Annotated in this window: 53 protein-coding genes (1 of these 53 cut by a window edge); 26 read left to right on the top strand and 27 right to left on the bottom strand. The window is 62.2% G+C overall.

Translation table 11 applies throughout. The features are described from left to right. The 3 genes in view from FQP90_RS18985 to FQP90_RS18995 are tightly spaced (at most 7 nt apart) and all read left to right on the top strand, a layout consistent with a single transcriptional unit that may run on beyond the window. Nucleotides 1-251, top strand: partial view of a phytoene desaturase family protein gene (locus FQP90_RS18985; protein ID WP_144652627.1) — the 3' portion only. The gene continues 1,381 nt to the left of window position 1, outside the view; only the last 251 of its 1,632 coding nucleotides appear in the window; its start codon lies beyond the left edge, outside the window; it ends in the stop codon at nucleotides 249-251. Between the two features lie 7 nt (nucleotides 252-258). After that, on the top strand, nucleotides 259-1,050 hold the full coding sequence (locus tag FQP90_RS18990) for a cyclase family protein (RefSeq protein WP_144652628.1): 792 nt from the start codon (nucleotides 259-261) through the stop codon (nucleotides 1,048-1,050). Continuing rightward, complete coding sequence (locus tag FQP90_RS18995; RefSeq protein WP_144652629.1) at nucleotides 1,047-2,723, top strand: thiamine pyrophosphate-binding protein; 1,677 nt, start codon at nucleotides 1,047-1,049, stop codon at nucleotides 2,721-2,723. Before FQP90_RS18990 ends, FQP90_RS18995 begins: the two co-directional genes overlap by 4 nt. 15 nt (nucleotides 2,724-2,738) lie before the next feature. Here FQP90_RS18995 and FQP90_RS19000 read toward each other — a convergent pair whose 3' ends face one another. Genes FQP90_RS19000 through FQP90_RS19010 form a run of 3 tightly spaced genes read right to left on the bottom strand, consistent with a single transcriptional unit; the run spans nucleotide 2,739 to nucleotide 6,213 of the window. Next, nucleotides 2,739-3,749, bottom strand: a complete 1,011-nt coding sequence (locus FQP90_RS19000) for a LacI family DNA-binding transcriptional regulator (RefSeq protein WP_244296860.1) — start codon at nucleotides 3,747-3,749, stop codon at nucleotides 2,739-2,741. 17 nt (nucleotides 3,750-3,766) lie between these two features. After that, nucleotides 3,767-5,347, bottom strand: a complete 1,581-nt coding sequence (locus FQP90_RS19005) for a glycoside hydrolase family 43 protein (RefSeq protein WP_144652631.1) — start codon at nucleotides 5,345-5,347, stop codon at nucleotides 3,767-3,769. A gap of 5 nt (nucleotides 5,348-5,352) precedes the next feature. Then, complete coding sequence (locus FQP90_RS19010) at nucleotides 5,353-6,213, bottom strand: PmoA family protein (protein ID WP_144652632.1); 861 nt, start codon at nucleotides 6,211-6,213, stop codon at nucleotides 5,353-5,355. A gap of 299 nt (nucleotides 6,214-6,512) precedes the next feature. Here FQP90_RS19010 and FQP90_RS19015 point away from each other — a divergent pair, with 299 nt between their 5' ends. From FQP90_RS19015 to FQP90_RS19035, 5 genes are all read left to right on the top strand, one after another. After that, nucleotides 6,513-7,823, top strand: a complete 1,311-nt coding sequence (locus FQP90_RS19015; RefSeq protein WP_144652633.1) for an ABC transporter substrate-binding protein — start codon at nucleotides 6,513-6,515, stop codon at nucleotides 7,821-7,823. Nucleotides 7,824-7,856: 33 nt separating this feature from the next. Beyond that, complete coding sequence (locus FQP90_RS19020) at nucleotides 7,857-8,807, top strand: carbohydrate ABC transporter permease (protein WP_144652634.1); 951 nt, start codon at nucleotides 7,857-7,859, stop codon at nucleotides 8,805-8,807. A 9-nt stretch (nucleotides 8,808-8,816) separates the two neighbouring features. Further along, nucleotides 8,817-9,713, top strand: a complete 897-nt coding sequence (locus FQP90_RS19025) for a carbohydrate ABC transporter permease (protein ID WP_144652635.1) — start codon at nucleotides 8,817-8,819, stop codon at nucleotides 9,711-9,713. Between the two features lie 62 nt (nucleotides 9,714-9,775). Continuing rightward, the gene (locus tag FQP90_RS19030) at nucleotides 9,776-11,758 is read left to right on the top strand and encodes a pectinesterase family protein (RefSeq protein ID WP_144652636.1); all 1,983 of its coding nucleotides are present in this window, start codon (nucleotides 9,776-9,778) and stop codon (nucleotides 11,756-11,758) included. A 1-nt stretch (nucleotide 11,759) separates the two neighbouring features. Beyond that, nucleotides 11,760-13,223, top strand: a complete 1,464-nt coding sequence (locus FQP90_RS19035) for a pectate lyase family protein (RefSeq protein WP_144652637.1) — start codon at nucleotides 11,760-11,762, stop codon at nucleotides 13,221-13,223. A gap of 69 nt (nucleotides 13,224-13,292) precedes the next feature. Here the strand turns inward: FQP90_RS19035 and FQP90_RS19040 are convergent, their stop codons facing one another. Then, nucleotides 13,293-13,724, bottom strand: a complete 432-nt coding sequence (locus FQP90_RS19040) for a universal stress protein (RefSeq protein ID WP_144652638.1) — start codon at nucleotides 13,722-13,724, stop codon at nucleotides 13,293-13,295. Nucleotides 13,725-13,884: 160 nt separating this feature from the next. Between FQP90_RS19040 and FQP90_RS19045 the strand changes: the two genes are divergently transcribed. Both FQP90_RS19045 and FQP90_RS19050 read left to right on the top strand, forming a co-directional pair. Next, complete coding sequence (locus tag FQP90_RS19045; RefSeq protein ID WP_144652639.1) at nucleotides 13,885-14,691, top strand: SDR family oxidoreductase; 807 nt, start codon at nucleotides 13,885-13,887, stop codon at nucleotides 14,689-14,691. Nucleotides 14,692-14,797: 106 nt separating this feature from the next. Beyond that, nucleotides 14,798-15,007, top strand: coding sequence for a dodecin (locus FQP90_RS19050; RefSeq protein WP_144652640.1), 210 nt, complete (start codon nucleotides 14,798-14,800; stop codon nucleotides 15,005-15,007). A 54-nt stretch (nucleotides 15,008-15,061) separates the two neighbouring features. Here the strand turns inward: FQP90_RS19050 and FQP90_RS19055 are convergent, their stop codons facing one another. Beyond that, a complete protein-coding gene (locus FQP90_RS19055; RefSeq protein ID WP_144652641.1) occupies nucleotides 15,062-15,940 on the bottom strand; it encodes a helix-turn-helix transcriptional regulator in 879 nt (292 codons plus the stop codon). Nucleotides 15,941-16,139: 199 nt separating this feature from the next. On the opposite strand from FQP90_RS19055, the gene FQP90_RS19060 reads away from it, so the two are divergent. From FQP90_RS19060 to FQP90_RS19080, 5 genes are read left to right on the top strand one after another with little or no spacing between them, the layout of a single operon-like run. Continuing rightward, nucleotides 16,140-16,961, top strand: coding sequence for an aldo/keto reductase (locus FQP90_RS19060; protein ID WP_144652642.1), 822 nt, complete (start codon nucleotides 16,140-16,142; stop codon nucleotides 16,959-16,961). A gap of 28 nt (nucleotides 16,962-16,989) precedes the next feature. Continuing rightward, complete coding sequence (locus tag FQP90_RS19065) at nucleotides 16,990-17,961, top strand: aldo/keto reductase (protein ID WP_144652643.1); 972 nt, start codon at nucleotides 16,990-16,992, stop codon at nucleotides 17,959-17,961. Beyond that, complete coding sequence (locus FQP90_RS19070) at nucleotides 17,958-18,995, top strand: SDR family oxidoreductase (protein WP_144652644.1); 1,038 nt, start codon at nucleotides 17,958-17,960, stop codon at nucleotides 18,993-18,995. The genes FQP90_RS19065 and FQP90_RS19070 overlap by 4 nt, the downstream gene beginning before the upstream one ends. Before the next feature lie 60 nt (nucleotides 18,996-19,055). After that, a complete protein-coding gene (locus tag FQP90_RS19075) occupies nucleotides 19,056-19,886 on the top strand; it encodes an aldo/keto reductase (protein WP_144652645.1) in 831 nt (276 codons plus the stop codon). A gap of 14 nt (nucleotides 19,887-19,900) precedes the next feature. Continuing rightward, nucleotides 19,901-20,923, top strand: a complete 1,023-nt coding sequence (locus tag FQP90_RS19080) for a lactonase family protein (protein WP_144652678.1) — start codon at nucleotides 19,901-19,903, stop codon at nucleotides 20,921-20,923. A gap of 72 nt (nucleotides 20,924-20,995) precedes the next feature. Here FQP90_RS19080 and FQP90_RS19085 read toward each other — a convergent pair whose 3' ends face one another. Continuing rightward, nucleotides 20,996-21,226 (bottom strand): hypothetical protein, encoded by a 231-nt coding sequence (locus FQP90_RS19085; protein WP_144652646.1) that lies wholly within the window; start codon nucleotides 21,224-21,226, stop codon nucleotides 20,996-20,998. Continuing rightward, nucleotides 21,223-21,420 carry a hypothetical protein gene (locus FQP90_RS19090; protein ID WP_144652647.1) on the bottom strand — a complete coding sequence of 66 codons (198 nt, stop codon included), beginning with the start codon at nucleotides 21,418-21,420 and terminating at the stop codon, nucleotides 21,223-21,225. Before FQP90_RS19090 ends, FQP90_RS19085 begins: the two co-directional genes overlap by 4 nt. 307 nt (nucleotides 21,421-21,727) lie before the next feature. Here FQP90_RS19090 and FQP90_RS19095 point away from each other — a divergent pair, with 307 nt between their 5' ends. Beyond that, nucleotides 21,728-24,535, top strand: a complete 2,808-nt coding sequence (locus FQP90_RS19095) for an alpha-amylase family glycosyl hydrolase (RefSeq protein ID WP_144652648.1) — start codon at nucleotides 21,728-21,730, stop codon at nucleotides 24,533-24,535. 220 nt (nucleotides 24,536-24,755) lie between these two features. On the opposite strand, the gene FQP90_RS19100 is transcribed toward FQP90_RS19095, so the two are convergent. The 3 genes from FQP90_RS19100 to FQP90_RS19110 form a co-directional block, all read right to left on the bottom strand. Beyond that, on the bottom strand, nucleotides 24,756-25,319 hold the full coding sequence (locus tag FQP90_RS19100; protein ID WP_144652649.1) for a GNAT family N-acetyltransferase: 564 nt from the start codon (nucleotides 25,317-25,319) through the stop codon (nucleotides 24,756-24,758). A gap of 134 nt (nucleotides 25,320-25,453) precedes the next feature. Further along, entirely contained in the window at nucleotides 25,454-26,491 is a 1,038-nt protein-coding gene (locus tag FQP90_RS19105) for a hypothetical protein (protein WP_144652650.1), read from the bottom strand. 5 nt (nucleotides 26,492-26,496) lie between these two features. Further along, nucleotides 26,497-27,006, bottom strand: coding sequence for an RNA polymerase sigma factor (locus tag FQP90_RS19110; protein ID WP_144652651.1), 510 nt, complete (start codon nucleotides 27,004-27,006; stop codon nucleotides 26,497-26,499). Nucleotides 27,007-27,159: 153 nt separating this feature from the next. On the opposite strand from FQP90_RS19110, the gene FQP90_RS19115 reads away from it, so the two are divergent. Next, on the top strand, nucleotides 27,160-28,137 hold the full coding sequence (locus FQP90_RS19115) for a serine hydrolase domain-containing protein (RefSeq protein WP_144652652.1): 978 nt from the start codon (nucleotides 27,160-27,162) through the stop codon (nucleotides 28,135-28,137). On the opposite strand, the gene FQP90_RS19120 is transcribed toward FQP90_RS19115, so the two are convergent. The 8 genes from FQP90_RS19120 to FQP90_RS19155 form a co-directional block, all read right to left on the bottom strand. Beyond that, complete coding sequence (locus tag FQP90_RS19120) at nucleotides 28,134-29,180, bottom strand: HoxN/HupN/NixA family nickel/cobalt transporter (protein ID WP_144652653.1); 1,047 nt, start codon at nucleotides 29,178-29,180, stop codon at nucleotides 28,134-28,136. The two genes, FQP90_RS19115 and FQP90_RS19120, sit on opposite strands and share 4 nt — an antisense overlap. After that, on the bottom strand, nucleotides 29,180-30,100 hold the full coding sequence (locus FQP90_RS19125; protein ID WP_144652654.1) for an urease accessory protein UreD: 921 nt from the start codon (nucleotides 30,098-30,100) through the stop codon (nucleotides 29,180-29,182). The genes FQP90_RS19120 and FQP90_RS19125 overlap by 1 nt, the downstream gene beginning before the upstream one ends. A 136-nt stretch (nucleotides 30,101-30,236) precedes the next feature. Then, nucleotides 30,237-30,854, bottom strand: coding sequence for an urease accessory protein UreG (gene ureG / locus FQP90_RS19130; protein WP_144652655.1), 618 nt, complete (start codon nucleotides 30,852-30,854; stop codon nucleotides 30,237-30,239). 15 nt (nucleotides 30,855-30,869) lie between these two features. Next, nucleotides 30,870-31,541: an urease accessory protein UreF gene (locus FQP90_RS19135; protein ID WP_144652656.1), complete on the bottom strand. Its 672-nt coding sequence runs from the start codon at nucleotides 31,539-31,541 to the stop codon at nucleotides 30,870-30,872. Nucleotides 31,542-31,673: 132 nt separating this feature from the next. Continuing rightward, nucleotides 31,674-32,147 (bottom strand): urease accessory protein UreE, encoded by a 474-nt coding sequence (ureE, locus tag FQP90_RS19140; protein WP_144652657.1) that lies wholly within the window; start codon nucleotides 32,145-32,147, stop codon nucleotides 31,674-31,676. 6 nt (nucleotides 32,148-32,153) lie between these two features. Continuing rightward, nucleotides 32,154-33,884: an urease subunit alpha gene (ureC, locus tag FQP90_RS19145; protein ID WP_144652658.1), complete on the bottom strand. Its 1,731-nt coding sequence runs from the start codon at nucleotides 33,882-33,884 to the stop codon at nucleotides 32,154-32,156. Beyond that, nucleotides 33,881-34,249 carry an urease subunit beta gene (locus FQP90_RS19150; RefSeq protein ID WP_144652659.1) on the bottom strand — a complete coding sequence of 123 codons (369 nt, stop codon included), beginning with the start codon at nucleotides 34,247-34,249 and terminating at the stop codon, nucleotides 33,881-33,883. Before FQP90_RS19150 ends, ureC begins: the two co-directional genes overlap by 4 nt. An 8-nt stretch (nucleotides 34,250-34,257) precedes the next feature. Next, complete coding sequence (locus FQP90_RS19155; RefSeq protein ID WP_144652660.1) at nucleotides 34,258-34,560, bottom strand: urease subunit gamma; 303 nt, start codon at nucleotides 34,558-34,560, stop codon at nucleotides 34,258-34,260. A gap of 198 nt (nucleotides 34,561-34,758) precedes the next feature. On the opposite strand from FQP90_RS19155, the gene FQP90_RS19160 reads away from it, so the two are divergent. Next, a complete protein-coding gene (locus FQP90_RS19160) occupies nucleotides 34,759-35,280 on the top strand; it encodes a flavin reductase family protein (protein WP_144652661.1) in 522 nt (173 codons plus the stop codon). Here FQP90_RS19160 and FQP90_RS19165 read toward each other — a convergent pair. Genes FQP90_RS19165 through FQP90_RS19175 form a run of 3 tightly spaced genes read right to left on the bottom strand, consistent with a single transcriptional unit; the run spans nucleotide 35,277 to nucleotide 37,867 of the window. Next, nucleotides 35,277-36,380, bottom strand: coding sequence for a D-TA family PLP-dependent enzyme (locus FQP90_RS19165; RefSeq protein WP_144652662.1), 1,104 nt, complete (start codon nucleotides 36,378-36,380; stop codon nucleotides 35,277-35,279). The genes FQP90_RS19160 and FQP90_RS19165 overlap by 4 nt on opposite strands. A 17-nt stretch (nucleotides 36,381-36,397) precedes the next feature. Continuing rightward, complete coding sequence (locus tag FQP90_RS19170) at nucleotides 36,398-37,402, bottom strand: LacI family DNA-binding transcriptional regulator (protein ID WP_144652663.1); 1,005 nt, start codon at nucleotides 37,400-37,402, stop codon at nucleotides 36,398-36,400. A 57-nt stretch (nucleotides 37,403-37,459) separates the two neighbouring features. Further along, the gene (locus FQP90_RS19175) at nucleotides 37,460-37,867 is read right to left on the bottom strand and encodes a RidA family protein (RefSeq protein ID WP_144652664.1); all 408 of its coding nucleotides are present in this window, start codon (nucleotides 37,865-37,867) and stop codon (nucleotides 37,460-37,462) included. Nucleotides 37,868-38,047: 180 nt separating this feature from the next. Between FQP90_RS19175 and FQP90_RS19180 the strand changes: the two genes are divergently transcribed. The 6 genes from FQP90_RS19180 to FQP90_RS19205 all read left to right on the top strand — a co-directional run bounded on the left by FQP90_RS19180 (nucleotide 38,048) and on the right by FQP90_RS19205 (nucleotide 41,455). Then, nucleotides 38,048-38,773, top strand: coding sequence for a GAF and ANTAR domain-containing protein (locus FQP90_RS19180; protein ID WP_144652665.1), 726 nt, complete (start codon nucleotides 38,048-38,050; stop codon nucleotides 38,771-38,773). Further along, nucleotides 38,770-39,045: a hypothetical protein gene (locus FQP90_RS19185; protein WP_144652666.1), complete on the top strand. Its 276-nt coding sequence runs from the start codon at nucleotides 38,770-38,772 to the stop codon at nucleotides 39,043-39,045. Before FQP90_RS19180 ends, FQP90_RS19185 begins: the two co-directional genes overlap by 4 nt. Beyond that, a complete protein-coding gene (locus FQP90_RS19190; RefSeq protein ID WP_144652667.1) occupies nucleotides 39,042-39,836 on the top strand; it encodes a GAF and ANTAR domain-containing protein in 795 nt (264 codons plus the stop codon). The genes FQP90_RS19185 and FQP90_RS19190 overlap by 4 nt, the downstream gene beginning before the upstream one ends. A 124-nt stretch (nucleotides 39,837-39,960) precedes the next feature. Further along, on the top strand, nucleotides 39,961-40,683 hold the full coding sequence (locus FQP90_RS19195; RefSeq protein WP_144652668.1) for a GAF and ANTAR domain-containing protein: 723 nt from the start codon (nucleotides 39,961-39,963) through the stop codon (nucleotides 40,681-40,683). A gap of 10 nt (nucleotides 40,684-40,693) precedes the next feature. Beyond that, nucleotides 40,694-40,981: a hypothetical protein gene (locus FQP90_RS19200; protein WP_144652669.1), complete on the top strand. Its 288-nt coding sequence runs from the start codon at nucleotides 40,694-40,696 to the stop codon at nucleotides 40,979-40,981. 99 nt (nucleotides 40,982-41,080) lie between these two features. After that, nucleotides 41,081-41,455, top strand: coding sequence for a hypothetical protein (locus tag FQP90_RS19205; RefSeq protein WP_144652670.1), 375 nt, complete (start codon nucleotides 41,081-41,083; stop codon nucleotides 41,453-41,455). Here FQP90_RS19205 and arfA read toward each other — a convergent pair. Further along, nucleotides 41,452-42,978, bottom strand: coding sequence for an arabinosylfuranosidase ArfA (gene arfA / locus FQP90_RS19210; RefSeq protein ID WP_144652671.1), 1,527 nt, complete (start codon nucleotides 42,976-42,978; stop codon nucleotides 41,452-41,454). The two genes, FQP90_RS19205 and arfA, sit on opposite strands and share 4 nt — an antisense overlap. Before the next feature lie 125 nt (nucleotides 42,979-43,103). On the opposite strand from arfA, the gene FQP90_RS19215 reads away from it, so the two are divergent. Beyond that, a complete protein-coding gene (locus FQP90_RS19215; RefSeq protein WP_144652672.1) occupies nucleotides 43,104-43,724 on the top strand; it encodes a class I SAM-dependent methyltransferase in 621 nt (206 codons plus the stop codon). A 67-nt stretch (nucleotides 43,725-43,791) separates the two neighbouring features. Here the strand turns inward: FQP90_RS19215 and FQP90_RS19220 are convergent, their stop codons facing one another. Both FQP90_RS19220 and FQP90_RS23380 read right to left on the bottom strand, forming a co-directional pair. Further along, the gene (locus FQP90_RS19220; protein WP_144652673.1) at nucleotides 43,792-44,229 is read right to left on the bottom strand and encodes a hypothetical protein; all 438 of its coding nucleotides are present in this window, start codon (nucleotides 44,227-44,229) and stop codon (nucleotides 43,792-43,794) included. An 85-nt stretch (nucleotides 44,230-44,314) separates the two neighbouring features. Continuing rightward, nucleotides 44,315-45,328 carry a hypothetical protein gene (locus FQP90_RS23380; protein WP_167510520.1) on the bottom strand — a complete coding sequence of 338 codons (1,014 nt, stop codon included), beginning with the start codon at nucleotides 45,326-45,328 and terminating at the stop codon, nucleotides 44,315-44,317. Between the two features lie 353 nt (nucleotides 45,329-45,681). Between FQP90_RS23380 and FQP90_RS19230 the strand changes: the two genes are divergently transcribed. Continuing rightward, nucleotides 45,682-46,071, top strand: coding sequence for a hypothetical protein (locus FQP90_RS19230; protein WP_144652674.1), 390 nt, complete (start codon nucleotides 45,682-45,684; stop codon nucleotides 46,069-46,071). Nucleotides 46,072-46,217: 146 nt separating this feature from the next. Here FQP90_RS19230 and FQP90_RS19235 read toward each other — a convergent pair whose 3' ends face one another. The 3 genes from FQP90_RS19235 to FQP90_RS19245 form a co-directional block, all read right to left on the bottom strand. Beyond that, nucleotides 46,218-46,856, bottom strand: coding sequence for a hypothetical protein (locus tag FQP90_RS19235; RefSeq protein WP_144652675.1), 639 nt, complete (start codon nucleotides 46,854-46,856; stop codon nucleotides 46,218-46,220). A gap of 170 nt (nucleotides 46,857-47,026) precedes the next feature. After that, complete coding sequence (locus FQP90_RS19240) at nucleotides 47,027-47,623, bottom strand: hypothetical protein (protein WP_144652676.1); 597 nt, start codon at nucleotides 47,621-47,623, stop codon at nucleotides 47,027-47,029. Nucleotides 47,624-47,646: 23 nt separating this feature from the next. Then, the coding region (locus FQP90_RS19245; RefSeq protein WP_144652677.1) for an alpha/beta hydrolase at nucleotides 47,647-49,061 on the bottom strand (1,415 nt) is incomplete at its 5' end.

Below are 49,061 nucleotides of genomic sequence, written 5' to 3' on the forward strand. Positions count from 1 at the left end.
CCAACCTCAACGCTGTGAACGGTGACCCTTACGGCGGTTCGGCGGAACTCTTCCAGAACCTCCTCTGGCGGCCTTTCCCGGAGGCCGCCGGACACCGCACGGCCATCCAAGGTCTCTGGCACATCGGGGCTTCAACCCACCCCGGTCCTGGACTTTCGGGCAGCTCCGGACACCTCGTGGCACAGAAATTGACCGCGAAGCCTTCACGATTTTCCCGCATTCAAGCAGCACTGAAACCAAGCAAGCGATAGGAGAACAATGTCTGTTCTGGCCGGGCTCACTGCAGCCCTTTCGAGTGGTTCGGTGGAGATCATCGACCTCACCACACCGCTCAGTTCCGAAACCCCCATCCTGAACCTGCCGCAGCCGTTCGCGAACACGGTGGGTTTGTCCGTCTCGCCGGTGAGCAATTTCGACGACGCCGGACCGGCCTGGGCGTGGAACGATGTCACCGTGGGAGAGCACGCCGGGACGCACCTGGATGCTCCGGTCCACTGGATTACGGGCAAGGACGGCAAATCCGTGGACCAGATCGAACCACACCGCCTGGTGGGCCCTATCGCGGTGATCGACAAGACCACCGAGGTTTCGGCGGACCCTGACTTCCTCCTGGAACCCGAGCACTTTGAGCAATGGCAGGAAGAGCACGGCGCGTTCCCGGAGAACTGCTGGGTCATCTTCCGGACCGGTTGGGCGGCCCGGGGCGCTGACGCTGCGGCTTTCGTCAACGCGGACGACGCCGGACCGCACACTCCCGGTGTCTCTGCGGCAGGTGCCAAGTGGCTCGCCGGAAACGCTTCGATCAGCGGCTTCGGCGTGGAAACCGTGGGCATCGACGCAGGCCAGGCAGGCGGCCTGGATCCGATGTTTCCGGTCCACTCGTTCCTTCTCGGCGCGGACAAGTACGGAGTGACGTCGCTCCGGAACGTGGACCGGCTCCCCGTCACGGGTGCGACGTTGGTGGTTGCTCCGTTGCCGATCGTTGGCGGTACGGGCAGCCCCAGCCGCGTGTACGCGCTGGTGGAAAAGGCAACGGTGGAGACGGCATGAGCGGGCAGGTTCGGGTTTCCGCGCTGGTCGGCAGGACCTTGGCGAAGCTCGGTGTCGGACACGTTTTCGGGGTGGTGGGCTCCGGAAACTTCGATGTCACCGGAACGCTCATGGCCGAAGGCATCCCGTTCACGGCCACCCGGCATGAGGGCGGCGCGGCGACCATGGCCGACGCGTACACCCGGATGTCAGGCAAGGTCGGGGTGGTCACCACCCACCAGGGCTGTGGGTTAAGCAATGCCATCACCGGGATCGGTGAGGCAGCGAAGAGCCGCACACCCATGATCGTGCTCACCGCCGACACCCAGGCCGCGGCGATACGGTCCAACTTCAAGATCGACCAAGACGCCCTGGCCCGCAGCGTAGGAGCGGTGGCTGAACGGATCCACTCCCCCGCCACAGCCGTCGCGGACACCGTCAGGGCCTTCCGGACTGCCGTGAACGAGCGCCGCACCGTGGTTCTAAGCCTGCCGTTGGACGTCCAAAGTGGAGCCGCCACCGACGAGGTGAGTGCCGTCGTCGTGCCTCAACCGCTCAAGGTGCGCCCGGACGCTGGCGCCGTGGAGCAACTGGCCGCATTGATAGCGAAAGCTGAACGTCCGGTGTTCGTTGCCGGACGCGGAGGGCGCGGCGCCCGGGACGAAATCCTGGCACTGGCACAGCATGCCGGCGCGCTGGTGGCAACCTCGGCAGTGGCAAGCGGGCTGTTCAACGGCGACTCCCACAACCTCGGTATCTCCGGAGGATTTTCCTCGCCTGTTACGGCGGAGTTCATCAGCGGCGCCGACCTGATAGTGGGGTGGGGCTGCGCGCTGAACATGTGGACCATGCGGCACGGGCGGCTGATTTCCGCCGGCACCAAAGTAGTGCAGATCGACGTCGAAGACGCCGCCCTGGGTGCCAACCGGCCCATCACGCTGGGTGTGCTGGGAGACTCAGCGCTCACCGCTGGGGATGCTTTGGCGGCGCTGCGCTCGATGCAGCCAGAGCCTGCGGAGAAGTACCGCACCGAGGCCAACGCCCTGACCATCAAGCAGGGTTCACGGTGGCGGGATGTGGAGACCGAAGACCTGTCCACCGCCACAGCCATCGACCCACGCGTCCTCACCCGCGAACTCGACACTCTGCTCCCTGCCGAGCGGATCGTCGCGGTCGATTCGGGCAACTTCATGGGCTACCCCAGCCAGTACCTTGCCGTTCCGGACGAGTTCGGATTCTGCTTCACCCAAGCATTCCAAGCCATCGGGCTGGGCCTGTACACGGCCATCGGAGCCGCCCTGGCCCAACCACACCGCCTGCCGGTACTGGGCGCCGGCGACGGTGGATTCCTCATGGGCATCAGCGAGCTGGAGACCGCGGCGAGACTGAAACTGCCCCTGGTCTGCATCGTCTATAACGACGCCGCCTACGGCGCGGAAGTCCACCACTTCGCTTCGGAGCACACAGAAGCAGAGCTGTCCAGCGTTGTGTTCCCCGACACCGACATCGCCGCCATCGCCCGCGGATTCGGCGCCGAAGGCATCACCGTGCGGACCGTGGCCGACCTCGATGCTGTTCGCCCATGGATCGCCGCTTACGAAGCCGGCACGCAGGACCGGCCGCTGGTCATCGACGCCAAGATCGCCTCCGACGGCGGCTCATGGTGGCTGGCTGAAGCTTTTCAGGGCCACTAAGGGGAAAGCGCGGCGCTACGTGGGTGGCGCCGTGCTCCCCCGGACCACCAGCTCCGTGGCGACCTCCAGGGCCGTAGAGGAACCCACCGCCTGCTGCTCGATCTGCTCCGTCAACATGCCTACGGCCATCGACGCCAGCTGCGCCAGCGGCTGGCGGACAGTGGTCAGCGGCGGAGACGTAAGTGCCGCCTGGGCGATGTCATCGAATCCCACCACGCTCAGGTCTACAGGAATCTTCAATGAGCGCTGAGCCGACGCGTTCATAACGCCCAACGCCTGCAGATCACTACCCGTGAAGATTGCCGTGGGACGCTCCGGCAAGTCCAGAAGCTCTCCGCCGAGCCGAAGCCCGGACTCGATACTGAAGTCGCCATCGCGCACGAATTCGGGAAGAACCGGCAGTCCTGCTTCGTGAAGGGCAGCTGCGTAGGCGGCGTAACGGGCGCGCCCGTGTCCCGGGCTGTGAACGCGGCCAGTGATGATGCCAATGCGCTGATGCCCCAGTTCCAACAGATGGGACACCGCCCGCAAGGCCCCGGAAAACGACGCCGGGCTGACGCTGGGAATCTGAAGACCCTCGGACCCCTCGGGATCGATGGCCACCGCAGGAATGTTCAGCGTCCGCGCCTGACGGACCAGTTGGGAGCCTTGCCGGGGGGCCAGGAGCATCACGCCATCAAGACGGTTCGTGGAGGGCTCACGCAACCTCTGCCAATTCTCGGCAGTGGCGTTTTCGGCCCGCGTATAGGCGACGGTGTAACCCAGGCGCGCCGCCGCCGCTTCCACTCCCTCCATGGTTTCCAAGACCCACGGCGAATCGAAGTTGTTGACCACCAATTGCAGCAATCCGGGCTCGGTAGGCGGGTTCCGCTTGGTGTAGTCGAGCTCCTCCAGCACCTGCTGAACACGGGCTCGCGTTGCCTCGGAGACGTGGGAACGGCCGTTCAAGACCTTGGAAACGGTGGGCACTGAAACGCCCGCAGCGGCAGCCACGTCTGCGATCTTGGGGCGCGGAGTGGCGGTCAATGGAACGGTCCTTGAACTCATGAAGAAACGGGAGTGGCAATGCGCGGGACCGTTGCCCGGCGGACCGGCGCAGTTTCCACCCGCACGGGTCCAACGATAACATTGCCGCGTTCGCTCGAACCCAAGGGCGACGCAGCGAAAATCCCCAGCTCAGCGCCGATCCACCGGCCCTCCACAACGTCGAAATCCCAGATGGGAATCTGCCACGGATCCGCGGGACCAACACGCCATGCGAAGGTGGCCCGTGGGGTCTCGTCTGTTCGGATCTGGAGCTCAATGCGCGGCCCCGGAAGGGGAACAGCCCGCGCTACCGGCTGCTCGTGCGGACCTTCACTGCCAACACCGCTACCCAGCACGTAGCCGTCCTGGGTGCGCACGATCCCCAGCCAGGCGTATCGCTGGCCAAGAATCACGACGCCGGCCCTGGTACCTGCGGGCACGTCGTCCAGTTCCAGTGTGGTGGTGAAGGTGGACGGTTCACCGGGCAGAATCTGGCCCAGGACGTTGGGCAACTCGCGAAGGTTGATGGGATCGTTGGCTTGCGGACGAAGCAGCAGGTGGCCTCCTCCACAGGTGGACAACCACTCGTCGCGGGGGTTGGCCTGCCAGTGCCACTGCGGGCCGAGGCCGGGGGAAGTGAAGTTGTCGCTGGCGGGCGGACCAACATCAACGGGCGACGTACCGCGGGGATAAGGGTGGCTCAAGACGGGGGTCCCCGGTCCGCCGTCGTCCGCTGGTTTGCCCATCCAGGGCCAGCCGTCTTCCCTCCAACCCATGGGTTGGAGGTGGACGACGCGACCATAGGGCCCGCGATCCTGGAAATGCAGGAACCAGTCTTCGCCTTCGGGAGTAGTGACCCAAGCGCCTTGATGTGGACCGTTCACCGGCGAATCCCCTTGTTCCAGGACGCGCCTTTCCTCGTAGGGTCCGAACGGAGACCGAGAGCGGAAGACCGACTGCCATCCGGTGGCGACGCCGCCCGCTGGCGCGAAAATCCAATACCAGCCGTCGCGTTTATAGAATTTGGGCCCCTCCAAGGTTGTGAAGCCTGGCAGCTCTTCGCCGTTGATGATGTGGGTTCCGTGATCCAGGAGCCGCGACGCATCGGGACTCATCCGGTGCACGGTGAGCCGGTTCTTGACGCCGATCCTGCTCTTGGCCCAGCCGTGGACCAGGAACGCCGTACCGTCCTCGTCCCACAAGGGGCAAGGGTCTATGAGGCCGCGACCGGCATAGAGAAGGTGCGGGCTGCTCCACGGACCTTCTGCCTTCTCCGCACTGAGAACGAAGATCCCGTGGTCCGGGTCCGGATAGAAGATCCAAAATTTGCCGTCGTGGTGGCGCAGCGCCGGCGCCCACACTCCGCTTCCATGCCGCACCAATGAATAGTGCCCTGATTGCGGGAGTTCCTGCAGCGCATGGCCGGCATGTTCCCAGTCAACGAGGTTCTGCGACTTCAATACCGGGAGGCCGGGAACCCTGTTGAAGCTCGAGGCGATGAGGTAGTAGGTGCCGTCGACCTGGACCGCATCGGGATCCGGCCAATCGCCGTTGAGGATGGGGTTGATGTAGACGGGGATGCGGTGTCGATTTCCCATGGTTGTCATGATGTCCTGTCGGGAGAGCTGCTGAAGTGGTGAAGAAGGAGTTCCTCGACGTGCTGCCTGCTGGTTATGTGGCCGTCGTGGACCACTGCGTGCAGGCTGAGCTTGAGGGGATTGTTCCGGTCCGCCGTGGCCGGCTTGTCCCATGCGGCGGCAGGTCCTGCGCCCAGGTAGCCTTCCGTACGGACGAACCACGGCCGCAGTTCGATGGTGTCCTGAGCGAGGATGACGGTGACCCGTTTACCCTTTTGCCGGGTCCCGACCATGAGCCAAGGGGACCTGGAACCATGGGCTGCATCCGTCCCGGCGCCTTCTGAACACAAGAGACTCACGGGTGCATCGCCAGACGGAAAGCGCCAGAAAATGCCTCCGTAGCCTGCCCCCACGCGCCCTTTGACAGCCGACGACGACACGGCCAACCGCTCCACGCCACCGGCCGGGCGGAGCACTGAATCAAAGGAAAGGCTCCAGCTGTGGTCGGCTGGATGGTTTAGGTACGTGTAGCTCCGTTGCTCGGAAGCCAACTGGTGCCCGTTCCTGTCCAACCACGTCACCGTTCCTTCTCCCCGCCCTTCCCGGTCGCGCCATTCCGAAAGCACCTGGCGGCCGTGATTGGGAAGGACTGCCGGGCCACTCTCGGTGAACGTGGACCCGCCCCAGAAGTTGGTTCCATTCAGGTCCGAGAAAGCAAGCGACAGCCCGAGGTGATGTGGGTGGTCGGCTGGACCGGCCTCCGTGAGGGGCACTCCGGCCAGGCTTCGAATGGGGTGAAGATATGGCCTGGGAGCCAGTGCCGCCACCAGATCGCTTCCGGCGTTCACTTGCAGCACGGCTGCACCGCGGAGTTGGAAACCTCCCATTCGACCTCCTCGTGATGGGTTCTGTTGCGTGGGGTTCAGCATAAACATGACGGAAAGAAATCGGCAAGTCTTGAAGAAAGTTTCTTGAAGATATTTCGCACATGTGGGTCCGAATGTGTTGACAGTCACAGTCATTCGTTGCTAGAAATCGTTTACTCGATGTTTTTCAGCTCTCGCACAGCCACCCTCGGGGGCCTCATGCCTCCAATGCTTCCTATTTCCACTCAGAAAGTTTCTGCCTGAATCCGCCGTGGACCTTTATCTGGTCCATGGCCCAGGCATCAGAAAGGCGTCATTCAATGAAGAAGACAACAACCACTCACATCCCGCGCAGGACTGTCCTGGGTGCCGCTGTAGTCGCAGCGGGGCTGGCCCTTAGCGCCTGCGGAGGAGGTGGCACAACCCCCTCCGGGAGCAGCGGCTCCGTTGAACTGAACTTCGTCTTCTGGGGCGATGCCAACCGGGCCAAGATGACTGAAGCAGCGCTGCGGATCTTCGAGAAGAAGAACCCGGGTATCACCGTGAAGACCGAATACCAGGACAGCGGCCCCTACGCGGACAAACTTGCCACCCGCTTCGCCGGCGGCAACCCTCCGGACGTCCTGGCCATGGCCAACCGCAGCCTCTTGGAGTACGCGCAACGCGGCACCCTGGCCGATCTGAAGTCCTTTTCAGAGCTGAACCTGGACAAAGTCCCGGAATCTACCCTGAGCCGGGGTGAGGTTGACGGCAAGCTGTACGGCCTCGCCACCGGAGTAACCACTATCGGCATGGTGGTGAACAAGACCATCACGGACCAGGCCGGCGTCACCATCCCGGATGACAAGACCTGGAGCTGGGACGACTACGCCAAGTTCGCCACCGAAGTTACCCAGAAAACCGGAGGCAAGGTCTACGGCGCCGGTTACGACGTCGCCACGGAAACCGGCCCCATCCTGCTGGCCCGCCAACGAGGCGAAGATTTCTACACCAAGGACAACAAGCTCGGCGTCAGCGAAAAGACCATCGAGGACTGGTTCCAGTACAGCGTGGATCTTCGAAAGTCCGGCGGATACCCTCCAGCCGGCTTCTTCGAGCAAATCGGGGGATCCCCGGCACAGTCCTATCTGGCAAAGGGAACGGTTGCTTCCCAAATCATCCCCATCAACAACTTCCGCGGCTACAACGAGGCTGTGGAGGGAGAAGTCGTCCTGCTGCGCATTCCAGGCGAAACCACCGGCGAGCGCCGCGGCTACTCCGCGGATCCCACCATGCTGTGGTCCATCGCCGCGAAGTCAAAGCATCCCAAGGAAGCCGCCAAGTTGGTGGACTTCCTGACGAACGATGCTGACGGTGCTGCAGAAGTCCTCACGCAACGCGGGGTCCCGATCAACCCGGAGGTAGCCGCCGCCATTACGCCCAAGCTGAGCGCTGACGACAAGACGTTCGTGGACATGATGGCCGCCATCCAGGAAGACGATCTGCCACCTGCCTACGTGTATCCGAAGGGCGCAAGCGTCGTAGCGGACACCCTCAAGCAGCTCACTACTGAAGTGGAGTTCGGCCGCGTGAGTCCTGCCGATGCAGCGAAGACCTTCATGGAGAAGAGCAATGCAGCAATCAACAAATAGGCCCGGAACTATTCGCGAGGGAGTCGTGTCGCTATGTCGGTTCTGACCAAACAACCACCCGGCGCCGCACCGGCGGCGGCCGCAGCGGGCGGCAAGCCGCGCATCCGCCCTTCCCGGCGCAAGAAGCAACGCTCAGGGTACCTCTTCCTGCTTCCCTGGTTTCTGGGGATGTTGTTTACCGTCATCCCGTTCTTTGCCTCGCTGTACCTCGCCTTTACGGACTACAACCTCTTCACCGAGCCGAACTTTGTGGGGCTGGCGAACTTCCAGGCGATGTTCGAGGATCCCAGGCTTCTCCAGTCGCTGAAGGTCACGTTCATCTACACCTTCGTGTCGGTGCCCATTTCCCTCGCTGTTGCCCTGCTGGTTGCTTTGGTGCTGAACCGGGGACTGCAGGGTCTTTCGATCTACCGCTCCGTTTACTACCTGCCGTCCCTCCTGGGCGGGAGCGTCGCAATCGTGATGCTGTGGCGCTACATCTTCGGCAATGATGGCATCGTCAACGGGTTCCTGGGATTGTTCGGAATCCAGGGTCCGGCGTGGGTGACCGACCCCCAGTTCTCGCTGAGCACCCTCATTGTGCTGAACGTATGGACCTTCGGTTCCCCCATGGTGATCTTCCTTGCAGGCCTCCGGCAGGTCCCGGGGATGTACTACGAAGCTGCCTCGATTGATGGTGCATCAAGGTGGCGGCAATTCCGCAGCATCACCCTGCCCCTGATCAGCCCCATCATCTTCTTCAACCTCATCATGCAGCTCATTGGTTCCTTCCAGACCTTCACCCAGGGCTATGTGATGAGTGGAGGGACGGGTGGTCCGGCGGATTCCACGCTGTTCTACAACCTGTACCTGTACCAGAAGGGCTTCACCGAGTTCGAGATGGGGTATGCCTCGGCCATGGCCTGGCTGCTGTTGATGATCATCGCGATTTTCACCGCCATCAATTTCATCGCATCCAAGTTCTGGGTCTTCTACGACAATTAAGGCAACTCCATGGCACTCCTTGATCTACCTCTCAAGCGCAAGCTGGCCAAACAAGAACAACCGGAAGACGCCCTGACGGGAACGCCGGTCTCCCGCTTTTCACGGCACCTGATTCTCTGCCTGGTGGGGCTGGTAATGCTCTATCCGCTCCTGTGGCTGGTTTCCAGTTCCATGAAGCCCAGCAACGACATCTTCCGGCAGCTGGGGCTGTGGCCGGAAAACTGGGACTTCTCCAACTATGCGCAGGGCTGGACCGCTCTGGACCAGCCGTTCCATGTGTACCTGATCAACTCGATGATCGTCGTGATCTTCTCCATCATCGGCAACATCTTCTCCTGCGCGCTGGCCGCCTACGCTTTCGCCCGGATGGAGTTCACCGGCCGGAAACTGTTCTTCGCACTCATGCTGGGAACACTGATGCTCCCGGGCCACGTACTCCTGGTCCCGCAGTACATCATCTTCTCCCAGTTGGGATGGCTGGATACCTACCTGCCCCTCATCGTTCCCAATTTCATGGCCACCAACGCATTCTTCATCTTCCTGATGGTCCAGTTCATGAAGTCGTTGCCCAAGGAACTGGACGATGCCGCCCAAATCGACGGCTGCGGCCCGTTCCGGACGTTCATTCGCGTGATTCTCCCCCTATGCGTTCCAGCCATGGCCACCACTGCAATCTTTACGTTCATTTCCACGTGGAACGAGTTCTTCGGCCCGTTGCTCTACATCCAAAACCAGGACCTTTACACAGTTCCCCTGGCGCTCCGCGCCTTCATGGACTCGGAAGGCCAAAGCATGTGGGGCCCCATGTTCGCCATGTCAGTGGTGTCCATCGCGCCGATCATCGGCTTCTTCATTGCAGGGCAGAAGTACCTCATCAACGGCATTGCCACCACCGGACTGAAATAGCTCCACCAACCAAGCAGACCCAAGCCTTACCCACCCAATAGGACAAGACAAAGGAGTTTTGCATGCGCCTGCGACGCCTACTCGGCGCGGCCACCGCCGTCGTCATTCTTGGAAGCCTTACCGCCGTGCCCGCACGGGCAGAACCTCAACACAGCGGCAGCGAATCCCCGGCCAGTGCAGCCGCCCTCTGGAAGCAGCTGCCGGATGGTTTCGCGGCGCTGCCCGGTAACGGACTCGCCGGGACCACCGGCGGACAGGCGGGGAGGCACGTCAGCGTCTCGTCGCTGGAAGAATTGCAAAGCTATGCGGCCGCCCCGGAGCCGCTGGTGATTTTCCTCAAAGGCAGCATCACCGCGCAGGACTACGTCAAGATTCCCGTCACGTCCAATAAGAGCTTCATCGGCGTCGGTGCGGGTGTGGAACTGGTCAATGCGGGCTTCAAGCTCATCAACGTCTCCAACGTCATCTTCCGGAACTTCACAGTGCGCGACTCCTACATTCCCGGCGACTGGGACGGGAAGCGTCCGGACAATGATCGCGACGGGATCCAGCTGGATACCTCGCATCACGTGTGGGTAGACCACATGAAGTTTGAGCGCATGGGTGACGGCATGATCGACACCCGCAAGGACTCGGACTACCTGACGTACTCGTGGAATGTCTTCGCGGACAACAACAAAGCCCTGGGTGTGGGATGGACCAGCAACGCCGTCACCAAGATGACCATCCACCACAACTGGATCCGCAACACTGTCCAGCGGAACTTCAGCCTGGACAACACCGCCGCCGCACACGTCTACAACAACTACCTGCAGGACATCGGCCAGTACGGAATGATGGGCCGGAACGCTGCCAAGGTGGTTCTGGAAGGTAACTACTTCACCGCTGTGGCCGACCCTGTGGTGGCCAAGGACCAAGCCACGGAAATCGTCAACCGCGACAACACCTTTGATGCCACCCGTGGACGCAAGGACAACATCGGCGGCGCCTTCGACCCCACGCAGTTCTACGCCTACGCCAAGGATGACGCCGCGAAGGTTCCGGCACTTGTCACCTCAGGCGCCGGACCGCGTGAAAGCCAAGCGCCCAGTACGACGACGGACATCACCGTCGCGCTGGACGGCACCGGCGACTTCGGCAGCTTGCAGGCGGCGATCGGCTCAATTCCCGTGGGCAACACCCAACCGCGGACCATCACCATCAAGCCTGGTTTCTACCGGGAAATGGTGAACATCTGGGCTGACCGGCCCCACGTGACCCTCCAAGGAGCAACTGGTGACCCGGCCGACGTCGTGATTTCCTACGACACGCCAGCCAACGGCGCCAAGTTCTTCGGCGGAACCTGGGGCGCGGCCGGAAGTGCGACGCTCAACGTCCTTGCCGAGCAAACCACCGTGCGCAACCTCACCGTGGAGAATGCCTATGATGAGGCCACCAACGGCGGGAGCCAGGCCCTCGCGGTCCGGACCGTGGCCGACAAGGTAATTTTCGACAACACCAGGTTCCTCGGCAACCAAGACACCTACCTCGCGGACACCACCGGACGCGACGCGACCGCCCGAACCTACCTGAAGAACTGCTACATCGAGGGTGACGTGGACTTCCTCTACGGGCGTGGAACCGCAGTCTTTGACGGCTGCACCATCCACTCCCTGGACCGCGGCAGCGACACTAACAACGGCTACATCGTGGCTCCCAGCACCAAGAACTCCAACCCGTACGGCTTCCTGATCGTGGACAGCACCCTCACCTCCAACGCCGCACCCGGAACCGTCAGTTTGGGACGCCCTTGGTTTGCCAGCAGCGACCCCAACGCACACCCGATGGCCGTCATCCGCGACTCGAATCTGGGCAGTCACATCGCGGAGCAGGGCTGGTCCGATATGAGTGGGCACTCCTGGACAGAAGGACGCTTCGCTGAGTACAACAACACGGGACCCGGAGCGCACATCAACGGGTTCCACCCCCAACTCACGCCGCAGGAAGCCGTGAACTTCACCAAGGAGAAATTCCTCGGCGACTGGATCCCGGCGGCAGGTGCTTGAGATGGCGAAACCACAAGGCACGAACATTCGACGCCGGACCCTGCTTTCCGCAGGACTCGCTGCCGGCACGTTGGTCTCCACCGGCTTCTTCCACCCGGCAACTGCGGCGCCAGCCACGGAAGTTACGCCCTCCGGCGTCGGCCTCAACGGTTTCTATGAAGCCGGGCTGCCGGCAAACCGTGGGAAGGGCGGCGTCTGGACGGAGGCACCGGCGGGGTTTGCCGGCGTCGCGTCCCACGGCCGCGCAGGCACCACCGGAGGGGCCGGCGGCAGGCTGGTCCACGCCGCTACGCCAGACCAACTCCGCACGTACGCCAGCAGTGCCGAACCGCTGGTGGTGATCCTCCACGGTGAACTGGTCTTCGCGCAGTACGAGAAACTGACGGTGGCCTCCAACAAATCCTTCCTTGGCGCCGGCAGCGGAGCCGCAGTAGTGAACGCCGGTTTCAAACTCGTCAATGTCGCCAACGTCGTGTTTCGCAACTTCACCCTCCGGGACTCCTACATTCCCGGCGACTTTGCCGGGAAACGGCCGGACAACGACAGGGATGGAATCCAGATGGACACCAGCACCCACGTCTGGGTGGACCATATGCATTTCACCCGGTTGGGAGACGGCCTAGTGGATATCCGCAAGGACTGCGACAACGTCACCTTGTCCTGGAACGTCTTCTCGGACCACAACAAAGCCCTCGGAGAAGGATGGACCCAGAATGTGGTCACGCGGGTGACGCTGCATCACAACTGGATCCGGAACACGCACCAGCGCAACGCCAGTTTGGACAACACTGCGGCATCCCACGTCTACAACAACTATTTGGAGGACATTTCCAGCTACGGGATGTTGGGGCGGAACGCTGCCCTTCTGCTGGTGGAGGGAAACTACTTCCGGAATGTCCGGAATCCGCTTCACCATCAGGGTCCCGGGGGTGCCTTGGCTGCCCGCGATAACGTGTTTGACGAGTGCACCGGGAACACCGGCCAGGAACGGGGAGCGTCATTCGAGCCCACGTACCCGTATGACTTGACCCCAACAAGGGCGGTTCCTGCGCTGGTGCGTGCTTTCGGCGGGCCACTGGGAGGGACTGTTCCACCGCTCCGGAACGTGCTCACGGTGGCTTTGGACGGAACCGGCAACTTTGCCAGCATCCGTGCGGCCGTGGGTGCGATCCCGCCGAACAATCCCGGTGCTGTGACCGTGCTGGTGCGGCCCGGCGTCTATCACGAGCCGGCCGTTATCTGGGGCGACCGGCGCAACGTCACCCTCGCCGGGGCAACGGGAAACGCCGCGGATGTGGTCCTGACCAACAGCGAGGGTGTCACCCTGCTGGTGGCGGCGGACGGTACGACGCTGCGGGATCTGACTGTCACGTCCGATACCCCGCAGCCTGGCCACGTTCTGCACGTCACTGGAAAGGGCATCACCCGCGCCAACGTGACGGTGCTCAACGGTACATTCGGCTAACCCCCACTACATAGCAAAAGAGGCCGTCGTGAGCATTCACAACGGCCTCTTCTGCTACCTGCTTCGGTGTTACGCGTCGATGTCCGTGTTCACGATGTAAACATCGCACGGAGCACCGTGCGCAACGCTGTTGGCGATGCTGCCCAGGACGCGGCCCAAGCCTTTCATGCGCTTGTTGCCGACCACGATCAGCGAGGCGTTGTTGGTTTCCGCGTAGTTGATGAGGGCGTTGGCCGGGGTGCCGCGGGCAGCGAAGTATTTGATGTTGCCGGCGGGTACGTCCAGCTCCTCAGAGACCTTGCGGGCCACGTATTCGGCGGAGTCAGCCGAGGAGACCGTGATGCGGTCGCTGCCGCTGCCGAATTCTTCGATTCGGTCGTCCGAGAAGCCGCTGATCACGTGCAGTTCGGCACCGAGTGCCGTGGCGAGCTTCGCTGCTGCCACTGCTGCCCGCTTTGCCGTTTCGCTGTTGTCAACGCCGACCACAATTACTTCTGACATGAGTACTCCTGGTTGTGGGGATTCACTGGTTGGTGCTGCAAGAAATCTACACTCCATGGCTACACACCGGGGTGACCCTTTTGCGCCGGGAGTGTTTACAGGACGGATCCAGGGGTAGGGATAAAGCATCGGAACGATCAACCGACCGAAAGGCAGGACCATGAGCGACGCACCGTTTTCCCCGCAAACCGCCATCGTCACGGGATCGGATTCCGGCATCGGGCGGGCCACTGCGGTGGCGCTGGCCAAGGCCGGCATGGACGTGGGTATCACTTGGCACTCGGACCAGCAGGGCGCCGAGGACACGGCTGAGGAGGTCCGCAGCCTGGGGCGCAAGGCCGTGGTCCACCAACTGGACACCACCGATGTCCGCGGAACGGCGGCCACCGTGGAAACCCTCGCTGAAGAACTCGGTGGTGTGGATGTCTTCGTCAACAACTCCGGAACCGGCGACGGAACCAAGTTCCTGGACCTCGACTACCAAACCTGGATGTCGACGCTGGACACCAACCTCAATGGTGCGTTCGTGGCCATGCAAACGGCAGCAAGGCGCATGGTGAAAGCGGGCCGAGGCGGACGCATCATCGCCGTCACCAGCGTCCACGAGTTCCAGCCCCGCGTTGGAGCCTCGGCTTACGATGCCTCCAAGCACGGCCTGGGAGGGCTCATCAAGACCATGGCGCTGGAACTCGCCGAGCACGGGATTACCGCCAACAACGTGGCCCCCGGCGAGATCGCGACTCCCATGACTGGCCAGGAAGACGAGGACCCCACCAAGAAGGAGCGGCCAGGGGTGCCACTGGGACGCCCCGGAGACGCACGCGAAATCGCAGCCGTCATCGCTTTCCTGGCGTCCCCGGCTTCCAGCTATGTCAACGGCGCGTCGTGGCCCGTGGACGGTGGAATGCTGCAAATGGGACCCCAGGCGGGCTCGCACATTACCAGCAACGACTGGCGTGAAAGCTGAGCGTCAACACCTCTGGCCGCACGGTGTTCCGTGGGCTAGTCTGCATGAACGGCCTGCCTGGCGGGCCGGATTTTCCAGAGATTCAGGGACGATGATGAGGAGCACCATGGCTGGCCACACATATAGCGTTTCCGAGATTGTAGGAACTTCCACCGAGGGCGTTGACGATGCGATCAAGAATGGCATCGCGACAGCCTCCCAGACATTGCGGCACCTGGACTGGTTTGAGGTCAAGGAGATCCGCGGCCACCTGGAGGACGGCGCAGTGGCCGACTGGCAGGTCACCATCAAGCTCGGTTTCAGGCTGGAGCGCTGACCGACCTCACCGCGAGTTGACAGTTAATGCCAATGTTTCTGGAAAACATTGGCATTAACTGTCGTCTCGGCGGGCGGGTTCGGGGACCTCGGCGTGGGTGCCCACGTCCCCAAAGTTCAGAAGCGTCAAAGCGTCCGACGACGGCGATCCCACCTTCGCTGAATAGACCCGAAGGAGCTGGTCGGGGTCGTCCGGGAGACTGAGTGTCTCAAAGTTCAGTTCCAGGTCTCCCACCACTGGGTGGTGCAAGCGCACGGTGCCTGCCGACCGCGTGGCCACCCGGTGCCCGGCCCACCACTGCCGGAAATGCTCACTGTTCACGGCCAACTCACCCACCAGTTGGTTGGTCTGGGGATCGTTCGGGTGGCGGCCAACATCCATTCGCAGTGCGCCTACAGCTTCCGCGGCCACGGTCTTCCAGTCCCTGAACAGCTCCCCGGCGGATGGATCCAGGATGATCCAGCGCGTCAGGTTCCGCTCAGGGGCCGGCAGCGCGGCGAAGTCTGCGAACAGCAGGTAGGCCATCCGGTTTCCGGCCAGGACGTCTGCGCGCCTGCCCAGCACCATGGCCGGAACATCCCCGACGGCATCCAGCAACTGGCGCAGGGCTGGCCTCACCTTTTGCACGGGTCCTGGATTGCCGGCGGAACTGGCGCAGTGCTCCAGCAGGTCCATCATGTGCGCCTGTTCCCCGGCGTCAAGGCGGAGGGCCCGGGCCACGGAATCCAGCACGGCCTTGGAGGGGTGGATGTTCCTGCCCTGTTCCAGGCGCGTGTAGTAGTCGGTGCTCACGCCGGAGAGCCGGGCGACTTCCTCACGCCGGAGCCCGGGCACGCGTCGGGAACCGCTGGACTCCTGCGCCCCGGCATCTTCGGGCGAGAGGCGGGCACGCATGACTTTGAGGAACTTACCGAACTCGGCGCTTTGACCCATCCGTCCATTCTGCCGCTCGCTGCGTGTGAAAGACCACCATTTTGGGTAGGACTACCAGACCTAGGAAAAACAGGATCAGGCTGGATTGCTGACTCTGCCACCAAAACTGCATAGGCTCAGTACAGAGCCTCCGAAAACGCTTTCTGGAAACAGAAGCGTGGAGCGCCAGGCCATAACCATCCCGTCGAAGGAGACCGTCATGCCAGAGCTGACATTGAACAACGGCATCACCATCCCCCAGCTCGGATTCGGTGTGTTCCAAGTACCTGCCGATGAAACGCAGAAGGTAGTGGAAGACGCGCTGGAAGCCGGCTACCGCCACATCGACACCGCCGCCGCGTACCGCAACGAGGCTGGCGTGGGCGCCGCGATCGCCGCCTCGGGGATCCCCCGGGAGGACCTCTTCATCACCACCAAGCTCCGCAACGGCGAGCAAGGCGAAGCCTATGACGCCTTCCAGCGAAGCAGGGATGCCCTGGACCTCGAGGTCATCGATCTCTACCTCATCCACTGGCCGGTCCCGTCGCAGGGGCTCTTCACGCAGGCGTGGAAGGAGATGGAGAAGCTGTACCAGGACAAGCAGATCCGGGCCATCGGCATTTCCAACTTCCTCCCGGACCACGTGGACACTCTGCTGAAGGAAGCGGATGTGGTGCCGGCGGTCAACCAGATCGAACTCCACCCGACGTACCAGCAGGCCGAATTGGCCAACAAATGCCGCGACCTGGGCATTGCCGTTGAGGCTTACAGCCCGTTGGGCCAGGGCAAGGACCTTAACGCGGAGCAAGTTGCCCTGGTGGCAGCTGCCCATGGCACTACTCCTGCACAGGTGATCCTGGCTTGGCATCTCGCGCAGGGAACCATCGTGATTCCCAAATCCGCAGACTCCGCCCGTATGCGCGAGAACTTCGGCGCAGCGGACCTCACCCTCACCGAATCCGAACTGGCAGCAATCACGGCACTGGAGGCGGGCGCCCGCATCGGTTCCGATCCCGCCGTCGCGGCTTTTACCCAGTTCTAAAACCCAACGAACAAAGGACTCAACAGCTATGCAGTACACGCATTTGGGCCGTTCCGGCCTTAAGGTTTCACGTCTCTGCCTGGGCACCATGAACTTCGGCCCGCAGACCGACGAGGCAACAGCCCACTCGATCATGGATTCCGCACTGGACTCCGGCATCAACTTCTTCGACACCGCCAACGTCTATGGCGGCACCGGCCACCGCGGCTGGACCGAGGAAATCATCGGCCGCTGGTTCGCCAAGGGCGGCGAGCGCCGCGAGCGGACCGTTCTTGCCACCAAGCTCTACGGCACCATGACGGACCGTCCCAACGAGTCCAAGTTGTCCGCCCTGAACATCCGGCGAGCCTTGGACGCGAGCCTCAAGCGCCTGCAGACGGACTACATCGACATCTACCAGTTCCACCACATCGACCGCGATACGCCGTGGGACGAGATTTGGCAGGCCATTGAGGTGGGCGTCCAGCAGGGCAAGATCCTCTACTCGGGCAGCAGCAACTTTGCCGGTTGGCACATCGCCCAGGCGCAGGAAGCTGCCCGCAGGCGGAACTACACGGGCCTGGTCAGCGAGCAGTCCATCTACAACCTGTTCCGGCGTGAACTGGAGCTCGAGGTCATCCCGGCTGCGCAACAGTACGGCCTTGGCTTGATCCCGTGGTCGCCGCTGCAGGGCGGCTTGCTGGGTGGCGTGCTGAAGAAGGAAGAGCAGGGTGTCCGCCGCACTGAAGGACGGGCGCTTGAAACCCTCAAGAAGCACGAGGACCAGATCCGCCTGTACGAGGATTTCGCGGACGAACTGGGCCACGCACCCGGCGACGTTGCGCTGGCTTGGCTTCTTCACCAGCCTGCCGTGACGGCTCCGATTGTTGGGCCGCGAACCCAGGAGCAACTGGACGCAGCCATCCGCGCACTGGACGTTTCCCTGAACGAGGACGCCCTCAAGCGCCTCGACGACATCTTCCCGGGCCACCGCCCCGCCCCCGAAGACTACGCCTGGTGAGTAATCTCCTCCCCGTCAGCCTGGGAACGGCGGCGGACACCGTCTCGCCGCGGAACATCCTGTTCATCGGCGGGACCGGGGTCATCAGTGCGACGGCGGCTGAACGCGCCGTCGCACTGGGCCACCGTCTGACCCTCCTCAACAGGGGACGGTCAGCCGGTCGGCCGGTTCCCGATGGCGCCGAAGTACTGCACGCGGATATCCGCGATCCGCAGGCCGTGCGTGAGGTACTTAAGGGAAGGGAGTTCGACGCCGTTGCGGACTTCATCTCCTTCACCCCGGATCAGGCGCGGGCCGGTTTGGAGATGTTCCGCGGGCGGACGGGTCAGTACGTCTTCATCAGCTCCGCTTCGGCTTACCAAAAGCCGCCCACGACGCTGCCCATCCGGGAATCCACACCTTTGAAGAATCCGTTCTGGAAGTACTCGCAGGACAAGATCGCCTGCGAAAACCTACTGTTTGAGGCTTATCGCGAGCAGGACTTCCCTTTGACGGTGGTGCGGCCTTCCCACACTTACGATCGGACCAAGATCGCCATGGTGGGCGGCTGGACTGACATCCACCGGATGCGTGCCGGGATGCCGATCATGGTGCACGGAGACGGGACCTCGCTCTGGACGCTGACGCACAGCCGGGACTTCGCCAAGGCTTTTGTTGGACTTCTGGGCAGGCCGCAGGCTGTGGGCGAGAGCTACACGATCACCTCGGACGAGTACCTGCCCTGGAACCAGATCTACCGCCTGTTCGCCCGTGCCGCCGGAGTTCCGGAACCCGAGCTGTTCCACGTTTCCTCGGAGACCATCGCAGCCCACAGCCCGGAACTCGGACCCAACCTGCTCGGTGACCGCTCGCACTCCGTAATTTTCGACAACACCAAGATCAAGGCACTCGTTCCTGACTACCGGGCCACCATCCCGTTCGCGGATGGGGTCAGGGAAATCGTCGAGTGGCATGATCAGCATCCCGAGCTTCAGGTAGTGAAGGAAGACTTCATGGAGTTGAGTGATCGGCTGTATGACTGGTCGCGACGGTAGCTGTTGCCAAGCAGCAAGCGGCCAGCGTAGAAACAAAGAAAACCGGAGGAGACCCAGCCCATGACACGTGCACCGCTTATCGAACTCAACGACGGCCACAAGATCCCACAGCTCGGGCTGGGCACCTGGCCCCTGAATGATGCCCAGGTGGAGGACGCCGTGGTGGAGGCGGTGGCGCACGGCTACCGGCACATAGACACCGCGAAGAAGTACGGCAACGAGAAGGGCGTGGGCAACGGCATCCGCACGTGCGGGGTGGATCGAGGGGAGCTCTTCATCACCACCAAGCTCGATGGCGAATTCCAGGGTTCCGGCAAGGCTGTTGCCGGGCTGGACGGATCCTTGGAACGTCTGGGGCTGGACTACGTGGACCTGCTCCTCATCCACTGGCCGCTCCCCCGCCGCGACGAATTCGTGTCCACGTGGAAGACCTTTGAGGAACTTCAAGCGTCAGGGAAGGTGCGGTCCATTGGTGTTTCAAATTTCAAGCCGGCGCACCTTGACCGGCTGTTCCGCGAAACCGACGTTGTGCCGGCAGTGAATCAGATCCAGGTGAGCCCCTCCATCCCAAGGCCTGCCGCGAGGGCCTTCAACGAACGCAACGGAATCATCACAGAGTCCTACAGCCCGTTGGGTGCCAGCAGTGACCTTCTGAACGCTCCGGTGTTGGCCAGCATCGGCGGGAAGCACGGAAAGACACCGGGCCAGGTGGTTCTTCGCTGGCACGTTCAGCAAGGACTGGTAGCCATTCCCAAGACAGCAAACCCTCAGCGCATGCAGGAGAACCTGGACGTCTTCGACTTCGAACTGGACCAGGACGACCTCACCAGGTTGCAGACCCTCGACGCCGGTCCGGACGCGGGCGTCGACTCTGACGTTCAGGGGCACTGACGGTGGGAACACTGATCTGGGCCGGCTGCTACACGGCTGACAGGAACGGAAAGGGCGAGGGCATCACGGCGCTCTCTGCGGACGACCATGGGAAGCTAACGTCCCTTGGCGTGGCCGTCGAGGCCAATTCACCGTCTTTCCTGGCGTTGCACCCAACGCTTCCCGTGGTTTATGCCGTGGCGGAGGAAGGCAAGACGGTGCGGGCGTATCGCCGAACCAGCGACGCCACTCTGGAGGCCTTCGGTGAACCCTGGCCCGCCGGCGAGGCCACGTGCCACGTCGCTGCAGATCCACAGGGACGTTTCATCGTGGCCACCTGCTGGGGCGACGGCCAGGTCATTCTCTACGAACTGGACAACGACGGCGGCATCACCTCGCGCACAACCGCGGTGGCCGCCGTCGATCCCCACTCCACGGCACCCGTCGACGATGAGCGGCCCAGCCGCGCGCATTCCAGCCTGATGCTCCCGGACGGACGGGTGATGACAACTGACCTTGGGCATGACCTGGTCCGCGTGTGGCAGTACATACCGGGCGAAGGCCTGCAGCCTGACCATCAGGTGATCCTGCCCAAGGGTTCGGGCCCCAGGCATATGGCCCGCCACCACAGCGGAACCGTCTTTGTGGATACCGAGTACTCGGTGGAGGTGGCGACCGTCCGGATGGAACCGGACGGAACGTACGAGCTTACGGCGATCGTTCCGGCCAGTGTCAACAAGCCGTTCGACGGCGACTCCGGGGCCGAGATCGCGTTGTCCCCGGACGGCCGATTCGCGTACATGGGGGTGCGCGGCAGCAACCGTATTTGCATCCTGAAGGTGTCACACAATGGCAGCGAGCTGGAGCCCCTCGCGGACGTCCCATGCGGCGGCGATTGGCCGCGACATCACCTGGTCCGCGAAGGCTGGCTGTACGTGGCCAACGAAGGTTCCAACGACGTCGTGAGTTTCAGTCTGGACCCGGACACCGGGCTGCCGGACGGCCCCGTCAGCCGAGTGGAAACCGGCTCACCCAGTGCGCTGGTGCTGGCCGGTTAACTGACGCCGAGACGGCACTTAATGACAATCATCCGCTCAGACATTGTCATTACTTGCCATCTCGGCGGGTCTTTAGACGGACCAGACCTCGACGTCGTCCGTGCCGCAGATCAACTTGCGACCCGTCGGTTCGAGGACCACCCAGAGCAGTTCCTGGTGCTTGGAAACATCGTCAACGCGACCCGTTCCGGCACCCCATGCGACGTCGTAAATCCACACCGGATCACCGGCGCTGAGGTCGGCCCACTCCGCTGCGGGCACGTGCCGGTAGTCGGCTGGCCTGTTCAGGATGGTGCTGGTCATGCCGACACTTCAGCGGCAGTTCGCCGCCGCCAGACCGTGGCCACGCCGTTGTGGGCCGGAAGCAAGTGGCCTTCAGCGAAAACCTGGACGGTGTCCGGATCGGAATCGGGGCTCCACAGGCCTGACGCCGGGCAGTGGGAACCAGTAGGCATGACGCGGGTGGCTCGTTCGCGCAGGAGGGCGATGCTCTTCATCGTTGAAACTCATCCTTGGGGATAGATCGGGGCACTGCGTGGTGTGAAGCAGATCTCTTCAACCCTATGCAAGTCACGTGGGCTTGGTTATGGGCAAATGCATAACGTTTTCGAGTGAAGCCATGCAGGGGCACAGTGAAAAACAGGCGCGATTTCAGCTAGAAGAACTGCAAGCGCTTCCAACTCTGAAGAATTTACCCGGTTCTTCACATCACGTAATCCCAATAATTCGTAGATTAAGCGAACGGAAGCGCTTACAGTTGTGACTTGTCCCACAGCACTGTCGCTTAGCGGAAGGTTCCATCACTTGTTATCTCGCAGCTATAGATCCCACGCCAGCCACCTCCCCTACCATCGCCACCCCCTTGGGCGCGTAGTCGCCGTCGTACTTACGACGGCGGCACTCACCGCCGCCGCGGTCCTCCCCACGAGCGCCGCTGCCTCCACCAAGAAGCCCGCGCCCGACCCCGCTGCCCAGCACTCGGTCCGAGGCGGCGTCAGCGATCAGAACTTCTACTTCGTTATGGCGGACCGCTTCAGCAACGGCACCACAAGCAACGACGACGGCGGGCTGGGTCCTGCTCCGATGGTGTCCGGTTTCGATCCCACCCGCAAAGGGTTCTTCAACGGCGGCGACCTGAAGGGCCTGCAGGACCAGCTGGACTACATCCAGGGCATGGGCACCAACGCCCTCTGGCTCACTCCCAGCTTCAAGAACAAGGCCGTACAAGGTGACGGAACGGTGGAGAACAGCTCCGCCGGGTATCACGGGTATTGGGTCACCGACTTCACCCAGATCGATCCCCACCTGGGCACCAACGCCGAGCTCAAGACGCTCATCGATGCCGCCCACGCCCGCGGCATGAAGGTGTACTTCGACATCATCACCAATCACACCGCGGACGTCATCCAATACCAGGAGACGTCCTCGGCTCCGTACATTTCCAAGGAGACCGAGCCCTACCGCACCGCCGCGGGCGAGGTCTTCGATGACCGCGATTACGCCGGGACGCAGGACTTCCCTGCCTTGGACGCGGCCACGTCGTTCCCCTATACGCCCGTAGTCCCCGCGGCTGAGAAGGACATCAAGATTCCTTCCTGGCTGAACGACCCCACGCTCTATCACAACCGCGGCAACACCAACTTTGCCGGCGAAGATTCCCTGTACGGCGACTTCTTCGGACTGGATGACCTGTTCACCGAGAACCCCAAGGTGGTCAACGGGATGATGGACGTCTACAAAACATGGATCCGTGACTTCGGGATCGACGGTTTCCGGATCGACACCATGAAGCATGTCAACGACGAGTTCTGGCAGCAGTTCGGCCCCCAGGTGCTCAGCTACGCCAAGGAGCAGGGCAAGGACGAGTTCTTCATGTTCGGCGAAGTCTTCGATACCTCCAAGACCGTCACATCCAAGTTCACCACCAAAAACAAGATGCAGGCCGTGTTGGACTTCGGCTTCCAAGGTGCAGCCCGCAGCTTCGCGTCCCAAGGCAGCAAGGCCAGCGGCTTGGCGGACTTCTTCAACGGTGACGATTGGTACACGGATGCCGATTCCAACGTCTACCAACTGCCCACATTCCTGGGTAACCATGACATGGGCCGCATCGGCACCTTTATCGCCCAGGACAACCCGGGAGCATCTGACGCGGAACTGGTGGAGCGCGACGAACTGGCCCATGAGCTGATGTACTTCTCGCGCGGCAACCCGGTGATCTATTACGGCGATGAGCAGGGTTTCACGGGCGCCGGCGGGGACCAGGACTCGAGGCAGACCATGTTCGCCAGCAAGGTCCAGGAGTATTTGGATGACGACCTTTTGGGAACCAACGCCACGCACGCCACGGACAACTTCAACACCGAGCACCCGCTGTACAAGAAGATCAGCGAGCTCGCGGCACTCGCAGCAGACCACCCCACGCTCCGCACCGGTGCCCAGCAAGACCGCTACGCCGCTGATGGGGCCGGGATCTACGCCTTCTCACGCATCGACGCCAAGGAACAGCGTGAGTACATCGTGGCAGTGAACAACAGCGAGACCGCACAGACCGCGGTGATCCCAACGTATGAAGCGAAACAGCCGTTCAAGCTGGTCTACGGTGAGGCCGCCAAGAACGCCAAGTCCGGGCAGGACGCGAAGCTGGCTGTCACCGTCCCGCCGCTTTCCGCAGTGGTTTATGAAGCAGCGGGGCGACTCGCCACATCGAAGGCCGCGCCCGCCGTCGTACTCAAGAAGCCGGTCACGGCGGCTGGGGACGCCACCCGCCAGAAGGTGACGGCCGACGTCGACGGTAACTCGTTCTATGAGGTCACCTTCCAAGCGCGTACTGCAGGTGGCGACTGGGCGTCGATCGGCACGGACGACAACGCGCCGTACCAGGTGTTCCACGACGTCTCGTCGCTGGAGTCCGGCACATCCGTGGAGTACCGCGCTGTGGTGCTGGACAACCGCGGGCAGACGTCCGCCAGTGAGCCGCGCAGCGGTGTGGTGGGAGAACCGACGCAGCCTGAGACAGTCACTGTGGCCGGCAGCCTCAACACCGAACTCGGTTGCGCCGAAGACTGGCAGCCGTCCTGCGAGCAGGGGCTCATGAGCTATGAGCCGACGCACCGACTCTGGCAGCTGAATGTCCCCAACTTGCCCGCGGGCACGTACGAATTCAAGGCCGCACTCAACGGCACGTGGGACGAAAACTATGGCGCGGGTGGCGAGTTGAATGGCCCCAACGTGGTGCTCACGCACCCTGGCGGCGCCGCCACCTTCCTGTACGACCACGCCACCAACGTGATCAGCGCGGTCACCGCGGGCCCGCAGCCAGCGGCCGTCTCGGTACCCGGCAGCCTGAATTCGGAGCTTGGCTGCTCGGGCGACTGGATGCCGGACTGCGCCCAGGCGCAGCTGCAGCTGGACCCGGCGGATGGGATCTGGAAGCTGTCAGTGCCCAACCTGGCCGCCGGCAGTTACGAGTTCAAAGCCGCTATCAACGGCTCCTGGGCTGAGAACTACGGTCTCGGCGGCGCTCCGAACGGCAGCAACATCGCCTTGAAGCACGACGGCGGCCCGGTCACCTTCCGGTACGACCCCGCCGGCCACCTGGTCACCGTCCGCTAACCCAAGCTGGCGCCAGCAAACGTCGCTCCGGGCCGCCAGCTGCCGGGCTGCCAGCTGTACCTGGAGCACGGAAATACCTTGGACGTAGTGAGCGCAGCCGTCATTGGCCCGGCCGATGACGGCTGCGCGGCCACCCAAACACGTCCTGTCCTTTGCTGTTCGCTTGTCAGTCCCCGATAGCGGTGATGGCGTAGTGGTTGATGGGGGGATCCTGCAGCTGTTATCGGGGTGCCCGGCTCATTGAATGGACAGTGGGCCCACCCGGAATCACAGTGGTGTCCGTGACAAGGAAACCAAGGCGCCCGTAAAGGCGCACGTTACGCTCGTCCGAGGTTTCAAGCACCACGGCACCTGCCTCTCGGTCTATTCGCGTGAGACCCTCCGAGGCCACGGCCGTGCCCAGCCCTTTGCCTTGATGTGCCGGGTCTACGCCCACGGTGGCCAAGGTCCACGCCGGCCCCTTTGGCTGGGGCAAGCTCAGATCAATCAACGCGGTGGCTCGAGAACCCAGCAGTTCCAGAACTTCGATCTGCATATCGGGACCAGGTTTGGGCGCATCAGGACGAAGGAATGCAGCGACGGAGCGCAGTTGTTCATCCACCAGGACCAATCCATGGGTAAGCGCATGTCCCAGGTAGAGGTACTGCAGCCGTTCGAGTCTCTGTTCATAATCAACGTCAGGAATCGACCATCTCGTCCAAGGGTAAGTCTCAAAGGCAAGGCCAAGTACTCGGGCAGCAACCCTGAGGTCTGCGCCGGTTGCCTGGCGAACCATATCGGTCATGAGAAATACTCCTAGCGAATAAAGGCCTTCTGCCAAAGTACCTGAGATGACGGCAGCACCAGTCAAGGTCCCCTCAGGGGACAGCAAACGTCGCTCGGGGCTGCCAGAGCGACGTTTGCTGGCCCCCGGATGGGCTACTTGTAATTCAGGCTAAGCAGCATGGACTTCAGTTGGGCGTACTGCGTGCTGCCCATCCAGTCCTTGGCCGCTGCAGGGGTGGCGAAGGCGGGGTTCTTGGTGGAATCGAACTGCACGTAGGCGCTCATGATGCCGTTGGGAACCCGGACCTGGTTGGTCCCGGAGGAGCTGACTCCGGCCTTGAGCTCCGAGGAGCGCCGCACATCCATAATGTACGTCGGAGGACCCTCGGCAGGTCCCGATCGGGGTGAGGGCATTCCCTCGTAGGGGGGCCCTTCGTAGGGGATGTACTGCAACTGGTTCGAAGAGAAACCGAACTCCACCAGCTCACCCGAATTATCCCGAACACCGGGAACCACTGCCCGATCAAGGATGGTCCGGTCCACCAAACCCGCAGTGCCGTCGCCATAGTTGCCGTTGAATATCACGGCGACCTCAGTGCCTGCGCCGTCCAGGACCTTGGCGATAATGGACCCAGCCTTGTCCGCCTCGGTCGCATATGGCCCCTGCTCCGTCTTGACGCTCCAGCCAACGGGAAGAGTGAAGGAAAGGTGCCCGTCGGGGAAGGTGAACTTTTGGGGGTCCGCGGCCGGCGCCTGGGTGGGAGCCGTTGTCGGTGCAACCACCGGAACCGTGGGAACCACGGGCGGAGTGGTGACAGGGACAGCCGCCTCCGGTGTGGCAGACGGCGTGGCGGTGGGTGACGGCGCCTGCGTGACTGTAGCGGTCGGAGTCGGCGTCGCTTCCGTGGAGTTCACTGTGACTGCCGGCGCGGGAGCAGCCGTGAGTGGGCCAAAGTTGGCCGCTACAAGGACGCCCGCGGTGACAGCCGCGGCACCTAGCAGCAGGCCGCCTGCGATCCGGGCCTTCCGGCGCCTGCGGTCTTCAAGGGACACCACGCCGGCTGGTGGATTGTTGTCACTGAAGACGCGTGGGCCGGTGAGCATGCGCGCCAAAGCTTCTTCTGAGTTGACCTCGTTTGGCTCGTTCGCCAGCGGGTCAATCGCTGAAATCTGGTTCTTGATCGGATCCATTGTCTTCAGACCCCCATCTTCTGTGTGGTCGGTTCGGCCCCGGCAGGCATCTGTTTCCGGAAGGCTGTCCGTGCCCGGTGGAGACGGACCTTGGCGGCGGACTCACTGCACTGAAGCACCCTGGCGATGTCGGTCGTGCCCAGGCCATCCCAGTAAGCCAGCTGTAGAATGTCACGGTCCTGCGCCCGCAGGCGATCCATCGCATCCTGTACCGCGACGTTCTCGGAATCGTCCCCGAAACGCTGCACCGCCGTCGTGCGCAGTTTTTCCTGCAGAGCCTGCTGCCGGTCGCGGCTACGGTAGGCATTACCCACCAAGTTGCGCGCAACGGTCAGCAGGTAGGCGAGATCGGGGCGGGCATCATCCGACCATTTTTGCCACATGACCCGGAAAACGTCGGCAGCGATCTCTTCAGCCATCTCCGCTGATTCCACGCGTCGGCGCACAAACCTGAAGACGGATGGATAGCTGTCTTTGTGAATGGCGATAAACGCCAATTCGCGCTCTGAAAGCACGATTGTCCCCCTGAAAAGTAGAGCCCTGAACTGCAGGATACTTGTATAGTTTCCGGCTCGGCCCCGGCAGTTACACGTGGCGGTAAGTTTCTTCGCAGGGCCATCACGATAGATTCAGATCACCAAAACCCCGAGCGAAAGCGTGGCACAGCAATGGTGGAAACAGGACCCGCAGCAGACTGGGCCCGTAAGCAGGTAGACCTGGGTCGGGTGCCCGTGGCAGTGCTCGGCATTGCCTCGAGCCAAGGCATCGAGGACGTTGTGGCGTTCGGGACCGACGGCGGCAGGCAAGCCACAGCCGACCACCACTTTGCGCTGTTCTCCGTCTCCAAACCGATCAGTGCCATGACCGTCATGCGGCAGGTGGAATTGGGGAAGTTGTCGCTGGGCAATGCGTTGAGTGACGCCCTGCCGGGCTTCGGCGCAGGCCGCACGGACACGGTGACGCTGGAGCACTTGCTGAGTCACCGCTCCGGGATTGCAGACCCGGCGCTCGACGGCGGCACGCCCCTCCGCGAGGACCTCACCTCCGCCGAACAGGCCTTCTATGCGGGTTCCCTTGTCCAGTATTGCAACATAGCCTTCGAAGGTGCTGCAGCGATGGCCGAGTGGGCTGACGGGCGCCCGTTCGAGGAGCAACTCCTGTCCTTGGCCAGCGATACCGGCGCCAGCGGCCTGACATTCAGCACCGAATGCAACCCGCACACCATCCACGGCACCGAAGCGGCCGGCCTGAACGTCAACGGCATGTACCGGAAAAAGCACCCGGGTGCCGGGTTGTTCGGTACTGCCACGGACCTACTCAACCTGGGTTCGGAGCTTCTGGGAGAGACCGGAAAGGCCGTTCGACCCGCCACGCTGGCCGCCATGCGTCGCCCGCGGACCACTGAGGTTTCCCACATCACCACCCGGCCCAAGCCCCTCCGCCATACCGGCCTGGGGTTCCAGTTGCCCGCCAACCAGTCCGAGCTGCTGGCACAGGGAATCTACGGCCATCCCGGGTGGGCGGGAACAGAATGGTGGATGTTCCCGGAGCAGGACCGCTGCGTGGTGTTCCTGACCAATGTGCTGGACACCCCGGATCTCGGCGTGGACACCACCGAGCTGTTCAACGCCGTGGCCGTTTCCTAGGAACCGGCCCTGACGCCCCGGCCACGCCAGGCTGATACGGCCCACACGAGCACGAAGAGTCCCACCAGGATCAGCCCTGCGTCCCCAAGGTCGATCTCTCCGAGCCACGTTGTCAGAGGGTCCTCAAGCCCGAAGGCGGCGTTGATGAAGCCACCGAGGGTGATCACGGAGATGAACAGCGCCGAGACGGCCGAGATTCCAGTGATCACGGCGTTGAAGCCGAGCTTGCGCTGCGGGTTGTGGATGGCCGACTTGTACATCTTCATCATGGCCACGCCGTTGGCGGAATCGCACAGGGTCATGGCGGCGGTGAACGCGAGCGGGAGCGCCATCAGGGCGAGCGGCGAGACTCCGGCGAGTGACGCCGTCGTGGTGATGACCAGCAGCCCGATGGTGGTGGCGGTATCGAACCCGAGACCGAAAAGGAAGCCGATGACGTAGATGTTCCGCGGCCGCTCGACCTTGGACAGGGGTTTGGCGAGCAGCCGGGCAACGAAACCTTTCGCCTCAAGGTCTTCGGGTCGGACTTCGCCGCCGGCCTGGACGTTCCGGTACGCCTGCGTGGCACGAACGAACGCGGAGCCGTTGAACAGTCCCATGGTCAGCAGGAACAACCCGGACACACCGCTGCCGATGAGGCCCAGGATCTTGTTGCCCGTGGTGCCGTCTTCCATGAACTGGCCGATCAGCGTCGCGCCTGCCACCACCAGCAAGCCGGCCAGGATCACCACGGAGCTGTGGCCAAGGCTGAACGCAAAGCCCACGCTCACTGGATCCTTGTGCTGCGCCACGAACTTGCGCGTGGAGTTGTCGATCGCGGCGATGTGGTCCCAGTCGTAGCTGTGCTTGATACCGGCCACATAGGCCGTGATCACCAACCCGAGCGCCAGCGGTTGAGCCGCCCCTGCGGAACCGGCCAGCAGAAGCACGACGGCGGCAACGTGCAAAGCGGCCACGGCACCAAAAGTGAACAGCAGCCGGGTCCGCAGGGATAACGTCTCCCGCTCCCGATACATGCTGGCAAACTCGGTCAGAGCAGTCATCAGTACTTCCTCAGGTTCAAGGGCGCCTGCCCATACCAACGTTCCCGGAGAACGCCGGTGCAGGCACCCAGCAATGTGTTGAGTTCCTCAGTGCTGTTCGACAACGATCGCAGCACAAGCCCACAGGTCCCGGCAATAGTCATCGTCAAAGAAACCCCTGTATACGCGTCAAAGTCCCGGGCTACGTGGGCCAGCTCGTCAGCCAGTCCCTGGTTCACCCGCGGATCCACCACCACCAACGACCCCAGATGGCTGAAGCCCTCCATGAACCCCATACCGGTCACATCGTTGACGGGTGGGAGAATCAGGAGGTTGTCGAGCGCCAACAGCTTCGCTCCGCTTCCGTCCTCGATCCAGATCTCATTACGCAATCTCACTTCTTCGTACTTGAAGGATGCGCCGTCCGGCGACCACCCCGGAGTGACCACCTCAGCCATGACGAGGCTCGACGACGGGTGGAGACGGATGCGCGAATTCTGCCGGTAGCTGGCCTCCCGGTACGCAATCAACTGATCGGGCACCAACTCCAACCGCGAGCCCTCCCCCAGCTGGATGTTCATCCGCTGCTCAGCGAACGACCCCGGAGTCCGGTACACCTTGGTAGCCGACTGCGTGGTCAACAACAACGCGGCATTGTTTTCAACCTCCACATCAATGAGGAACAAATCCGCCCCAAGGTACGCCCCGCCAGGATTGACCATGACGTAGCAAACCTGCCCGGACCCATCCAAGTAATGCGGCCTGAGTACCCTCAAAGCGCCCTCATGAAACTGCCGCGAAGCAACGGACCGCCCACCCCGCACACTAACGCCCAACTCCAACCGCCCCCGCACAGGCCCTTCGCCCAAGGCCAACGTGGAGCCGGGCCCCAGGTTCCCCACAACGTCTGAGCCGAAATCGACCTGCGTCGTCGTGTTCATACGCGCATCTCGCGTGGTGTCGTAACCACCGAGGCGGCGGAGCCGGGGATAAGGAACTGGCCTTTTGTCGCGGCAATGCGGGTGGGGCGATCCGCGGGCGCCGCCCAAGGTGACTTAACCGCCAACTCGCATCGGTTCATTGGGCCAAGTCGAGCATCAGGACGTCGCGGCGGATCCAGTTCAGGACTTCCTCCAGGCCGTCGTCCGTCTTGAGGTTGGTGAAGCAGAACGGTTTGTTGCCGCGGAATTCCTTGGAGTCCCGCTCCATGACGGAGAGGTCCGCTCCGACGTGGGGTGCCAGGTCCGTTTTGTTGATGATGAAGAGGTCGGACTTGATCATGCCTTGGCCGGCTTTGCGGGGGATCTTTTCGCCTTGGGCGACGTCGATGATGTAGATGGAGAAGTCGACGAGTTCGGGGCTGAACGTGGCGGAGAGGTTGTCGCCGCCGGATTCGACGAAGATGACTTGCAGGTCGGCGTGCCGGGTTTTGAGTTCTTCGATGGCCGCTGTGTTCATGGAGGTGTCTTCGCGGATGGCGGTGTGGGGGCAGCCGCCGGTTTCGACGCCGATGATTCGGTCCTCGGGCAGGATGCCGTTGGCGGCCAGGATTTTGGCGTCTTCGATGGTGTAGATGTCGTTGGTGATGGCGGCCATGGAGATGTCGCGGCTCATGTGGCGGGTGATGCGCTCCACGAGCTGGGTTTTGCCTGCTCCGACGGGTCCGCCGATGCCGATTTTGATGGGTTCAGACATGTGTCCTCCTGATGGTTAGCTCATGAACATGCGGGCACGTTGCCGTTCGTGCCGCATTTGTGAAATTTCCAGTCCGGGGCTCACGGCCCCGAAGTCGTCCCAGCACAGCTGTGTTACATCCAGGACGGCGGCAGCAACGGCATCGTGTGCGTGGCGAAGTACCCGTTGCCCGGCGTTCTGCCCTAGCGGGATGGCGCGCACGGCGTTCTGCGTCAGCGAAGTAACCGTGGCAAACATGTAGGCGGAAAGCGCCTCGTCGAAAGGGACCTTCAGCGACCGTGCAATAACCCCAAAAGCCAGGGGCTGATGCCCCATGGCGCCACCCTCACGAACAAGTCCCCGATAGACCTCCAACTCCCCCGACGGAAAAACCTCCCCGCCAATCTCAAGCAACCGCCCACCCATCTTCAAAGAAGCCTCCCGAACCTCCCGAGCCAACAGCTGCCCGGTAAGAACAGAATCCAACAAGCCCACATCCACCCCCTCATAAAGGAAGCGCAGAGCCAACCCATCTGAATAGACCAACTGCTGCCCCACAAATGCGCTCAACCAAGTACCGAAAGTGACCTCATCACCCACAAGCCCCCGCTCGATATAGCTCTCAAACCCCAAAGAATGAGCAAACGCCCCCGTAGGCAAGGCCGAGTCAGTCAACTGTTGAAGAGCCAGCTGATACGTCGCACTCATCGAGTGCCCTCAAGGGTGAGACGACAGCCAGCCGCGCCGGATTTTTGGGCCGCGGTGTGGAGGGCATCGCGAAGCGGGCACGGCCCAAAATCCGGGGCGGCGCCCCAGCCGCCACCGGTTTCGGGCATTCGCCTAGTGCGAGTGCTCAGCATGGCGGAACGGCACCGGCATGACCCGCTCTTGCCTGTCGTAGGGGACGCCGACGCTCTTCAGATAGTCCTCTACGGTGTGGTCGTACTGGCAAACCATGACTTCGGCTTCATATTCGGACGCGGCATCAAAGAACTGTGCCTGCAGATGCCGGTTGCCGAGCGAATGCGCCACTACCCCCATTTCGTGGATGCTCCTGGGCGCTATCACCAGGACGTCCGTGGGCAGCACGGAGATGACAATGACGTTGTGGTCGTCTTCGGCGAGGATGTCGCCGTCGCGGAGGTCGCCGGTGCCGCTGGGCAGGCGAATGCCGAGTTCCTTGCCGTGGTCGGTGGTGACGCGTTGGATGCGTTTGACCAGCAGGGCGCTGGGGAGCACTACTTTCTCTTTGTGGTGGCTGGCGTAGGCGTCGGGTTGTTCGTGCAGGTTGCCAAGGATTTCTTCGATAATCATGGGGTCCTAGAAGAGGAAGTAGCGCTGCGCCATGGGCAGCACGTCGGATGGCTGGGAGGTGACTTCTTCGCCGTCGACCGTCACTTTGTAGGTTTCGGGGTCGACGGCGATGTCCGGGGTTTCGCCGTTGTATTTCAGGTCCGCTTTGGTGAGGTTGCGGATGCCGGACACGGGCTTGATGATGCGTTCGAGGCCGAGTTCGGCGGGCACTCCGGCGTCGATGGCTGCTTGGGAAAGGAACGTGATGGATGTCTTCTGCAGGGCCCTGCCGTACGTGGCGAACATGGGCCGCATCGTCCGGGGTTGGGGCGTGGGTATGGAGGCGTTGGAGTCTCCCATCAGCGCGTAGGCGATCTGGCCGCCTTTGATGACCAGCTCAGGCTTCACGCCGAAGAAGGCTGGGTCCCAAAGCACCAGGTCGGCGAATTTGCCTTCTTCCACGGAACCGATCACGTCTGCCATTCCTTGGGCGATGGCCGCGTTGATGGTGTATTTGGCGACGTAGCGTTTGAGGCGGAAGTTGTCGGAGTCGGCGGAGCCGTGGGTGGTCCCGGTTGGATCCGTCAGCACTCCCCGTTGCCGTTTCATGGCGTCGGCTACCTGCCAGGTGCGCGTCACTACTTCGCCTACCCGGCCCATGGCCTGGGAGTCCGATGACGTGATGGCGAAGATGCCGAGGTCGTGGAGGACGTCCTCTGCAGCAATGGTTTCGGCCCGGATCCGGGAGTCGGCGAAGGCCACGTCTTCGGGGATGTCCGGGTTGAGGTGGTGGCAGACCATGAGCATGTCCAGATGCTCTTCGATGGTGTTGCGCGTGTACGGCAGCGTGGGGTTGGTGGAGGCGGGAAGGACGTTGGGCAGCCCGGCGATTTTGATGATATCCGGGGCGTGGCCGCCGCCTGCGCCTTCGGTGTGGAAGGTGTGGATGACCCGGCCGTCGATCGCCCGGATGGTGTCTTCGACGAAGCCGCACTCGTTGAGGGTGTCAGTGTGGATGGCCACCTGGACGTCGTATTCGTCGGCGACGCGCAGGGACATGTCGATGGAGGACGTGGTGGAGCCCCAGTCTTCGTGGACTTTGAGGCCTACGGCACCTGCTCGGATCTGCTCTGCGAGGGGCTCGACGGCGGACGCGTGGCCCTTGCCGAACAGGCCGATGTTCACAGGGAGCCCTTCGGCGGCCTGAAGCATCCGCGAGATGTGCCAGGCTCCGGGGGTGATGGTGGTGGCTTTGGTTCCTTCGGCCGGACCCGTGCCACCGCCAACCATGGTGGTGATGCCGTTGCACAGGGCCGCGGGAACCTGCTCCGGGGAAATGAAGTGGATGTGGGTGTCGATGCCGCCGGCCGTGAGGATCTTCCGTTCGCCGGCGATGATCTCTGTGCTGGCGCCGATCACGATGTCCACGCCGTCAGTGATCTGCGGGTTCCCGGCCTTGCCAATCTTGAAGATGTGCCCGTCTTTGAGGGCGACGTCGGCTTTGTAGATGCCGGTGTAGTCCAGGACCACCACGTTGGTGATCACGGTGTCCGGAATATTCTCCACGCGGGTCAGCTGGCCGTTCTGGCCCATGCCGTCGCGGATCACCTTGCCGCCGCCGAAGACCACTTCTTCGCCGTGAACTGTGTAGTCCTTCTCGATTTCGAGGAACAGCTCGGTGTCGGCCAAGCGGATGGCGTCTCCGGTTGTCGGGCCGTACAGCTCGGCGTATTGCCTGCGGGGAATCTCGAAGCTCACTGGTGGTCCCTTTCTGCTGCGACGCCCGGGCGGGATTCCCCGGCAACGCCAGTGCCGCCGTCGAGCTTTCCGTTGACTGCGTTGCTCAGGCCGAACACTTCGCGCGACCCCGCGAGCTGGATCAACTGGACGGTCTTCCTGTCGCCTGGTTCGAACCTTGCGGCCGTGCCGGCGGGGATGTCCAAGCGGCGGCCATAAGCGGCTTCGCGGTCGAATTCCAGGGCGCGGTTCGCTTCGGCAAAATGGTAGTGCGAACCGATCTGCACGGGCCGGTCGCCGTGGTTCACAACCTCGACGGCGATCGCCTCACGGCCGCTGTTGCAGGCAATTGTTCCGGGCTGGAGCCTGTATTCACCGGGGATCATGGGGGCTCCTATCGGATGGGATCGTGGACGGTGACGAGCTTGGTGCCGTCAGGGAAGGTGGCTTCGATCTGGACGTCGTGGATCATCTCCGGGACGCCTTCCATCACGTCTTCGCGGCGCAACAGGGTGGTTCCGTAGCTCATGAGCTCGGCCACGGTTTTGCCGTCACGGGCGCCTTCGATGAGCTCGTAACTGATGATCGCCACCGCTTCCGGGTAGTTCAGTTTGAGTCCCCTCCCTTGGCGCCGCCGCGCAAGATCTGCGGCCACCACGATCATGAGTTTCTCCTGCTCACGGGGCAAAAGATGCATCGATTCTCCTAGTGTCCGGGCACGGCGGTGTCAGTTGTGTCCAGAGTAGGGAGCGCAAGTTTCAGCTACGTTTCCACGGCGTCACAGGCGGGGGTCGGAATCACCCGAATTGACCTCAACTTAAGTTGAGGTCCTAGCATCAGTCAGGTGTGCGCCGGCAAAGCGGCGCCATCCAGACAACCCCACGAAGGTGCATTAATGACCTCTTCCCCATCCGTGCCATCCGCGCCCGTCGGCGAACTGTTCAGGGCCGCCTTCCGTGCCCATCCGGCGGGAGTCGCCATCGTTACGGCTTCCGGACCAGAGGGAGCGGTGGGGCTCACGGCATCGTCGGTGGCATCAGTGGCGGTGGATCCAGCGACGCTCGCATTTTCAGTGACCGGCGGCCGCTCAGCTTCCTTCATTGCCTCCGCGCAGACAATCGTGGTGCACCTGGTGGGCGCCGATCAGCTGGACCTGGCGCGGACTTTCGCGGACCCTGCCGCCCCGCGCTTCACCCACAGCATGGACTGGGAGCTGCTGCCCACCGGAGAGCCACTCCTCAGGGAGGCCCAGTGGGCGCTCCGCTGCGAGATCGTCCATCGGGCACCACTGGGTGGCTCGGTACTGTTGGCAGCGAAGGTCCTGGATATCCGGTCGAATCCGTCCAATTCAGCTCCGCTGGTTTACCACAACCGGGAGTTCCATACGCTTTTCCAGAGCGTCTCCGCAGTGGCTTAGTTGTTGCGTCCCCGGGCGGCCACGGACCACGTGTCCACCACGGACCCATCACGCACAACAGTGACTTCGTCCACCAGGTTCATGGCCAAGCAGACGTGGTTCGGGATCACCCTGAGCCGCGTGCCCAGCGCTGGAAGCTCAGACGAGTCCGGCCAAACAACCGTGGCGTGGTGTTCGGACAACGCCGTAACGCGGGCCTCCGGGTACTCGGGAAGCCTGGCGAATCCCGTGGCCCAATCCGGACGGTCGCTGCCCAGGATCTTGCTGCCGGCATCAACCACCACCCGACGCACGTTTCCACCAGCTGCCTCGTGACGGCTGACCACAGTGGCGGCCACGGTCAACGCAACGTCGTCCCATGTGCACCGTTCGAGTTCCAGCTGTTGTGCATCACCGAAGACGTAGACACCGGGGCGCAGTTCCGAGGCCATGGTCTCCCCGGAGATCAGGGCAGTGGGTGTGGAACCCCCGCTGATGGTCCGCACCTCGAAGCCCGCGGACGTCAAAGCGGCAGCTGCCCGCCCAAGGGCCTCGTTTTCATTGCTGGCCGCACCGGTGGGCATGCCGGGCTTGTAGCTATGCCCCGGGAAGGTGAAGACCCCTGCCACGTTCAACCCAGCCGAGGATGCCGCGCGGGCAACGTCCACCACTTCCTCGGGAAGCACTCCGCTGCGGTGATGCCCGCTGTCCACTTCAATCAGCACCTCAACGCTTCCCGCATCCGCGCCGAGCCGGCGACCCATCGCCGTCGCGCTTTCTGCCGAATCCACGCCGACCGCGAGGCGGCACTTGGCCGCCAGCGCCCGAAGGCGTTCCGCGTGCGGGGCTTCAACCCACAATGGGTAGGCGATGAAGATGTCATTCACACCGTCCGCTGCGAAGACCTCAGCCTCGCCGATGGTGGCTACGGTGATCCCTACAGCTCCGGCTGCGAGCTGCTTGCGCGCGATCTCCAGCGTTTTATGAGTCTTCACGTGCGGACGGAGCTGAAGCCCACGGTTCAGCATGTTCGACGCCATCCGGTCGATGTTCCGGTCAAGGATGTCAACGTCGATCAGGACGGCAGGGGTAATGACTTCGGCAGGGATCACGTGGTTCACCCTTAGACACTAACGCCCTACGGCGCAGACTGGCGGACACGCAGCGAGAACGCCGCCTCCGGCTGCTGCACGTCGCTGATACTGCCCTTCGCTTCGATCCGGTTGATGAGAAGTTCGACGGCGCGCTCCGCAATTTCCGTACGACCCGGCGCCACCGTGGTCAACGACGGCGACGCGAAACGGGCCTCATCAATGTCGTCGAACCCTGCAACGGCAACGTCGTCGGGAACTTTCTTTCCACGGACCAGAAGCTCGTGAAGCGCACCCAGGGCAAGGGCATCGTTGAGCCCGAACACCGCGTCAAAAGCCACCCCGCTGTCCAGCAGCCGGGCCGTGGCGTCAGCTCCGCCGTCGCGCCGCCAATCGCATCCGACTACCAGCGCCGGGTCGTACTCAACACCGGCGGCAGCGAGCGCAGCCTGGTATCCGCTCAGCCGCAGGCCATTACTGCCGGTCGTGTCGCCGTCGTTCGCACCAAGGACAGCTATACGACGGCGGCCTCCGGCCAGCAGGTGCGTGGTGACGGCAGCGGCGGCACTGTGGTTTTGGATGAGGACCATGTCCAGCCGCGGGTCCTCTACGAATTCGCCGAGGAGGACCAGGGGTTTGTTGCCGGCGGCCTCAATGATCTGCTCGGCATCGAGGGCGAGCGGGATGAACAGGAGGCCGTCGGTGAGGCTGCGGAATTGTCCTTGGAGGGCAGCTTTCTCGTGGTCTGCCTCGTTGCCGGACTGCTCCACCAACACCCGGTAGCCGCGGTCCCATGCCGCCTTCATGATGTCCGAGGCCAGCTCGGCGTAGTACGGGATGGAGAGGTCCGCCAGGACCAGACCCAGCATGCTTGTCTTGCCGGACCGGAGGCTGCGGGCCGTCAGGTTGGTCTCGTATCCGAGCTCATCGATGGCGTTCAGGACGCGTTGCTTGGTGGTTGGCCGGATGAACTCGTAATTGTTGATGACGTTGGACACCGTCTTCAACGAGACTCCGGCCGCGCGCGCGACGTCGTTCATGGTGACGGCCATGCAGATGCTCCTTTTGTACTGGTGGATACATCGTTGCAGATGAGGCCTGCGTGTGGGCTAGTCCGTTACGGCCGCCACGGCCTCGATCTCCACTAACTGGTGGTCGTAGCCGAGGACTGTGACGCCCATGAGGGTGCTGGGCACATCGTGATCCGCGAACGCCTCCCGGACAACCTCCCAGGCAGTGACCAGATCGGCCTGGTCCGATGACGCCACCAACACACGCGTGGAAATGACGTCCCCCAAATCCGCTCCTGCGGCATCCAAAGCCAATCGCATGTTGCTGATGGCTTTTTCGGCCTGCGCCTTGTAATCGCCGATACCCGCTGTGGTTCCGTCCTCGTTCAAGGGGCAGGAACCGGCCAGAAAGATCAGCCGGGCATCGCTGGGGGCTGTGGCCGCGTACGCATACTGCGCGACGGAACTGAGTTCATGGGAGCGGATGAGGGTGACTGCACTCGGCATGGGAGTCCTTCGTCTATGGTCCGTCTGTATCTTGTCGCAGGGCACCAGCGTAGTGTTTGAAGTAGGAGATTTCGGGTGTCGTCTATGTCCGGGGTTGAATATCCGGGCTTTGCGCGACCGCGAGCGCATAGCCGCCAGCCGGGGATGTGTGGACTCCGGCGTTGCTGGAATTGAGGCCGCATGGCCCAGAACAACGCAGTACCCACAGCCGAAGAGTTGCAGGACCTGCTCCTGGAAAGCCCTGGTTTCTCCGAATTCCTCCTTGGACTCACCACTATTTCTGCGTCCCTCCTGGGTGGCGACACACCCATGCTGTGCGCCATCACCGTTGAACGTGACGACGGTCCCGCCACGGTTGCCAGCAGCACAGTTTCCGCGCGCGTTTTGGACGAGAAGCAATACGAATTCGACGACGGCCCTTGCCTCACAGCGTTACGGACAGGTCAGCTCGTCCAGATTCCGGATCTGCACTCCGATGATCGATGGGCGGGCTACGCCGAGGCGATATCCGGGGCGCATGTCCGCAGTATGCTCGCCGTTCCCATCGGCACGGACAACGGGTCCCGCGCGGCCCTGAACTGCTATTCCACCGCAGCGGAGGCCTTCGATCCAGACACGTTGGAAGCTGTGCAGAGGCACGCCGACTCCCTGTCCAGGATCCTGCGGCTGGCCCTTCGGATGCATTCGGCAGACCCTTACCCTGCGGAGCTGCGGTCTGTGCTGGATTCACGAGCTGTGGTGGATGCGGCAATTTCCCTCATCATGATGCAAAACCGCTCCAGCAGGGAGTCCGCCATGAAACTCCTGCATCTGGCCGCGAGGAACAGCGATCAAGGGCTCCACGAAATCGCCAAGGACATGCTGACCCGGACAGGGGATGCTGAGCCGGAAAGCGGGAACTCATGACTGGCGCTCCCCTCGATCCGGCGGATCCGGAGCCGGAACAACCACACAAGTTTGCGGCCGACCGATTCAAGAACGCAGGCCTGAGCCTCAGTGGCTTGTGGGCCTACTATTACGGCATCGGAGGAACGGCTGACGAATTTGACCTCGACGGGTATCTCAATGGGCTGACAACGCTCGATCAGACCCAAATGGCACTCGTGGACACCGCACTCGAAGAGCTGCACGACGAGGGTCGCGGAGGTCCGGCCAGCGGCAGAAGGGGCAGTACATGACGGACACCCAGCCATCGCAGCACATCGGAAGCCCTCCCAACGGGCTGCGTCAGTATTACGAGGGAGTGGACCTGACGGACTTCGTAGTGCACCTCCAGGATCTCCTCGTGGAGAATGCGGACATCCGCGAGTTCCTCCAGGACCTCGCGGACATGACTGCCATGAAGTTGACCACCGAGGGAAACACCATTGCCTGCGGTGTCACGGTGATCCGGCAGAAGCAGCCAGTAGCAGTTGCGGACAGCGATGCCTTCGCCAGGACCTTGGACAAAGTGCAAAACAGCTTCGGCGACGGCCCTTGCCTGACGGCCCTCCGCACCAGCCTCGTCGTACACGTCCCGGACGTGGTTAACGAGCGACGCTGGCCGCGGTATATGCAGGCGGCCGCGGCCACAAGAGTAGGCTCCATCCTTGCCCTCCCCATGAGGTTGGGAGGCACGGGAGACGCCGTGGTGAACCTCTACTCCACGCGACCCAACGGATTTTTCCAAGAGAACATCGCTGTGGCCGAACGCCTCACAGCCACCGGCTCCAAAGCGCTGCATCTGGCCCTGAAAATAGCCCAGTTGCAGGACGCGCGCCAGCACCTCACCGCCGCCCTGGAGTCCCGCGCAACGATCAATACCGCCGTCGGAATCATCATGGCGCAGAACCGCTGCAGCCAGGATACGGCTTTTCAAGTCCTCGTCAAAGCTTCCAATCACCGTAACGTCAAATTGCGGGCCGTGGCCGCAGCTGTCATCGCCGGAGTCTCCGGCGACCAAGAGTTTCGAACAGCTTTCGAGGACTGAGAACCTGCCCGTTTACGCGGACATACTCCACGAAAAACCACTAGGCTGAGACAGTAGGGCGGACGCCAAGCATCCGCTTGTATTCCTATGTCGGCCAGCCGACACCAACGGCCGGAGAGAACCCATGACGAAGAAGCAACTTCCTCTGGATGAACTCTCCACCGCCATCGGCAGGATTCTGGGCCTCCTCCTGACCGAGGAAAAGGTAGACCACGCAGTCCAAAGCCTTTCGCAGGCCATCAGGGAGTCCGTTCCCGGGACCATCGGCGCGGGGGTATCCATCCTTGACTCCCAGGGCCGACGAACCAGCCGGGGCTTCACGGACACGGTGGTGGAGCAGGCTGATTTCCTCCAGTACCAATTGGGCGAGGGGCCGTGCCTTACCGCGTGGGCTTCAGAAGAGACGGTATTGGTCCATGATCTCAGCGCCGACTTCCGGTGGCCGGAGTGGACCGCAGCCGTCAGCGACCTCCCCATCACGTCGGTGATCAGCACGCCCCTGATGGCAGGCGGACAAAGCATCGGCGCCATCAAGGTCTACTCACCGGAATCGTCAGCCTACGATGCCGCCACCGCAAACCTGTTGGAGCTTTTCGCAACGCCCGCAGCCACCCTTCTCTCCCACATCCAAAGCGTCGAGACTCCCAAGCGCATCAGCGAGGGTCTCCAATCAGCCCTGCATAGCCGGGACTTGGTCAACCGGGCATGCGGCATTCTCATGGAACGCCACCAGATCCCCCATGAAGTTGCCCTCCAGCGCCTGCTGAAGCACACCCGCGACCACCGCAGTTCACTGCAAGCAGTCAGCGCCGAGATAGTAGCCGGGATCCCGGCAGACCAGAACTAAGGCTCAGGACATGGGCTTCGACACCAACGAACCCGAACAACGGCGCAAACTCCGGGCCGCGATCGATGCCGGCGACATCAACATCGGCAACCTCTGGTTGTACTACTTCAGCATTGGTGGATCAGTAGGCGAATACGAGGTTGAGGCCTATCTGCAGGGCATGATCTCCATCCCGGAACTCGAACGGGACCTGCTCGCAATGGCAGCCAACGACCTCCTGAACAACCATGGCGGACCCCGGGCACCCTACTCGGACGAACTCCCCGAGGATGGTTCACCGACCTCCGAGGACCCCTGAACCTCACCCGTCACACATCGCTCATACCCTTGCAACGCCCCCGCAACAAACATGCGCAATGCTGGGGTCAACGGACGGCGACAGCTGAGGGGAGCACACATGAGCATCGCAAACAGGGACTTGTTCCAGGCCCTGAAGACACAGGCAAGCTTGGCACAGGCATTTGGCACCATGCCGGGGAGCGCTGAGGAATCCCACGCGCTGAGCCCTGGAGACTACATCGAGGCTTGGCACAACGGCCGCCTCTACCACCGGGGCACGGTGGTCAAGACCGTCGCGGGGACCGACCTTTTCTGGCTTCAGGACCACACTGGGAGCCGACGACTTCTGGACATGGAGTCGATGGACATTGTGACTGTTGACCAACCCGCTCCGGCACCTGCAGCTCAGGCACCGGAGCTTACCCCGACGGCCACGGTCACACCGATCTCGCCGTATCCGATCTTCCGGGACGGTTCGCAGCAAATCGCCTAGGAGTCCAGCGCAAGCCTGATCATGCTCCAGCTCACGGCCGGAAGCGCCGCGGTGAGCCGACCGCCGTCGAGCTTTGCACTGACGTTTTCGGACGGAAGGACCGACGTCGAATCGTCGGCTGTCGCCTGCCAGTACGGGTCCTTGTTCGAGTAGGTGACCGCCTCAATGACTTTGCTTGCATTGAGGCTTCCGACGGCGGCATCCAGCGTCAGTGCGTCCGTCGCCGAACGGTTCACGGCGAAGACGACGGCTTCCCTTGCCATGGCGTCATAGGTCGCCACTGCCGAGAGAGACGTGAAGCCCGAAGTCTTTTCGCTGGCCAGCTGCGGGGACTCGACGGCGAGATTGAGCACCGTGCCTGCGGCGTGCTGCGAGGTGAGCGCGAAGGGGTGGAACGTGGTCTGCTTCCACGCACGTCCGCCAGGCTCGGTCATGATGGGTGCGATCACGTTGACCAGCTGCGCGAGGCTCGCTGAATGGACGCGGTCCGTGTTGCGCAGCAAAGTGATGAGCAGGTCGCCCACCACCACAGCGTCAGCAACCGTGTAGCGGTCCTCCAGCAGCACAGGCGCCACCGGCCAGTCGTCACCCGTGGGTGCTTTGGACTCGTCGCGGGACATGTGCCACACGTTCCACTCATCAAAGGAAATGTTGACCTGCTTTTCGGATTTCGTTGCCGACTTCACATGGTCGATGTGCGACACCAGATCCTTGATGAACGCCTCCATCCGATACCCGGCGGACAGGTGTTCCTGCAGGTCGCCGAAGTCCTCGAAGTACTGGTGCGCCGAGATCAGGTCCACTAGTTCGTAGGTCTCGTTGAGGACCACGCGTTCCCATTCGCCAAACGTGGGCATGGTGGGCGCCGAACTACCGCACGCCACGAGCTCCAGGTCCGGATTGACCATGCGCATGGCCCTTGCCGTTTCGGCGGCAAGCCGTGCATACTCCCCGGCCTTCTTGTGGCCAATCTGCCAGAAGCCGTCCATCTCGTTGCCGAGGCACCACATCGTGATGTTGTGAGGCTCGACGGCGCCATTCGCCTTGCGCTGTTCGGACAAGGCCGTTCCACCCTTGATGTTGGAGTACTCCAGCAGGTCCAGCGCTTCCTGCGTGCCCCTGGTGCCCAGGTTCACCGCCATCATGGGTTCGACGCCGGCCTTCTGTGACCACTTGGCGAACTCGTCCACGCCTACCAGGTTGGGGTCCGTTGAATGCCAAGCAAGGTCCAGTCTTGTTGGGCGGTCTTCCTTTGGTCCCACTCCGTCTTCCCAGCGGTAACCCGAGACGAAGTTGCCGCCCGGGTACCGGACTGTCGAGACACCGAGCTCTTTGGTGAGCTCCAGAACGTCGGTGCGGAAGCCGTCGTCGTCCGCCTTGGGGTGTTCCGGTTCGAAGATACCCGTGTAGACGCAGCGGCCCAGGTGCTCGACGAACGCCCCGAAGGTCTTCCGTCTGACAGGGCCCACGACGAACGCGGGGTCGATGGTGATTTTGGCCGTGGGTTTTTCTGGAGTTCCCAAAGGGTGGGTCCTTGTCTGCTCGTTTTGCTGGTTTCTATAACGTTGTAGAAACTATGCTGACGGGGTGTTGATGCGGGAGTCAAGAGATTTCTTGCTGTGGCCGCTCGGCCCCTAGGCTGAGACCCATGTCTTCCGCTGTGGTGAGAGCCGCCTATTCTGCGCGTTCCGCCGAGTACACCTCGTTGTTCGGGTCCCTCAGCAGCACCCATCCTGCCGACAGGGAGCTCGTGTTGTCATGGGCCCAGGGATTGTCCGGGAAAGTCATCGATGCCGGCTGCGGGCCTGGGCAATGGACAGCCTTCCTGCACTCCGCCGGGGTGGACGTCCAAGGCGTGGACTTGGTACCGGACTTCATTGAGACGGCCAAGCAAGCCTGCCCGGATGCCCAGTTCTCTGTCGGGTCACTTGAACGGCTGCCCACCCCGGATCACTCATTGGCGGGAATCCTCGCTTGGTACTCCCTGATCCACATCTCCCCTGCTGAAATCAGCCGGGTTCTGAACGAGTTTGCCCGGTGCCTCAAACCAGGCGGTGGCCTCCTGATCGGCTTCTTCGAGGGCCCGGCGGGTGAACCGTTCCGGCACGCAGTGACTCGCGCCTATTTCTGGTCTGCGGAGGAGATGTCGGGACTGTTACAGGAAGCCGGTTTCAGCATTGTCGGCACCCACTCCCGCGTCGACCCCGGAGTCCGTCCCCATGCGGCTATCGTCGCGAAGCGGGGGCTTACGCCCGGTCGCGTTGGCTGAACGCGCCTACGCGCATTGATTGCTGTGCACCAGCCCAGAGTCAACAAGGGGCCGGGGCTCTTCAGCCCTACTTCGTGATTGGCGAGGGACTGGCGCTTGCTTCCTGCCTGTCCAATTCCTCATAGATTTCATGCTGATCCCCGACGACACAGGCACTGTTCACCTCCAGACCGGAGCCTTTGAGGTTTGCGAAGTAGGACAAAAGGTGCCCCCGTTCTCGTTGCCCGTCGGATGTTCTGCAATCCATGCTTCGGGTGCCTTTATCGACCCATTTCTGGGGTCCGATAGCTTTCTGGGTTTCGGTTTTGAACGCTTGGAGATCCTTGAGGGCTTGTTGTAGTTCTTCTACCTGGGCTTTGACGGCTGCGGGGTCGCTGGGATTGCTTGAGCCGGCCATGGGGTTCTCCGTGGCAGCGGGCGTGCAAGCGGTCAAGAAAGCTGCCCCCCAGAACAAAGCGATAGTCACGCGCAGGGTTTTCAGTCTCATCCGGAGTTCATGGGGCATGCGGTTCACTCTTTTCTGAAACCGTTCCACAGGCCCCAAGCCAGCACGAGGCGACATAGGCAGTTCCTTTGGCGCACCGAACTGCTTACTTCGCAGACGGAGAGGAGCTGGGGCTAGAAGGGGTCCCGTAAATTTCGGGATACAGCTCTTTGTAGATGGCGTTTTGGTCTCCTGCGACGCACGCGCTGTTCATCTCGAGGCTGAAGCCTTTAGTGGTAGCGGTGAAGGATACGAGATGTCCGCCGTTCTCATTGGCATAGAGGCGGATGTTTCCTGGGTCCCGGGGGTTGGTTTCGACACGGGTGGTGAAGCCTTTGGATTCCCAAAACGCCTTGACAACGTTGACCGACGATTCCAAGTCGAGGGTTTCAAGGGTCTGACTCATGACGCTGTAGTTCACACCCTCTTCGCCCTTAGGGGTGCTGCAGTCCATGTTTCGGAGGCTTTTATCCGTCCACTGCTGGGGCCCGATGGCTTGTTGGGTTTCGGTTTTGAAGGCGTGGAGGTCCGCGAGGGCTTGTTTGAGTTCTTCGACCTGGGCTTTGACGGTTGCTGGGTCGCTGGGATTGGCTGAGCCGGTCATAGGGTTCTCCGTGGTGGGTGTGCAGGCGCTCAGTGCAACGGCCGCGCAGACTAACGCGGCGAGTATGCGGCTGGTCTTTAGACGGAAGGCGCGGGATTGGGACACAAATTCGCGCAGCTTGCCAGGATCAGCTGAGCTGGTTGCGCCTCCCACTCCGCCGGCGAATCGAACCCGGTCGCTCGCGGCAAACACCGCAGAAATCGTGGGTGCAGCGACCGGCCATTCCATGGGCATCGGATCGATCGCCACGCTCTGGAAAGTCTGAAAGTGTTGTTCACGGACATCGGCGCGTTGCTGCCAGGCAAGCCGGCCCCGGTCATCGGCCCGGACAGCCAAAGCGTGGTTGAACAAGGTCGCATAGCCGCCCTTAAAGTCCTCCATCGCATAACCCGTGGCGACACCCAGGAAGCTACCTTCGGAGCGCAGGGTCTGATCCGCGGAATCAGCAGCGCTAATCAAAGCGTCGGCGGCGCCATCGTCGAACGCAATCTCCACCGCCGTATCAAAGATCCGCACGCCGAGCCCCCTCACTTGGATAATTAATCCATCGAATAGCATAACTGAAGGAGCCAGAGTGTGCGGGAGCCCACGCAGTTGATTGCGCTCAAGAACTTGTCAGGCATTCTTGTAAGCTTGAGGCCGGGTGAACCTCATGGCGACGGGGTTCCCTCTAAGCACCACGAGGTAACACTGACATTGGTGGACGGGTCAACATTCCCGCTGCCGAACTCCGAATGGCTGAGCAATGCAGGCGCAGAACGCATGGAGCGGCTTCTCCACGGCCTTTATGCCGCACTAGTCTGAATGAATGGCACTGCTACTAGAACAGCGCCAGGCGTCGTTTGCGCGATGTCTCGCAGGGTTGACTCATGAAGTTCAAGCGCGCCGCGGCGTCTTACTTCCTCCCGGAGTTTTCCACTACGCTGTCCAGAGTGTCCGTTGGCGCGGGCGTGATTTTGACCTCGCTTAGCTTCTCAGCCTTGTCGGCCACGTCGTTCAGTCCGTTGATGAACAGCAACGGTGGGTTTATGACTAGCGCTGGTGGCCCGGCGATCGCATCCTCCGGATGTACCGCTTCTCGCCGGTACAGCAAGATGACACACCCCAGATCATCGCTGGCGAATGTGCCCACCTATTACAAGGACCGCCTCAGGGAAGCGTTTAGGAAGCTCTGGTCGTCGACAGATCGCCCCGATGTTAGAACCTTGAAGGCATGGGATGGTCACATGTTCTTCTTCATCTCTCGCGTCATCTCGTAGTAGGACTTGAGCCGCGGGACGGGGTAGCTGGTCAGCCCGTGGAGCCGACGGATGGTGGCCGCGTCGCGGGTGAGCCCGTTCGCTTTGAGAACCCCGGAAGCCTTGCTGATGATTGAGCTGAGCCGGGCAACTTCAGAGCGCAGGGCTTATATCTCATTCCATTCCTGGACCTTGGCTGCACCAAGCCAGCCTTCGATGATGGCCGCCGCTTCGGTGAGATCTTCTATACGCGGCCGGGTTGATGATCCGCTGATGGTCCATCTCTTCTTACCCAACCTGCCTAGGGAGACCAGTTCAAAGTGCTCTTCCCGGGCCTCATTCAGCACCTTCGCGAGCTCCGACTGAACTTTAGACGGATCATTCATGGCCAGCCGTCGAGCCAGTTCCATGGACGCGTCCAAGGACAGGATCAACTCTCCGTCATCCTCGAAGCACAAGCTGTCTACGAACTCTTCCCACCGAATGGAGTGGAGTTTACGGAAGGCCTCGGGGTCGCTCACCGCTGTTACTCCCGCATAATTCCCAGCCCAGTAGTTGAGCGAGTTTGTCTTGTCGAAACACCCGAATGTAAGTTCAACGACTTCGGCGTCTACGTCAGATGCGCGGGCTGAGGCGCTGGCTATCGCCTCCCATTTCGCTTCTGTCTCCTGGAATCGGGCAAGGTCCCCCCATGGGCATTTGAGCCGGCCGATGGGAGCCCAGGTCTCTTCGCCTTCTTCCTCGATCGCTACGAAGGCGATGTAGGCGCGATGGGGATGCTTGATTCCCAGTTTGACTACGCGCACTTCTTGAAGGCTGTCGTTCTTACGGGCTCGGTATGCCCAGTGGGAGTTGATCGAACTTATCAGCAGGAAACGTTCGCGAGATAGAGTCCATTGCCTCGGAAGGGAGGTCATCGGCTAGCTTCAAGTGCCTATGGTCGTAATGCCGGCAGAAGGAGCGTGCTGTAACGGCTCTACTTTGTGGTCGGCGAGGGGGTGGGGCTCGCTTCCTGCCTGTCCAATTCCTTGTAGATTGCGGTTTGGTCTCCGGCGATGCAGACCGTGTCCATCTCCAGACTGGAGCCTTTGATGTTTGCGTAGTAGGACAGAAGGTGTCCGCCGTTCTCGTCAGCGTAGAGGCGGATGAGACCTGGGTCCCGGGGGTTGGTTTCGGTTCGGGTCGTGAAGCCCTTGGATTCCCAGAACGTTCTGACGACGTTTACTGACGCTTCCAGATCGACGGGGTCGGAAGTTTGGCTCAGGATACTGTAGTTCACTCCGTCTTGCCGGTCGGATGTGCTGCAGGCGCTGTTGACAGGGTTGTCTGTATCCGCCCATTTCTGGGTTCCGATGACTTTTTGGGTTTCGGTTTTGAAGGCGTGGAGATCCTTGAGGGCTTGTTTTAGTTCTTCTACCTGGGCTTTGACGGTTGCGGGGTCGCTGGGATTGCTTGAGCCGGTCATGGGGTTCTCCGTGGTAGGGGGCGTGCAGGCGGTCAGTGCAAGAGTCGCGCAGAACAATCCGGCGAGTATGCGGCGGGCCTTGAGCCGGGCCTTGGGTTCATGGGGCATGTGGTTCACTCTTTCTGAGTTGTTCAACGGCCCGCAAATCCAGCCGGTGGCGATACCGGTCGTGCGCCTGGCAGGATTCGGTCTCCGTTGCCGGTTGTTGTTAGGGCAGCTTCATACAGGGCGGTGGTTCCCTTGTCTAGGTACCCGTAACCGCCACCGCCCTTTTCGTTCACCAGTGTGTTGTGTTCGGTCGTGCCTTCATAACGGGTCCCCTCGATTGTGGCCTCTTCCGAGGAGAACACTTTCGCACCGAAGGACTCCAGCCGCGGATCCTGGCGTTGGAAGCGACCCAAATCAGCCAGTCCGTCACCGCTGGCTTCGGTGGTGTAGACCTGCCCGGCGGGCACGTGGAGATCTCCGGCGTTCCGGATCTCTTTCTCTATCCCGGCGGAGCCGAGCATCGTGAAGGAAGCGACGTTCAATTCCGCGGCGGCAAGGGCGTTGGACGTCACGGTGTTGCCGTAGGAATGGGCCAGTACGTGCAGGGTCTCCGTGGTCCTGTTACCCAAACCCTCTCTGACGGCGTTGAACCCCTGGAGGTCTGTGACGAAGCGTTCGGCGCCGGCCCGTGCTGCGTCGCCGCTGTTCACGGTCGGAACCGTGGGCGGTTCGTAGTTGATCCACGCCACCACGGCAAAGGACTCGCCCGGGAAAAGCCGCTGTTGTTGCCGTTTCAGGTTGTTGGCGTTTGTTGCCCAGTCATTGAAGCCGCTTTGGGGTGTGATGAGCATGCCGGACACAGCGTAGGTAACGTAGTCAGCCGTATCGGGGTTACCGGCGGAGACCTGTGCTTTCGGTGAGCCGTGGGTCAGATCGAAACCCAGCAGGACAGCTTTGGTTCCGCCCGCGTTCCTCAGTGCATCGGTGATGCCGTTCAGGGCTTTTTGTTGGGTTTGCAGCCGTGTCCAAGCCGGGTTGGTCATGGACATGCCTTGGCTGGCGGGCAGTAGGTGAGGCGTCCTGGCCAGTTCAGCGTTGATGCGGTCCTGCTCGGTGAAGAAGCGCTTGCGGTTGGCGAGGTTCCGGGCGGTCGCGGTGATTCCGTTCAGATTCCCGATGACTCCGGGGATGGCCTCGATCAGGAGCAACTGGGCCTCGCCGGGTTCAATTGCCCCGTCGACGATCGTGTGGCCGAGACCGCCCCACCACTCGGCTATCACGACGGAGTCCAGCCCTGGTTGTTCGAGCAGCCCCTGAAGTCGGTCCTTGTTGCCAGGTACGGCGAGCCAGGCTTTCAGTTGTGCGGCGTTCAGGGCCCCGAAATCGTTCAAACCGACTTGCCCCGGTGGTGCGTACATTATGAGAGCGCTATTGAGCATGGTCTCGGGCAGGGAGCCGCTGCCGGCTGCTTCGAATGCCGCGGCGATCTGCTCAAGCCACGTCGCGTCAGCGGCGTTCTCAGTCAGCAGTTCCTCGAACCCCGACACAAACGTGACAC

Origin of the sequence: Paenarthrobacter nitroguajacolicus (assembly GCF_007786235.1) — a bacterium.
Lineage (GTDB): Bacteria > Actinomycetota > Actinomycetes > Actinomycetales > Micrococcaceae > Arthrobacter > Arthrobacter nitroguajacolicus_A.

Coding starts and splice junctions, on each gene's coding strand:
- FQP90_RS18990 (WP_144652628.1), top strand. CDS start 259: ATGTCTGTTCTGGCCGGGCTCACTGCAGCCCTTTCGAGTGGTTCGGTG.
- FQP90_RS18995 (WP_144652629.1), top strand. CDS start 1,047: ATGAGCGGGCAGGTTCGGGTTTCCGCGCTGGTCGGCAGGACCTTGGCG.
- FQP90_RS19005 (WP_144652631.1), bottom strand. CDS start 5,347: ATGGGAAATCGACACCGCATCCCCGTCTACATCAACCCCATCCTCAAC.
- FQP90_RS19010 (WP_144652632.1), bottom strand. CDS start 6,213: ATGGGAGGTTTCCAACTCCGCGGTGCAGCCGTGCTGCAAGTGAACGCC.
- FQP90_RS19015 (WP_144652633.1), top strand. CDS start 6,513: ATGAAGAAGACAACAACCACTCACATCCCGCGCAGGACTGTCCTGGGT.
- FQP90_RS19020 (WP_144652634.1), top strand. CDS start 7,857: ATGTCGGTTCTGACCAAACAACCACCCGGCGCCGCACCGGCGGCGGCC.
- FQP90_RS19025 (WP_144652635.1), top strand. CDS start 8,817: ATGGCACTCCTTGATCTACCTCTCAAGCGCAAGCTGGCCAAACAAGAA.
- FQP90_RS19030 (WP_144652636.1), top strand. CDS start 9,776: ATGCGCCTGCGACGCCTACTCGGCGCGGCCACCGCCGTCGTCATTCTT.
- FQP90_RS19035 (WP_144652637.1), top strand. CDS start 11,760: ATGGCGAAACCACAAGGCACGAACATTCGACGCCGGACCCTGCTTTCC.
- FQP90_RS19040 (WP_144652638.1), bottom strand. CDS start 13,724: ATGTCAGAAGTAATTGTGGTCGGCGTTGACAACAGCGAAACGGCAAAG.
- FQP90_RS19045 (WP_144652639.1), top strand. CDS start 13,885: ATGAGCGACGCACCGTTTTCCCCGCAAACCGCCATCGTCACGGGATCG.
- FQP90_RS19050 (WP_144652640.1), top strand. CDS start 14,798: ATGGCTGGCCACACATATAGCGTTTCCGAGATTGTAGGAACTTCCACC.
- FQP90_RS19055 (WP_144652641.1), bottom strand. CDS start 15,940: ATGGGTCAAAGCGCCGAGTTCGGTAAGTTCCTCAAAGTCATGCGTGCC.
- FQP90_RS19060 (WP_144652642.1), top strand. CDS start 16,140: ATGCCAGAGCTGACATTGAACAACGGCATCACCATCCCCCAGCTCGGA.
- FQP90_RS19065 (WP_144652643.1), top strand. CDS start 16,990: ATGCAGTACACGCATTTGGGCCGTTCCGGCCTTAAGGTTTCACGTCTC.
- FQP90_RS19075 (WP_144652645.1), top strand. CDS start 19,056: ATGACACGTGCACCGCTTATCGAACTCAACGACGGCCACAAGATCCCA.
- FQP90_RS19085 (WP_144652646.1), bottom strand. CDS start 21,226: ATGACCAGCACCATCCTGAACAGGCCAGCCGACTACCGGCACGTGCCC.
- FQP90_RS19090 (WP_144652647.1), bottom strand. CDS start 21,420: ATGAAGAGCATCGCCCTCCTGCGCGAACGAGCCACCCGCGTCATGCCT.
- FQP90_RS19100 (WP_144652649.1), bottom strand. CDS start 25,319: ATGACCGATATGGTTCGCCAGGCAACCGGCGCAGACCTCAGGGTTGCT.
- FQP90_RS19105 (WP_144652650.1), bottom strand. CDS start 26,491: ATGGATCCGATCAAGAACCAGATTTCAGCGATTGACCCGCTGGCGAAC.
- FQP90_RS19115 (WP_144652652.1), top strand. CDS start 27,160: ATGGTGGAAACAGGACCCGCAGCAGACTGGGCCCGTAAGCAGGTAGAC.
- FQP90_RS19120 (WP_144652653.1), bottom strand. CDS start 29,180: ATGACTGCTCTGACCGAGTTTGCCAGCATGTATCGGGAGCGGGAGACG.
- FQP90_RS19125 (WP_144652654.1), bottom strand. CDS start 30,100: ATGAACACGACGACGCAGGTCGATTTCGGCTCAGACGTTGTGGGGAAC.
- ureG (WP_144652655.1), bottom strand. CDS start 30,854: ATGTCTGAACCCATCAAAATCGGCATCGGCGGACCCGTCGGAGCAGGC.
- FQP90_RS19135 (WP_144652656.1), bottom strand. CDS start 31,541: ATGAGTGCGACGTATCAGCTGGCTCTTCAACAGTTGACTGACTCGGCC.
- ureE (WP_144652657.1), bottom strand. CDS start 32,147: ATGATTATCGAAGAAATCCTTGGCAACCTGCACGAACAACCCGACGCC.
- FQP90_RS19150 (WP_144652659.1), bottom strand. CDS start 34,249: ATGATCCCCGGTGAATACAGGCTCCAGCCCGGAACAATTGCCTGCAAC.
- FQP90_RS19155 (WP_144652660.1), bottom strand. CDS start 34,560: ATGCATCTTTTGCCCCGTGAGCAGGAGAAACTCATGATCGTGGTGGCC.
- FQP90_RS19160 (WP_144652661.1), top strand. CDS start 34,759: ATGACCTCTTCCCCATCCGTGCCATCCGCGCCCGTCGGCGAACTGTTC.
- FQP90_RS19170 (WP_144652663.1), bottom strand. CDS start 37,402: ATGGCCGTCACCATGAACGACGTCGCGCGCGCGGCCGGAGTCTCGTTG.
- FQP90_RS19175 (WP_144652664.1), bottom strand. CDS start 37,867: ATGCCGAGTGCAGTCACCCTCATCCGCTCCCATGAACTCAGTTCCGTC.
- FQP90_RS19180 (WP_144652665.1), top strand. CDS start 38,048: ATGGCCCAGAACAACGCAGTACCCACAGCCGAAGAGTTGCAGGACCTG.
- FQP90_RS19185 (WP_144652666.1), top strand. CDS start 38,770: ATGACTGGCGCTCCCCTCGATCCGGCGGATCCGGAGCCGGAACAACCA.
- FQP90_RS19190 (WP_144652667.1), top strand. CDS start 39,042: ATGACGGACACCCAGCCATCGCAGCACATCGGAAGCCCTCCCAACGGG.
- FQP90_RS19195 (WP_144652668.1), top strand. CDS start 39,961: ATGACGAAGAAGCAACTTCCTCTGGATGAACTCTCCACCGCCATCGGC.
- FQP90_RS19200 (WP_144652669.1), top strand. CDS start 40,694: ATGGGCTTCGACACCAACGAACCCGAACAACGGCGCAAACTCCGGGCC.
- FQP90_RS19205 (WP_144652670.1), top strand. CDS start 41,081: ATGAGCATCGCAAACAGGGACTTGTTCCAGGCCCTGAAGACACAGGCA.
- FQP90_RS19215 (WP_144652672.1), top strand. CDS start 43,104: ATGTCTTCCGCTGTGGTGAGAGCCGCCTATTCTGCGCGTTCCGCCGAG.
- FQP90_RS19220 (WP_144652673.1), bottom strand. CDS start 44,229: ATGCCCCATGAACTCCGGATGAGACTGAAAACCCTGCGCGTGACTATC.
- FQP90_RS19230 (WP_144652674.1), top strand. CDS start 45,682: ATGAAGTTCAAGCGCGCCGCGGCGTCTTACTTCCTCCCGGAGTTTTCC.
- FQP90_RS19240 (WP_144652676.1), bottom strand. CDS start 47,623: ATGCCCCATGAACCCAAGGCCCGGCTCAAGGCCCGCCGCATACTCGCC.